We start from the raw sequence: 45,232 nt of genomic DNA on the forward strand, positions 1-45,232 counted from the left end.
CGACGTCGGTGGCGGCGGCGAACAGGGCGGCGAGCAGTGCGGCCCGGCGCTGCTGTGATCCCTTGCCGGCCACCGCGCCGATCTCCGACAGCGTCGCGTCGACGCCGCCGACGGTCAGCGACGGCTCCTCGGCAGGAACGGGCAGCGAGCGCAACGCCGCCCAGCCCACCCCGATCTGGCGTTGCGGCAGCTCGCCGGACAGCCACGACACCACCACCGCGACGAGCCGGGCGTCGCGCTCCTCTGCGGCGCGGGCGAGCAGTTCGGCGATCCGCGCGATCTTGGCCAGTCGCGCCGACGTGGCGCCCACATCGGCGGAGGCGGTGGCGACGTCGACCAGGTGCACGGGTCCAGCGTGGCACGCGGGTCGGACACGCGGCGGGCACCCGCCGCGCGACGGTTATCTGACCGCGAAGATGATCGACTGCCAGCCCGACGCGCCGTCGGGAACCGGATCGGCGCGCTCCTCGGTCTGCACCGCCCCGGTGTTGTCGGTGGCGCGCACGGAGATCGTGTGCAGGCCGGTCTGCTCGGCCCGCCAGTCGATGCTCCAGAGCCGCCAGGTCTCGTTGGAGTAGCTCGCACCCAGCGTCGCCGGGCGCCAGTCACCCTTGCCGCCGGGCGGGTCGATGCGCACCTCGACGGCGCGGACACCGCGGTTCTGCGCCCAAGCCACACCGCCGAAGGTCGCCGGTCCCAGCGCGACGTCCTGCCCGGTGCGCGGCACGTCGATGCGCGACTGCGTCTTGATCGGCCCGCGCGCCGACCAGCCCAGCTTCGTCCAGTAGGCCTCGGCGCGGTCGAAGCGGGTCAGCTCGATGTCGACCACCCATTTGGTCGCGGACACATAGCCGTACAGCCCGGGCACCACGAGGCGCGCCGGGTAGCCGTGCTCGGTGGGCAGCGGCTCGCCGTTCATGCCGACCGCCAGCAGCGCGTCGCGGTCGTCGGTGAACGCCTCAACGGGCGTGCCCGCGGTGAACCCGTCGACGGAGGTGGACAGCACCATGTCGGCGTCGGGATGCACGCCCGCCTCGGCAAGCAGATCGCGCACCCGGTAGCCGGTCCACTTGGCTGTGGAGATGAGGTCCCCGCCCACCGGATTGGACACACACGCCAGCGTGATGATGTCCTCGACGGCCTCGAACCGCTCCAGATCCTCGAAGGTGTAGGTGATCTCGCGGTCGACCATGCCGTGGATGCGCAACTTCCAGTCGGCCCGGCTCAGCTGCGGCACCGAAAGGGCGGTGTCGATGCGGTAGAAGTCGGCGTTCGAGGTGACGAACGGCGGCAGGTCGACGTTCGCCGGCTGCACCGCCGCCGGCACCTCGGGTGCGGTCCGCCCGACCCGGGGCAGCGCGAAGTTCTGCCGGTCGCCGGACACCGACGAGGTCAGCCGGGACAGCACCGCGCCCGCCACGCCGCTGGCGGCGCCCACCGCCAGGAAGCCGACGCCGAAGAGGGTGAGCCTGCGGCCCCGGTCGGCGGGGTCTCCTTCGGTGCCCACGGATTCGGCGCCGTCGTCGGGCGCGTCCTTGATGCGGCCGGACGTCAGCAGCCGCAGCACCGCGATTCCGCACACCGCACCGATCACCGTCGGCAGCACGTCGATTGCCGACGATCCCGGCCGCGAGAGCACCGCCGCAGCGCCGAGCACACCGGCCGCGGCGATCGCCAAACTGCCGACCGGCATGCGCCGCGACTCGAAGCGCGCGCTGATCGCGGCGATCACCAGGATGACCGCGACCACGAGAACGGTCAGCACGAGTTTGTCCGCGGTGCCGAAGGTGGCGATGGCCCATTCCTTGACCGGCCCCGGCGTCCGGTCGATGACGGCCGACCCGACCGCGGTGCGTGAGTCGGCGGCCGGACCGAACGGCACGGCCACGAGCTCGGCGACTCCGAGCGCGACGGCGGCGGCGGCGATCCCGCACAGTGCCCATGGGCCTCGCGGCGGTACGGCCATGTCCGCCAAGGTACTGCCGGGGAACCCCAGGTCCGACCCGAAACGCTTACCGAAGCGTGACGTCGGCTAGGTTGCTTTACAGTCCAACCCCGATGTGGAAAGGAAGCTAGATGGAGATCGAGGGCAAGAAGGCCATCGTGGTCGGCGGGGCCTCCGGCTTCGGCCGGGCGACCGCCGAGCTGTTGGCCAAGCGCGGCGCGAGCGTTGCCGTCCTGGACCGTCCGCAGTCCAAGGGCAAGGAAGTGGCCGACTCGATCGGCGGCTCCTTCCACGAGGTGGACGTCACCGACTTCGACGGCACCGAGAAGGTGCTCGAGCAGGTGGTCGCCGACCTCGGCGGACTGCACATCGCGGTGACCACCGCGGGCGGCGGCATCGGCGAGCGCACCATCAAGAAGGACGGCCCGCACAGCCTGGACTCCTTCCGCGCCAGCGTCGACCTCAACCTCATCGGCACCTTCAACATCAGCCGGCTCTCGGCGTGGCACATGAGCAAGAACGAGCCCGTCGACGACGAGAAGGAAGAGCGCGGCGTCATCATCAACACCGCCTCGATCGCCGCGTTCGAGGGACAGATCGGGCAGGTCGCCTACACCGCGTCGAAGGCCGCGATCGCCGGCATGTGCCTCACCATGGCCCGCGATCTGGGCAGCCTGGGCATCCGGGTGCTCGCCATCGCCCCAAGCCTGTTCGCCACCGGGCTGACCGAGGGAATCCCCGACGAGTTCGCCAGCCAGCTGACCAAGGACGCCGCCTTCCCCAAGCGCCTCGGCCGGCCCGACGAGTACGCCAAGCTCGCCGCGGCGATCGTGGAGAACGCGATGCTCAACGGCCAGTGCCTGCGACTGGACGCCGGTCAGCGCTTCGCCCCCAAGTGACCTCGTGATCTCGGTGTCGTCGGTTGCGCTCGAGGCAACCGGCGACACCGAAACGCACTAGGCTGCGCGCGTGGCGACCATTGCTGATCACGTGATCTCGGCCCTGTCGATCAGCGGTGTGCGCCGCGTCTACGGCCTGCCCGGCGACAGCCTCAACGGGTTCACCGACGCCATCCGGCGGTCAGGGGCCGTCTCCTGGGAGCACGTCCGGCACGAGGAGACCGCCGCGTTCGCCGCGGCCGCCGACGCGGCGCTCACCGGTGGTCTCGCGGTGTGCGCGGGCAGTTGCGGGCCCGGCAACCTGCACCTGATCAACGGCCTGTTCGACGCGCACCGCAGCCGGATGCCCGTGCTGGCGATCGCCGCCCACATCCCGCGCAGCGAGATCGGCTCGGACTACTTCCAGGAGACCCACCCGCAGGACCTCTTCCGTGAGTGCAGCGTCTACTGCGAGCTGGTGAGCACACCGGAGATGGCGCCGCGCATCCTCGAGATGGCGATGCGGGCCGCGGTCGAGGAGAACGGGGTGGCGGTCGTCGTCGTCCCCGGCGAGATCTTCAACCAGCGGGCCGACGCGTCGGGCTGGACGGCCCGCCCGGTGGTGGCGACCCGATCCGTGGTGCGGCCCGACGACGAGTCGCTGCTGCGCGCCGCCGCCATCCTCAACGCCTCACCGCGGGTGACGATCCTCGCCGGCGCCGGTGTGCAGGACGCCCACGACGCCGTCGTGGACCTGGCCGCCACCCTCAACGCGCCGGTCGTGCATGCGTTGCGCGGCAAGGAGTTCATCGAGTACGACAACCCGTACGACGTCGGCATGACCGGCCTGCTCGGCTTCGCCTCGGGCTATAAGGCGATCAAGGAAGCCGACGTACTGCTGATGCTCGGCACCGACTTCCCGTACCAGCAGTTCTATCCCGAGCACGCGAAGGTGATCCAGGTCGACATCCGCGGCAGGCACCTAGGCAGGCGCACCCCGGTGGAACTCGGCCTGGTGGGCACCGTGCGCGACACCGTGGCGGCACTGGCGCCGCACCTGAAGCGCCGATCGGACCGTGAGCACCTCGACCGTTCGCTGCGCCACTACCGCCGCACCCGCAAGAATCTCGACGAGCTGGCCGTCAACGACCACGATCGCAGCCCCATCAGACCGGAATACGTTGCCGCACTGGCGAATCGACTGGCCGCCGATGACGCGGTGTTCACCGTCGACGTCGGCTCGCCGGTGGTGTGGGCGGCGCGCTATCTCACGATGAACGGCCGCCGGCGGCTCATCGGCTCCTTCAACCACGGCACGATGGCCTGCGCGCTGCCGCACGCGATCGGCGCCCAGACCACGTTCCGCGACCGGCAGGTGGTGGCGTTGGCCGGCGACGGCGGGCTGACCATGTTGTTCGGCGAACTGGTCACCCTGATCCAGAATCGGTTGCCGGTCAAGGTGATCGTCTTCAACAACTCTTCGCTGAACTTCGTCGAGCTGGAGATGAAGGCCGCGGGCATCGTCAACTTCGGCACCGATCTGGTCAATCCCGACTTCGCCGCGGTCGCGACGGCGATGGGGGTGTTCGGCAGGCGGGTGGAGGCGGCGCGCGACCTCGAGCAGGCTCTGACCGACGCGTTCGCCTACGACGGCCCGGCGGTGATCGACGTTGTCACCGCCCGCCAGGAGCTGTCGATTCCGCCGGCCATCACCGTCGAACAGGCCAAGGGCTTCTCGCTGTACGCGATCCGCACCATCCTCGCCGGTCGCGCCGACGAGTTGCTCGATCTGGTGTCGACGAACGTCGCCAGGCGCATCCTCGACTGAGGACCACCCGATTCGTGCTTTCCAACTGATTTCCAATCGGCGCCGCTACCGTTTGCCCATGCGCATCAGAGTGTGGTCGACGGCGGCGGCCGTGGTGGTGCTCCTCGCTGGCTGTGCCGGTCCGGATCCGAAGGCCCCGGGTTCGTCGAAGGCGGCGGCGCCCGACGCCGGCGACGTCGAGATCGTCGGCGACCCGTCCGACCCGGTGAACAAGATCGCCATGCAGGCGATCGCCGACCTGCAGGACTACTGGGGCAAGCAGTACCCCGAGCTCTACGGCGCCGAATACGAACCCGTGGCGGGCGGGCTCTATGCGATCAACCCCTCCAGCGACGACGCGCCGCCGTGCACCGCCAGTGCCGAGGAGGTGGCAGGCAACGCGTTCTACTGTCCCAGCGAGGATGTGGTGGCGTGGGACGCCGAAGGGTTGCTGCCCGGATTGCGGGAGAACTTCGGCGACTTCGCGATCCCGGTGGTGATGGCCCACGAATGGGCACATGCGATCCAGGCGCGGTCGAACTTCACCGCGCGCACGGTGACGCGGGAACTGCAGGCCGACTGCATGGCAGGCGCATGGGCCCGCCATGCCAAGGACGACGGCGTGTTCGACGTCTCCAGCGCCGACCTCGACACCGCGCTCGCGGGCATCCTCGAACTGCGTGACACTCCTGGCACATCGAAGATCGACCCCAACGCCCACGGCAGCGGGTTCGACCGGGTGGGCGCCTTCCAGGACGGCTTCGACAACGGGCTCGAGCGGTGCAAGGTGTACCGCGACGATGATCCCCTGGTTCTCGAACTGCCGTTCAACGACGTGATGGACGCGGCGAGTGGTGGTGACGCCCCGTACGACTCGATCGTCAACGGCGTGCCCTATGACCTGGAGGACTTCTGGAGCCGGGCCTACCCCGAGGTGACCGGCGAGCCGTGGTCACCGTTGGCCGGCCTGCAGCCCTTCAGCCCCGACGAACCGCCGATGTGCGGTGACCAGTCGGCCGAGGGCTTCGCGCTGTTCTATTGTGTGCCAGACGATTACGTCGGCTGGGACAACGAGGCCTTCATGCCCCGGATCTACCAGCAGGGCGGCGACTACGCGGTGGCCTCGCTGTTGGCCACCCAGTACGGACTCGCGGCGCTGACCCGGCTGGGCGACCAGTCCGACGAGAAGACCTCGACTTTGCGCGCCGACTGCCTGGCCGGGGCGTACACCGCGAGTGTGATCCTCTACAACCGCGCGGACACCAGCACCTACCGCATCTCACCCGGTGACCTCGACGAGGCGATCAAGGCCCTGCTGGTGTTCCGCGGCGACGCCGATGTGGAGCGCCAGGGGGCGGGCTTCGCCCGGGTCCGGGCGTTCCGGGAGGGCGTGATCAACGGGGTCGCGCCCTGTCTGGAGTACCAGGCCTGATCGTCGGGGGAGCCGGCGACGCCGCGTCGCGCGGCTGAGACGATGTCCCCCATGCCCGACGACGCGCTGTCCCTGCCCACGCTGAGCGACGAGGCGCAGGCCGCGCTCGCGCGGTGGCTGGCCCGCGAGGGCCTCGGCTCGACCGTCACCGACGTAGAACCGCTGACCGGTGGTTCGCAGAACATCGTGGTGCGGCTGCGGGTGGACGGACGAGCCATGGTGCTGCGCCGCCCACCCCTGCATCCCCGACCGACCAGCGACAAGACGATGCTGCGTGAGATCGCGGTGCTGCGCACATTGGCCGGGACGACGGTGCCGCATCCCGGATTCATCGCCGGCTGTGAGGATCTCGACGTCCTGGGGGTGGTGTTCTACCTGATGGAAGAGGTCGACGGCTTCAACCCGGGCAACGAGATGACCGACGCCTACGTCCGCGACGCCGGCATGCGCCACCAGGTCGGGCTGTCGTATGCCGCGAGCCTGGCCCGGCTGGGCAACGTCGCCTGGGAGGGCAGCCCGCTGGCGGCCATCAAACGCCCGGGATCGTTTCTGGAACGCCAGGTTCCGCAGTTCCTGCGGCTGCTGGAGAGCTACCGGCACGACGGCTACGCACCCGAGTCGTTCCCGGCCGTCACGTCGCTGGCGCAGTGGCTGACCGACAACCGGCCCCCGGACCGCGAGCCCGGGATCATGCACGGCGACGCGCATCTGAACAACGTGCTGCTGCGGCGCGACAGCCCCGAACTCGCCGCGTTCATCGACTGGGAGATGTGCACCGTCGGCGACCCGCTGCTCGACCTCGGGTGGATGCTGATCTGTTGGCCCCTCGATCCCAATCCCATCGACGCCGGTTCGCAGCTCGCCGCGCTCGGCGGGATCGCGAGCCGGCGCGAACTGCTCGAGGCGTACCTGGACGCCGGCGGTCGCGAGACATCGCGGCTGGACTGGTATCTGGCGATGGCGTGTTTCAAGCTCGGCATCGTCATCGAGGGCACGTGGTCGCGCTACCTCGCCGGGCAGGCCAGTCCGGAGGCGGGGGAGCGGCTGCACGCATCGGCGCAGAATCTCGTCGACCTCGGTAGCCGGGTCGCGGGCGGCGACAACCCGTTCGACCTGTCTCAGGTGTAGGCGTCGACGCCGAGCTTCACGGCCAGGGCGATACCGCCGAGCCCGACGGCCACGCGCAATGGGCCGGCGGGTGCGTGGCGGAGGACGATCGGGCCCAGTCGCGATCCCACCAGGCAACCGAAGCCCAGCGTCACCACCGCGGGCCAGTGCACCGGCGCGAGGAAGACGAACAGGACCGCCGCGGTGGCGTTCGATGCGCCGAGGATGACGTTCTTGTCCGCGCTGGCGTGCGGCATCGTCTCGCCGGCGGCGAGCATCAGCGCCAGCAACAGCACGCCGGCGGCCGCGCCGAAGTACCCGCCGTAGATGCAGATCAGGAAGATCGTCACGGCCTGGGCGATCGTCGCCGCGCGGCTGCGCGGCTCGTCCTCGCCGGTGGTGCGGCCCCGGCGGCGCGGGATGAGGATCGCCACGGCGGCGAGGCCGAGCAACACCGGCACCACCTTCTCGAAGCCCTCGGCCGGTGTGGACAGCAGGAGCACCGCGCCCACCGCACCGCCGAGGACGGCGCCGGGCACGATGCGTTTGATGGCGTCGCCGCGGCCCTTCAGCTCCGGACGCGAGCCCCATATCGACCCGACCCCGTTGAACACCACGGCGACGGTGTTGGTGACGTTGGCGGTCACCGGCGGCAGGCCCACCAGGAGCAGCGCCGGGTAGGTCGCCACCGACGCCAGGCCGGCGATGCTGCCCGTCAGCCCGCCGGCGACACCCGCCACGACCAGGAAGACGCCCTCGTGCCAGGTCACCGGCACCACACTAAGGTCCGCGGCCGTGCCCGGACCGCCACCGCGGGTGTGGTCTTCGGCACCCCGACCGGGGCCGTCGGCGGTGGCGCCGAAAGTGTTTGCGTGGCGGCGTGCGGACGTCTACAGTCGCGGACGTGCCAAGGCGACTCGTAGTAGCAACCCGCAGCGGGGTCTGATCTCGACCGACCCCTCGCTGTGGGTCGTTGCTACATCGTCGGTCACTTCCTCTAAACGAGAGATGACCGGCACACATGATCTCCACATCGGCAAGTTCATCCGCGATACACACCGCAATCAGCGCCGCGCCGCAGAACCGGGCGGGTGCCACTGCTGCGCCGTTCGCGGCCGGCGTCCACGCCCCGGTTCCCCGTGGCCTGCGCAAGGAGGCCGACGCGTTGTCCTGGAACGAATTCCTCGCCGAGTACGCCCCGCACTCCGGCCCGTTGCGGCTGGGCCACTGGGCTTGCACCGATGCCGACCGGCCCGCCACGCGACTGGGCCCGCAGGCCCGTAACTACCAGGCCACCCTGGCCGTCGGGGACCGGATCGACACGTCGTCCGCCGCCGCGTCCGGACCGGTGGCCGCACTGACCGCGATGCTGCACGACCGCGGTTTCCCGGTGGAACTGGTGGCCTTCCACCAGATGCCGGCCGACGAGGGCATCGCGACATTCCTGCGCGGCTCCGACGGCACGCGCACGGAGTGGGCGATGGGCCTCTCTGACGACGCCACTCAGTCGGCGTTGCGCGCGGTGATCGCGTGCGCGAACCGGCTGCTGGCGGCGTGAGGGGCTAGGGACGGTTGAGCGCCCACGCGCCGAACGCCACCGCCGCCGCGGGCACGCCCACCATCGCGGCGGCACCGGCGCGCGGCACGTCGTTGCGGCTCAATGCGCCTGCGGCGCCGTCGGCGACATCGCAGGCCAGCCCGACACAGGCCCAGACGTGCCGGCGCGTGCCCTTCCCCGACACCGTGCCGAGTCCGACGAGCACGTCGCGCACACCGAACAGGCGCCACAGGTAGCGCGCCTGCCCGTCGGGTGACTGCAGACCGAACAGCCGAGCCGCCAGATCCGGACGTGCCCAGGCCAGCGCGCCGATGCCGATCCGCATCGCGGCGAGCGAGACGATGCCGGTGTCGGCGATGCGTGCGCGGCGGGTGCTCAACGGCGTCAGTGCAGCGGCCGCAGGACGATGCGCATGCCGTCCTTGGGCACCGGCATACCGCCGTAGTCCCATTCCGTCGTGTACTCGGGGTGCGGCAGTTCCAGCCGGTACTTGCGCAGCAGCCGGTGCAGGATCGTCTTGACCTCGAGCTGGCCGAACGTCATGCCGATGCACTTGTGCGCGCCGCCGCCGAACGGGCTGAACGCGTAGCGGTGCTTCTTGTGCTCGTTGCGCGGCTCGGTGAACCGCAGCGGATCGAACTTCATCGGTTCCGGATAGAGCTCTTCGAGCCGGTGGTTCATGCCGGGGTAGGCGATGACGTTGGTGCCCTTCGGCAGGTAGTAGCCGAGCAGCTCGGTGTCGCGCACGGTCTGGCGCATCGCCCACTGGACGGGCGTGACCAGGCGGATCGACTCGTTCATCACCAGGTCGAGCGACTCGAGCTTGTCCAGCGACTCGATGTCGACGGGGCCGTCGCCGAGCCGGTCGGACTCGTCGCGGCAGCGCTCCTGCCACTCGGGGTTCTTGGCCAGGTGGTAGATCATCGTGGTGGCGGTCGAGGTGGACGTGTCGTGCGCGGCCATCATCAGGAAGATCATGTGGTTGACGATGTCGGCGTCGGAGAACTTGTTGCCGTCCTCGTCCTCGGTCTGACACAGCACGGTCAGCAGGTCGGAGCCCTCATGGCCGCGCCGCTCGCGGACCCGCTCCTCGAAGTAGTTCTCCAGCAGCTTGCGGGCCTGCATGCCGCGCCACCAGGTGAACGGCGCGACCGGCTTGCGGATGATGGCGTTGCCGGCCCGCGTGGTGGTGGTGAACGCCTTGTTGACCTTGGTCACCAACTCCTTGTCGGTGCCCGGCTCGTGGCCCATGAACACCATCGAGGCGATGTCGAGGGTCAGTTCCTTCATGGCCGGATACATCAGGAAGCGCGCGTCGTTGGCCACCCAGTCCTTGGCGATCACCTGCGACACGACCCGGTCGACCTGCTCGGTGTAGCCGACCAGGCGGGTGCGTACGAACGCCTCCTGCATGATCCGGCGGTGGAACATGTGCTCCTCGAAGTCGAGCAGCATCAGGCCGCGGTGGAAGAACGGCCCGATCACCGGCACCCAGCCCTGCTGGGAGAAGTCCTTGTTGCGGTTGGAGTAGACCGCCTGCGCGGCGTCGGGTCCCAGCGCGGTGACCGCGGGCAGCGCGGGGGAGTCGGCGTAGTACAGCGGGCCGTACTTGCGGTAGATGTGCAGCAGATAGTCGGGGCCGCCGCGGAACATCTCGACCATGTGGCCCAGCACCGGCAGGCCGGCGTCGCCGATCACCGGCTTGAGGTCGCTGCCCGCAGGCGGCGTGGACATCGGCTTCTGTGGGAACTCGGTCTGCAGCAACCTGCGCTCGAGCACGCCGAGGCCGGGGAAGTTGTTGATCGACGGTGTCAATCGACGCTTCGCCTGGTCGAGCAGGTAATCCGTCGTGTTGATCGTCGCCGTCATGTCATGCTCCTCACGCACAGAAACTGTGGCCGCTGTCACTCCCGATCATCATCCTGCTGGGCGCAGTTGACGCCTGTCAAGTTTGGTTCTGGCCTGCTGCGTGCAAAGGTCTAGAGACATGACCGCCGAAACGGAACCGGCGCCGCGGCGCAGCCGTGGCGACCGGCAGCGCGACGCGATCGTCGTCGCCGTCCGGGAACTGCTCGAGGAGAGATCGTTCGCCGATCTGTCCGTCAGCACCATCAGCGAGCGGGCCGGTGTCGCCCGGTCGGGCTTCTACTTCTACTTCGACTCGAAGTACGCCGTGCTGGCGGTGATCGTCGCCGACGCGATGGCCGAACTCGACAAGCTCACCCACGACTTCGCGCCGAGGGAGGCCGGGGAGTCACCGTCGGAGTTCGCCAAGCGCATGGTCGGTTATGCGGCCGCGGTGTTCGCCAGCAACGATCCGATCATGCGGGCCTGCACGCTGGCGCGGAACACCGACGCACAGATCCGCGAGATCATGAACGACTTCGAGGACGGCGTGATCGACAAGATCGTCGGCCTCGTCCGGTCCGACGGCGGTGCCCGCCCCATCACCGACGACCTGCCGGCACTGGTCCGCACACTGACCGCCACCACGGCGCTGACGTTGTCGCACGACAGCGGCTTCGTCGGTCGCGGTACCGACCCGGCGCGCGGCGTCGACGTCGTGATCCGGTTGTGGCTCAACGCGCTCTGGGGCGGAACCGCCGATCTGGGCTGACGGTAGGGTCACCGCCATGGCGCGAAGCAGTGGTTTCGACGGCAGGCGTTGTCTGATCACCGGGGCCGCCAGCGGCATCGGCCGGGCCACCGCACTGCGGCTGGCGGCCGAAGGTGCCGAACTCTTCCTCACCGACCGCGACGAGGCCGGCCTGGAGACCACGGTCGCCGACGCCAGGGCGCTCGGCGCCAGGGTGCCCGCGCACCGGGCACTCGACATCTCCGACTACGACGCGGTCGCCGCGTTCGCCCGCGACGTCCATGCCGATCACCCGGCGATGGACGTGGTGATGAACATCGCGGGGGTGTCGGCGTGGGGCACCGTCGATCGGCTCACCCACCAGCACTGGAAGTCGATGGTCGACATCAACCTGATGGGGCCCATCCACGTCATCGAGACCTTCGTCCCGCCCATGGTGGCGGCCCGCCGCGGCGGGCACCTGGTCAACGTCTCGTCGGCCGCCGGACTGGTCGCGCTGCCGTGGCACGCCGCCTACAGCGCCAGCAAGTACGGCCTGCGCGGGCTGTCGGAGGTGCTGCGCTTCGATCTCGCCCGGCACCGCATCGGGGTGTCGGTGGTGGTGCCGGGTGCGGTGAAGACGCCCCTGGTGCAGACGGTGCAGATCGCCGGCGTCGACCGCGACCACCCGAACGTGGCCCGCTGGACCGGCCGGTTCGCCGGACACGCGGTCTCGCCTGAACACGTCGCCGACCGGATCCTGCGCGGCGTGCGGCGCAACCGATATCTGATCTACACCTCACCGGACATCCGGGCGCTCTACATGTTCAAGCGCACCATGTGGTGGCCGTACAGCGTGGCGATGCGTCAGGTGAACGTGCTCTTCAGCCGGGCGTTGCGGCCGGGCCTGCTGCCGCGGGACTAGCGACCGCCCCAGTGCCACGGCGGCGTGTCGAGCATGCCGAGGCCCTCGACGCGGGTCTCCCCGAAATCCTTGTGCAGGCGGATCTCCGTCGCGGGGGCGCCGGCATCCGCATCGGCGACGGGCACCGCCTCCAGCACGTCGAGCACGGCCCCCGAGTGGGTGACCACCACGACCTGGGTCTTGTCGGCGGCCGTGCGGATCAGCCGGGCCAGCGGGCGAACCAGGTCCGGGTGCAGCGAGGTCTCCGGTTCGTTGAGCACCATCAGCGACGGCGGCTGGGGGCTGAGCAGAGCGGCTGCCCACAACAGGAATCGCAGTGTGCCGTCCGACAATTCGGCAGAGCGCAGCGGCCGCAGCATGCCGCGCTGGTGGAGTTGCAGGTCGAACAACCCGTCGGAGACCGCCACCGAGGCCGTCGAGCCGTCGAACGCATCGCCGACCGCCCGCTGCAGGTCGTCGAGCCCCGCCTCGATGATCGTCTGCACCGCCGCGGCGACATCGCTGCCGTCGTCGGACAGCACCGGGGTGCGCGTGCCGACCTGCGGGCGGCGGGCGGCGGAGCCGGCGTCGACCCGGAATCCGTCGTAGAACCGCCAGCCGCGCAACCGGTCCCGGACGGCGGCGAGTTCCGGGTGGGCGCCGGGGTGGGCGTATTCGGCCAGCAGGCTGCGGTAGGGCGGCAGCGACCGGGACAGTTCGTCGAAGCCGCGGCCCGATTCCGACGCGGCCTCGGCGTAGTCGCGGGTGCGTCGGACCAGCGTCGAGGCATCCCGTGCGACGGGGCCGGCGAACACGGCCTCGCGTTTGATCTCGGGGTCACGCCCGAACTGCGACCTGTGGCCGGGGTCCTGGGGCAGCCCGAGGTCCACCAGGTAGCCGAAATCATCTGCCGCATAGCCGAGTTCGAGGGAAACCGGCCCGGTTCGCACGGTTCCTTCCGTCCGGCCGGTCCGGCGGGCGCCACCGAGTTGCTCGGGCCCGGCCCAGAGCGCCGACTGCAGGCCGCCCTCGCGGGCCAGCGAGCCGATCACCTCGCCACGGCCGCAGTCGGCGAGCAGGCGCAGCGCCCGGTAGAGCGACGACTTGCCAGTGCCGTTCGCGCCGGTGACGACGGTCAGCGCGGACAGCGGGAGGACGACATCGCGCAGCGACCGGTATCCGCGCACAGCGACCGTGGTCAGCATGGTGTGCACGCTATGGGCCGCCACCGACAGCCGCGCCGGGTGCCGCCGCGGCCGACGGCATCGCCAGCTCCAGCCGTACGCCGAGCAACCGCACGGGCCGGTCCAGCTCGAACTGCCCGAGCAGCGCAAGCGCCGTCTGCGTGATCGGGGCCGGGTCGTTGCCCGGCGCGGCGAGTTTGCGGATCTTGGTGCGGGTGTAGAAGGTGCTGGTGCGCACCGTGACCGCCACCCGGGTCACCACCCGGCCCTGTGCGGTCACCTCGTCGAGGGTGCGGCGGGCGAGATCGGCCACGGCCGAGTCGATCTCGGCGCGGTCGGTGAGGTCGTCGGCGAAGGTGACGACATGGCTGCGCGAGCGCGCCACCCACGGTTCGGCGGTCACGGTGGTGTCCCCACCACCCTTGGCCAGCAACAAGATCCACAGTCCGGTGGTCGGTCCGAACGCGGCGGTGAGCACGGTGGCGTCGGTGGCGGCCAGGTCCGCGACGGTCTCGATGCCCATCCCGAGCAGCTTCTTGGCGGTCTTCGGGCCGACGCCCCACAGTGCGTCGACCGCGCGGTCACCCATCACCGCCATCCAGTTGGCGTCGGTGAGGGTGAACACCCCGCCGGGCTTGCCGAAGCCGGTGGCCACCTTCGCGCGCTGCTTGTTGTCGCTGATGCCCACCGAACAGGCCAGCCCGGTGTGGGCGGCGATGCCGGTGCGGATCCGCTGCGCCAGCTCGTGCGGGTCGAGCGTGCCGTCGGGGTCGTCGACGCCGACGTAGGCCTCGTCCCAGCCCCACACCTCGACCGGGTGGCCGAAGTCCCGCAGCAGGCTCATCACCTCGTCGGACGCCGCGTCGTAGGCGTCGGTGTCGAGCGGCACGAACACCGCGTCCGGGCACTTGCGGGCCGCTGCGCGCAGCGGCATACCGGCGCGGATCCCGAACGCGCGGGCGGGATAGGAAGCACACGTGACGACCTTGCGCGCCTCGGTCGGGTCACCGTTGCCGCCGACGACCAGCGGCAGGCCGGCGAGGCCGGGGTTGCGGCGGATCTCGACGGCGGCCTGGAACTGGTCGAGGTCGACGTGCAGCACCCAGTGCATCAGGTGCCGCACAGCTTGCGCGCCACGGCCTCCCACGCATCGCCGAGCGTGTCGAGGGTGTGGCCGAGGTCGGCGAGCTGGTGTTCCACGTAGTCGGCGTCGAGGAGGCCGAGCAGGGCATCGGCCTGGGCGTTGAGGTCGCCGGTGGTGCCCGCCGCCTCGAGCAGCATGCGCACGTGGGTGCGGTGCAGGGTGGCCGGCGCGCTGAAGCGGGTCTGCGGGTCCCGCGCCGCGTCGGACAGCAGCGCGTGGTGGGTGTGGACAAACCGCAACCGGCTGCGTCCGTAGGCGAGCAGCCGCTCGAGCGGCGGCGCTCCGGGGCCCAGCGGCGGCGGGCCGAACAGGAAAGCCTGCTGTTCGGTCTTCTCGTCCTCGTCGAGCAGCACGATCATCAGGCCGGCCCGGCTGCCGAACCGGCGGAACAGCGTGCCCTTGCCCACGCCTGCGGCGGCCGCCACGTCGTCCATGCTCACCGCGTCCGCGCCCCGTTCGGCGATGAGGTCGCGCGCGGCGTCGAGCAGCAGGGCACGATTGCGGGCGGCATCGCCTCGCTCCTGCGGCGCCTGCTGCGGCAGCGGCGGCGGGGGTTGCGTCGCGGGCATGCCCTCACTTTAAATCAGGGGGATGAAATCGGACTGCAGTCCGGTTCAACTGTGTGAAGATCCGTCCGGACGAATGAAGGGGTGCACATGTCGGATATCAAGGTGATCGTTCTGGTGGGGAGTCTGCGCGCGGCGTCGATCAACCGTCAGATCGCCGAGCTCGCCGTGGAGGCGGCTCCGCAGGGCGTGACGCTGGAGTTGTTCGACCGGCTGGGTGAGCTGCCGTTCTACAACGAGGACATCGACAACGACGACGTGGTCGAACCCGTGGTGGCGCTGCGGGGCGCGGCCGCCGAGGCCGACGCGGCGCTCGTCGTCACGCCCGAATACAACGGGAGCATCCCGGGAGTGCTCAAGAACGCGATCGACTGGCTGTCGCGGCCGTTCGGTGACAGCGCACTCAAGGGCAAGCCGCTGGCCGTGGTCGGCGCTGCGCTCGGGCAGTACGGCGGCGTGTGGGCGCACGACGAGACCCGCAAGAGCTTCGGCATCGCCGGGCCGCGGGTGGTGGAGGACCTCAAGCTCTCGATTCCGGCGAAGTCCCTCGACGGCAGGCACCCGCGGGAGAACGCCGAGGTCGCGGCGAGCCTGCGCGACATCGTCGGCAAGCTGGTCGCCGAGGTCGGCTGAGGCCGCTACTGCCGGGGGCGCGGCCGCAGCGCGTGGTCGCGGTAGCGCTGCCAGCTGTCGAACGCGTCGCCGGCCGAATCGGGTTCGAGGAACACGCCGCTGCCGAGTGCGCGGGCGTCGAACCGTGCCGCCAACGCCATGGCGAGGTTCGCCGCGTCGCCCCCGCCGCGGAACATCAGGGTGAAGCCGTTGACGGGTTCGTCGTCGGGCTCTCGTAGCGACGTCTCGACCGAGAAGCCGTCCCCGGTGCCCTGGCCCCAGCCATCGGAACCCCAGGCCATGTCGGCGACCAGGGCCTCGATCGCGGCACGGACCTCCCCGGCTGTCCCGATGTCCTCCGGGTGCCAGTCCGCCGGTATCTCCGCCGGGTTGGTGACGTGCTCCGGGAACCTCATGACGAACACGTCCCAACTCATGGGTCCAACCTAAGCGGGTCGGCGGACGTCGACGGTCACCAAACCTGCGCGCCCGTCGGCGTTTGCTGGAGCGCTTCGGGCGTTGCCTTGGTGCCGGGCCGTTGTCGGTGCCCGGTGGTAGACATCTCCCATCTTGCGACACGCGGCGCGTCATCGGGCGCGACACGCCGAGACTGCGGCTGTGCGTGGGCTTACGACCTGGGAATTCCAGAAATGTTATTCAGAACATCTGGTATCCCCTGGCTTTGTCGGACACCAGGTGTAGTGTCTTGCACACCGACAGACCCCCACGGTTCGGAGGTCGGCCGGAGCGCAGAATCCAGTGGTCAGAGCATTTCGGCACCACCGGTCGAGCACCCCGGGCGTCCAGGAATTTTGTGAGTCTGCGGGTCGCTGAACTAGAGCGATATGCAGTCTCCGTTCCGTTGCCAGTCCGTTCGCCTCACCACCCGTCACACGCCCGAGGAGCCGTCAATGACCGTCACCGTTTACACCAAGCCGGCTTGCGTGCAGTGCAACGCCACCTACAAGGCGTTGGACAAGCAGGGCATCGCGTACGAGACGGTCGACATCAGCCTCGACAGCGAGGCCCGCGACTACGTCATGGCCCTGGGCTACCTGCAGGCGCCCGTCGTGGTGGTCGGCAACGACCACTGGTCGGGCTTCCGCCCCGATCGCATCAAGGCGCTCGGCGGAGCGGTCGCGGCGACGGCCTGAGGGGGTATCCGCGAGGCAGGAAGGAGGGCGACTCGATCATGACCGGCAACATCGTGTACTTCTCCAGCGTCTCGGAGAACACGCACCGGTTCGTCGAGAAGCTCGGCCTGCCCGCCACGCGGATCCCGCTGCGTGAGCGCATCCAGGTCGACGAGCCCTACGTCCTGGTGCTGCCGACCTACGGTGGCGGGCACGCCAACGGTCCGGATCCCGATCACGGGGGCTACGTCCCCAAACAGGTGATCGCCTTCCTCAACAACGAACACAACCGGTCGTTGATCCGCGGCGTCATCGCCGCGGGCAACACCAACTTCGGCGCCGAGTTCGGCTACGCGGGGGTCGTCGTCTCCCGCAAGTGCGCCGTCCCGTACCTCTACCGCTTCGAACTCATGGGCACCACGGACGACGTCTTCGCCGTCCGCGCGGGCCTGGAAGACTTCTGGAAGGACCAGACGTGTCACCAACCGTCACTGCAGAACCTGTAACCACCGGCGTGCACGCGCTTCCGGGCGAGACGGACTACCACGCGCTCAACGCGATGCTGAACCTGTACGACAAGGACGGCAAGATCCAGTTCGACAAGGATCGGGAAGCCGCGAACCAGTACTTCCTTCAGCACGTCAACCAGAACACGGTCTTCTTCCACAATCAGGACGAGAAGCTCGACTATCTGGTCCAGAAGGAGTACTACGAGCGCGAGGTGCTCGACCAGTACTCGCGCAACTTCGTCAAGACGCTGCTGGATCGGGCCTACGCCAAGAAGTTCCGCTTCCCGACGTTCCTCGGCGCGTTCAAGTACTACACCTCCTACACGCTGAAGACCTTCGACGGGAAGCGCTACCTGGAGCGGTTCGAGGACCGGGTGGTGATGGTGTCCCTGACGCTGGCCGCCGGTGACACGGCGCTGGCCGAGAAGCTCGTCGACGAGATCATCGACGGCCGTTTCCAGCCGGCCACGCCGACGTTCCTCAACTCGGGCAAGAAGCAGCGCGGCGAGCCGGTGTCCTGCTTCCTGCTGCGCATCGAGGACAACATGGAGTCCATCGGGCGCTCCATCAACTCGGCACTGCAGCTGTCCAAGCGCGGTGGCGGGGTGGCGCTGCTGCTGTCCAACATCCGCGAGCACGGCGCCCCGATCAAGAACATCGAGAACCAGAGCTCGGGCGTCATCCCGATCATGAAGCTGCTCGAGGACTCGTTCTCCTACGCCAACCAGCTCGGCGCGCGGCAGGGTGCGGGCGCGGTGTACCTGCAGGCCCACCACCCCGACATCTACCGGTTCCTGGACACCAAGCGCGAGAACGCCGACGAGAAGATCCGGATCAAGACGCTGTCACTCGGCGTGGTGATCCCGGACATCACGTTCGAGCTGGCCAAGAAGAACGAGGACATGTACCTGTTCTCGCCGTACGACGTGGAACGCGTCTACGGCGTGCCGTTCGCCGACATCTCGATCACCGAGAAGTACTACGAGATGGTCGACGACGCGCGGATCCGCAAGACCAAGATCAAGGCCCGCGAGTTCTTCCAGACCCTGGCCGAGCTGCAGTTCGAGTCCGGCTACCCGTACATCATGTACGAGGACACCGTGAACCGGGCCAACCCGATCGAGGGCAAGATCACGCACAGCAACCTGTGCTCGGAGATCCTGCAGGTGTCCACGCCGTCGGAATTCAACGATGACCTGTCGTACAAGAGGATCGGCAAGGACATCTCGTGCAACCTCGGGTCGCTGAACATCGCCAAGGCGATGGACTCCCCGGACTTCGCGCAGACCATCGAGGTGGCGATCCGCGGGCTCACCGCCGTGTCCGACCAGACGTCGATCACGTCGGTGCCGTCGATCGAGCAGGGCAACAAGGAGTCCCATGCGATTGGCCTCGGGCAGATGAACCTGCACGGCTACCTCGCCCGTGAGCGGATCCACTACGGCTCCGAAGAGGGCGTCGACTTCACCAACATGTACTTCTACACGGTGCTCTACCACGCGCTGCGGGCGTCGAATCGCATTGCGATCGAGCGCGGTTCGAAGTTCGGCGGGTTCGAGAAGTCGAAGTACGCGTCGGGGGAGTTCTTCGACAAGTACACCGACCAGGTGTGGGAGCCGGCCACCGAGCGGGTGCGTCAGCTGTTCGCCGACGCCGACATCCGCATCCCCAACCAGGACGACTGGAAGCGGTTGAAGGAGTCGGTGCAGACGCACGGCATCTACAACCAGAACCTGCAGGCCGTCCCGCCGACGGGGTCGATCTCCTACATCAACCACTCGACGTCGTCGATCCACCCGGTCGCGTCGAAGATCGAGATCCGCAAGGAAGGCAAGATCGGTCGCGCCTACTACCCGGCGCCGTACCTGACCAACGACAACCTGGAGTACTACCAGGATGCGTACGAGATCGGTTACGAGAAGATCATCGACACCTACGCCGCGGCCACCCAGCACGTCGACCAGGGCCTGAGCCTGACGCTGTTCTTCAAGGACACCGCCACCACCCGCGACGTGAACAAGGCGCAGATCTACGCCTGGCGCAAGGGCATCAAGACGCTCTACTACATCCGCCTACGCCAGATGGCGTTGGAAGGCACTGAGGTGGAGGGTTGCGTCAGCTGCATGTTGTAGTCAGGTGACTACAACCGTCGAGGTCATCCTCGTCGCCGCTCTGGTCCTCGGGATCGTCGTCGCGCTCTTCGGCGTGATCTATGCGTGGGAGAAGTGGGCCCGGGGCAGTCGGCTGGAGCGCGGCGTCGATCGCTTCTTCGATCGCCTCAGCGACATGTTCTTCCGTTGACTCTGACCGCGGCGTCGCTCAGCTCTCGCGAGCCTCATCCTCGTGCAGCGCCTTGATGCGTCGCTCCTCGCGCAGCACGTTCTGATAGCTCTCGCGTTCGGTGACCAGCCACTCGGGCTTGTCTTCGAGCAGCTGATTGATCTGCTCGGTGGTCAGCGCCTCGGTGACGCCGCCGCGCGCGAGACCTGCAATCGACACGCCGAGCTTGGCTGCCACGAGGTTCTTCGGGTGCGGCCCGTTTTTGCGGAGGTCCTTGAGCCACTGTGGCGGGTCCGCCTGCAGCGCGGCGATTTCCGACCGGGTGATCGGGTTCGCCTGGAATTCCGCAGGCGTCGCGGGGAGGTACACGTCCAGCTTCCTCGCCGCCGTGGCGGGTTTCATGGACTGCGCATTCGCCCTGCTCATGGTGCAAGCCTATCGGTAGCCTGATGCGGTGGATCCGGCCTCGCTCACCCTCGGTTACGTCCCAGGTGGGACGCCCGCGAAGTGGGCCCGGATCTGGGCGGAGCGCCACCCCGACGTCCCGCTGCAGTTGCGCATCGTCGCCGCGGCGGACGCGGCCGCCGAAGTCAGGCAGGGCGCCATCGACGTTGCGGTGCTCCGACTGCCGGCCGAGACGTCCGGGCTGGCCGTCATCCCGCTCTACGAAGAGATCACCGTCGCCGTGGTGCCGACCGATCACGTCCTCACGGCCGCCGACGAGATCACGGCCACGGACCTCGACGGTGAGCCCACGTTGCTCCCACGCGACGACGTCCTGGGCTGGGCGGACGCACCCGGCGCCCCGGTCGATCACCGGCCCGAGACCACCGGGGAGGCCATCGAACTCGTCGCCGCAGGGCTCGGCGCACTCCTGGTTCCGCAGTCGCTGGCGCGGCTTCATCACCGCAAGGACCTCACATACCGCCCGATCACCGACGCGCCCACGTGCCCGGTGGCGCTCGCCGTCCGGGAGGGCCCGCAGCCGGTGCTGGTCGAGGAGTTCATCGGGATCGTGCGGGGCCGCAAACCCGGTTCGTCACGGACGCAGGACCAGCCGGCACCGAAACGCACCGCACGGGAGAAGACCCTCGCCAAACAGGCGGCCCGCGCGGCCGCCGGCAAGGTCGCCCGCAAGCCGGGCCGGGCCACGCGCGGGCGCCGCTGACAACCCCGCCGCTTCAGTCGAGCAGGTCCGACCAGAACTCGACGTGGCGTGCGGCGACCGCGGTCTGTACGACATCCGGGTCGACGAAATTGTCGATGTACTGCGCGATGTCTCGGCCCACGACGGTCACATCGGCCTGCACCACCGACAGAACGGGCGCGCCGGACGAGCCGGCACCGGCGGGCAGGTAGTGGTTCGCATGCAGCGGCAGCAGCCGGGGCGCGCGTGCCAGCTCGTAATTCGCCGTCCGCAGCGCATGTTTCATGCTTGCGGGCCGCGGCCCCCACGTGGGCGGCCAGAACGCACTCCACTCCACCGCGAACAGGATCCCGTCGAGCGGCAGTCGCAGCCGCTTCTGCAGACTCCGGCGGCCTTCGCTGCGCCAGTCCGGCCACGACGGGCCCACCGGTAGCCCCGCGGCGAGGAACGCCCGGTGGTCGTCGGCGAACGTGAAGCCCAACGCCTGCTCGACATCCGCGAGTTCGGCGTCGGTGAGGCCCTGTTCGACGGTCACCACACCGGCGGCGGCCAGCCGAGCCGCCGCGGTCAACTCAGCGCACCCTCGAGCGTGCCGAGTCTGCCGTACTCGTCGAACGCGACGGCAGAACGATTGCCGGTCACCGGGTCGCTGAGATCGGCCCGGTCCCAGCTCTGGGTCCAGTCGATGGTCCATCCGGACATCACCGCGAGACCGTGCACGGCGTTGCGGTGGTCGTTGATCAGGCCGGCCCCCAAGACCATCGGCACGCGGGTCACTAAGCGGTGATCGATACGGGGCCGGGCGAAGTCGAGGTCACCGAGCAGGAGCACGGCGATCGTGCCGCCACCGACGGGGACGACCGAGGTGAGCCCTCCGTCGGTGACCGCGGCCACCACCGCGCTGATCTCTTGTGCGACATCCGCGGCGGTGTCATAGGGATCCCGGTCATCGGGTAGCGGCACCTCGTCGTTGAGCAGGCTTGGCAGATTCTCGGCGCCGCCGCGGTCGAGGATTCTCTGCGCGCCGGCCCCACCCCCGCCCGGCTGCGCACGCCCCCACATCATGCTCTGGGCACTGGGAGCGACGGTGGCCATCAACTCGACCGAAGTGGAGATCGTCGCGCCCGAGGCGCGGCCGGTGAATACGAGAGAATCGGCGTCCAGGTCCGCCGCCCAGTCGAACTCACCGCCCAGCTGCTGTTCCACACCTTCATTCATCAACAGCTGCGACAGGATCGCGTACAACGCCCCACTGTCATGGAGCCCGCGCAGGTCTTCGAATGCGATGGCCATGTACAGAAACACTAGAGGCGTTCGAGAGCACCCCGGAACGCCAATCAGCCGCTGCCTCTCTGCTGCGGCCCCTTGCGACCCAGGGAAGTTCTTGCAAACGGAAATGTCGTCCAGGCCGGTCACACCCACCGGTATCGATCTTGGCTCCCGCCGGTGTCTACTGTTCTTTCCACAGGGAGGGGAGCCCATGCCATCGTGCCGGGGATTTGCTGTACGAGGTCTCATGGTGGCGGCCGCTGCCGCCGCGATCCTGGGCGGTGCGCCGATCGCAGGTGCGCAGCCCTTCGAGCCCGCCATCGACTGTGGCCCGCTGGAGCCGGATGATTCGCCGCGGACCCCCTCGCATCAGCAGATCTGCGACGAGCGCCAGCAGAAGCAGCAACAGCCCGGCCTCCCCGAAGTTCCCGACCTGCCGCAGAACCAGCCGCAGCAGGCGCCGCAAGCGGCGCCGCCGGACAATCCCAACGGCGTCGATCTCGCCGACAAGAACTGCTGGGTCGTCCGCGGTGTGCCGACCATGTGGTCGCCTGCACTGGTGAGCGCTCCTGGGGAGCAGAACTGGCCGTGTTACCACGTCTACGGGCTCACTCCGCACTGACCGTCTGCTGATCCGCCGCCCCACCGACCGTGCGGGGTGTCGTCGACATGTCGGCATGAGTTCGACGACTGTCTACACAGTCGGCGCGCCCTCCCGCAGGTTGTCGAGGAGCTGTCCCGCATCGTCGTCGAGGTCGCGGTGCCGGACGTCGACCGCGATGCCCGGCTTGACGCCGGCGAGCGCGGGCAGCAGATGGTTCATCACCTGTTCGGCGGTCGCAGGCATCCGGCGTCCGCGTGCGGTCACCTTGGTCCACCGCTCGCCGTCGCGGAAGTAGTGCTCCACACCTGAATTGAAGCGCAGCGTCACGAGGTAGCAGTCGTTGGTGAGTCGCATGCCCGGCACGTTAGCCGCTCACCAGTCGTCGCCCGGCTGCCCCGGTAGGTAGGAGCCGATCGACCACTGCCGGCCCTCCGGGTCGAGGAGTTCGACGCGGTGATTGCCCCATGGCGTGGTCTCCGGCGGGATGAGCACCGTGGTTCCGGCGGCCGTCGCGCGGTCGTGGATCGCGTCCACGTCGGCGGCGTCGACCACCACGTACAGCCCGGAGCCCACACAGTCGCCCTTGACGGCCGGAACGTCGTATCCACGGTCGTCGCGCTGGATGCACACCACCGCGTCGCCGCGCCTGACCTCGGCGTGGGCGAGGTGGCCGGCGTCCCGGAAGCTTCGCACGACGTCGAATCCGAGAACCTTGGTCACCCAGTCGACCATCGCGTCCGGGTCGCGGTAACAGATGAAGGCGGTCAGCTGCGCTGCGGTCACAGGAATGGTCTACCGAAAGGGTCCGACACGATCGGCGGCAGTTCCCACCCACGCGGCAAGCGAGTGGCGGCGCTAACCGCCCGGTCGGCGACGCGGGACTGGGCCGGGCTTTCAGCCGACTCTGGTGAACTGAAGTGGGAACGTCATAATTGCGGTCGCCAGGGTTCCGGTCATCGTGGCTTCATCGATGGTCGTCCTGCTGTCCGGAGTGGCGTTGCCAGTCCACACGGTGCCATTCCGGCGCAGCTCATACGGGCTTTCCGCATTCGTACGGAGACAATCCACACCGCACGAGGTGAGGATCCAGGTCTGGTCCAACGTAGAACCGTTCATGCCGCTCAACTTGACTGCGTACGTGCCTGCGGTCAGCGGTTCAGCATATGCCGGTGCGGCAAAGATCGCCGACCCGCCAGCAAAGGCTCCGACCATTGCCGCAATTCTTCTAGCTCTCACTTTCCCCTCCAAACTCGATCATGGCCACCCCCGGCCGTTCTCGGAGCGTAGCAAACAACGCGGCGAGCTCATTGGGGAATGACTAGACCTTCCGCCCACCGCGACGCTGCGCTGCGGTCACGGAAAAGGTCTACCGAAAGGGTCCGACACGAAGAACGCCGAGTGTGGACCAAGCACGGAGAACGTGCCTGGGTCCACACTCGGCGGCGCCGATGAATCGGCGGGGCGGAAACTTCGGGGTCAGTACTTGTGCTGCGGACCCTGCGCCTTCTTGTACAGCGACTTCAGCATGCGATCGCGGAAGAGCGCGTTGTCGATGAGCTTGATGCCGTTGTTCGCGACGGCGGGAATGCCGGCCAGCTTGTGGAAGTAGCGGCCGCGCTTGTACTCACGGCCCCACGCCGCTTCCATCCGGTTGGCGTAGTTGGTGAAGTCGTCGGGGCCGCCGTTGGTCAGCGCGGCGATGGCGCATTCGCCCGCGGCGAGCCCGGACTCCAGCGCCTTGGAGATGCCCGCGCCGGACGCCGGCTTGCCCGCACCGAGCGAGTCGCCGGTGAACAGCACGCCCGGCCGCCACGGCGGCCACGCGGTGAAGCCCATCGGCAGTCGCCACGCCCGGACGCTCTTGTTCTTCTTGAGCTCCTCGATCGGCGGCAGGTCCCACTCGCGCGGCAGCGTGCGGAGGAACTCGCCGAGGAACTGGGTGGCGTTGATCGACTGCCAGTTCTTGTAGCTGTTGACGTAGCCCAAGCCGATGTTGAAGATGCCGTCGCCCATCGGGAACACCCAGCCGTAGCCCGGCAACTGGTCGCCCTGGAACGCCAGCTTGAGGTAGATGTCGAGCGAATCGGAGTCCGGCCGGTTGGCGTGCATCTCCGACCGGATCGCGATGGCCTGGTAGCCGTTGTACTGCGAGTCGATCTTCAGCGCCCGCTTGATGGGGGAGTAGGCGCCGTCGGCCGCGATCACCGCGTCCCCGTAGACCTTCTCGCCGCCCTTGAGCACCACGCCGATGACCCGGCCGTTGGCGTCGACCTCGGGTCCGGTGACCTCGGCGCCCTGCCGGACCTCGGCGCCCGCGGACTCCGCGTGCTTGAGGAGGACGGTGTCGAGGTGGGTGCGGCTGACGGTGTGGCCGTGGTCGGGCATGCCGGGCCGCGTCGGGAAGGACAGTTCCCATTGGCTGGGGCTGAACACCGTGACCCGGTTGACCCGGTGGTAGGTGGCCACCTCGTCAGCCAGGCCCATCTTCTGCAGGTAGCTGACCGCGCGGGCGGTCAGGCCGTCGCCGCACGGCTTGTCGCGCGGGAACTCGGCCTTATCCAGGACCACGACCTTCGCACCGGTCTGGGCGGCCTGCCAGGCGGCGGCCGAACCCGACGGTCCACCGCCGGCGATCACCAGGTCGTATCGCTGCGTCATACTTCTCGTCTCGTCGATTGAGCTGTCGCAGAGATAGTACCCAAGTCGGTGGAACCGTTCTCCCCGGGCGAACCGCAGGCCAGCGGCGGTAAGGAATGCGTCACACGTCGCCTATGAGCAGGTCAGCGGCTACGAGGCGGGTACAGTGAGCCCGTGCGACGAGGGTCGAGGTCACGCACCGGTGACGAAACGGGCGCCAAGGTGGACGCCCGTAGCGAACGCTGGCGCGAACACCGCAAGAAAGTGCGGTCGGAGATCGTCGACGCCGCGTTCCGGGCGATCGACCGGTTGGGCCCCGATCTGAGCCTGCGTGAGATCGCCGAGGAGGCCGGCACGGCCAAGCCCAAGATCTACCGCCACTTCGCCGACAAGTCCGACCTGTTCCAGGCGATCGGCCAGCGGCTGCGGGACATGCTGTGGACGGCGATCTTCCCGTCTATCGACCTGAACTCCGACCCGGGTCGCGAGATCATCCGGCGCAGCGTCGAGCAATACGTGCGACTGGTCGACGAGCACCCCAACGTCATCCGCTTCCTGATCCAGGGCCGCTTCGCCGAGCAGAGCGAATCGACCATGCGCGCGCTCAACGAGAGCCGCGAGATCACCGTGGCGATGGCCAGCATGTTCGACAAGGAACTGCGCGAGATCGAGCTGGACGCCGACGCGCTAGAACTGGCCGCCTACGCGGCCTTCGGCTCAATCGCCTCGGCCACCGACTGGTGGCTCGGCCTCGGCGTCGACACCCCGCGTCGGATGTCGACCGACGACTTCGTGGCGCATCTGACCACGATCATGGTCGGCGCGATCGGCGGCACCTGCGACCTGCTCGGCATCAAACTCGACCCCGATCTGCCGCTGCACGAGGGCGTCCGGCGCCGCGAGAACGTCGCCTGAACGACACGCCGCAAACCCAATATCTTGGGTTCCCTCGAGGTGTCGGCCACTACGAGTAGTGTCGCTGGTGGCTATAGAGCGGCTATAGCGGACGTGCGAAAAGCCTGGTGAAGTGGGGTTCTGGTGAGCGATGGCATGAAGTTGATCGACCGCGTCTCGGCGATCAACTGGAACCGGGTGCAGGACGAGAAGGACGCCGAGGTCTGGGACCGGCTGACCGGTAACTTCTGGCTGCCGGAGAAGGTCCCGGTGTCCAATGACATCCCGTCCTGGAACACGCTCAACGCCCACGAGAAGCAGTTGACGATGCGGGTCTTCACCGGCCTGACCCTGCTCGACACCATCCAGGGCACCGTCGGCGCGGTCAGCCTGATCCCCGATGCGCTCACCCCGCACGAGGAGGCGGTGTACACCAACATCGCGTTCATGGAGTCGGTGCACGCGCGCAGCTACAGCAACATCTTCTCGACGCTGTGCTCGACGGCCGACATCGACGACGCGTTCCGGTGGTCGGAGGAGAACGCGAACCTGCAGCGCAAAGCCGAGATCGTCATGCAGTACTACAAGGGCGACGAGCCGCTCAAGCGCAAGGTGGCCTCCACGCTGCTGGAGAGCTTCCTCTTCTACTCCGGCTTCTATCTGCCGATGTACTGGTCGAGCCGGGCCAAGCTGACCAACACCGCCGACATGATCCGGCTGATCATCCGCGACGAGGCGGTGCACGGCTACTACATCGGCTACAAGTTCCAGCGCGGTCTGGCCCTGCACGACGAGGCGACCAAGGCCGAACTCAAGGACTACACCTACGAGCTGCTGTTCGAGCTCTACGACAACGAGGTCGAGTACACCCAGGACCTCTACGACGAGGTGGGGCTGACCGAGGACGTCAAGAAGTTCCTGCGCTACAACGCGAACAAGGCGTTGATGAACCTCGGCTACGAGGCGCTGTTCCCGCGCGACGAGACCGACGTGAACCCGGCGATCCTGTCGGCGCTCTCACCCAACGCCGACGAGAACCACGACTTCTTCTCCGGCTCCGGCTCCAGCTACGTCATCGGTAAGGCCGTCGTGACCACCGACGAGGACTGGGACTTCTAGCGCAAGCTCTATAGCGCGCACGACGGCGTTCCGCCGGCAAACGACAAAACGCCCGAAATCGGCCATCCTGAGCCGCGGGTCGTGGAAGCATCACGTCCCGACAAGGATGTCGACTCGAATCGGGATGACCATGGTTGGAGCCTTCCTCGCGGCGTCGGCGGCAGTGATCGCCGTGACCGCGTATCCCCTCGCCGCGCATGCGGGCGCCGCCGACGGAGACCAGGTGGTCCGCGTCCAGGACGGCAAGCTCAGATGCCTCATCAGCACCGATGACGTCCCGCGGGGCGGCGGGCCGATGGCGGTGTGCGGGTTGACGAACGGCCGGCCGTTCGGCACGTCACCGGCGGTCGCCCCCTACATTCCGCAGCAAAGCCTCGCCGTGGTCCGCGGCACCGGCGAGAGATTCTGGTTCAGCGGGACGCTTCCTCCCGCGGATGGCGACGTCGTGCTGGGTCCCCGTGAGACCTACCGCGTGAACGGCTGGACGATCCGCAACGACCCCTTCAAGGCGTACATCTTCAACGACTTCTACGAGCACGGGATGACAGTCAACGAGACGGAGACGCGTCCGATCTGACCGACGCCGTCCCGGTCGCCTGGTAGCCGGCCGTGAGCCAGTACACGGTGCGGTCGAGGCTGGGGAGGATGTCGGTGATCGCGATCTCGCCCGCTGCGAACCGGCCGAGCAGTCCGTAGATCACGGTGGACAGAATGGTCTCGAGATCGCGGACGAACGCGTCGTCGACGCCCGCGAGCACCTGCATGAACGACGGAACGGTGATGTCGAGGCCGCGGCGGAAGATCTGCTGTCCGCGCGGCGCGGCGCGGGCCCGGAAGAACGCCGTCAGCATCGCCGGATGGTGCTCCCACGGCTCGAAGATGGTGCGCAACACCCGCATCATCCCGTCGTAGACCGACTCGCCGGGTGCGGGGGTCTGATGCACCAGGCCCGAGTACCGGTGCTCGTCCATCCATGAGTGCAGCGCCGCGATGATCAGTTCGTCGCGGTTCGGGTAGCGCTTGTAGATGGTGGCGAGTGACGTCCGGCTGCGACGGGCGACCTCGCGCAACTGAACCGCGTCATAGCCTTCGGTCTCGAGCAGTTCGGCGACGGTGTCCAGGATGGCGTCTCGGTTCTCGGCGCGTCGGCCGTCGTTGCTCTCCGCGCTGGCCACCTGATGAACACCTCCCTTGCCGTCGGCGGGTAACGCGGTTACTGTACCCGGTGTAACACGGTTACTCACGTCACACCGCCTTCAGTGTGTGACCAGCGCAATGGAGCGGACACATGGGTTCTCTGGACGGCAAGGTCGCATTCATCACGGGCGTCGCCCGCGGCCAAGGGCGCAGTCACGCCGTGCGCCTCGCGGCAGACGGCGCCGACATCATCGGTGTCGACATCTGCGCCGACATCGCGTCCAACGGCTACCCGATGGCCAGCCGCGAAGAACTCGACGAGACGATCGCGCTCGTTGAGCGAGCCGGGGGCAAGATGCTCGGGTCGGTCGCCGACGTCCGCGACTACGCCGCCGTCGACGCGGCGCTCACCGCGGGCGTGCAGCACTTCGGCCGCCTCGACATCGTCTGCGCCAACGCGGGTATCGCGATCATGGCGTTCCGCGAACTGACCATCGAGGAAGAACTCGAGCAGTGGACCGACGTGCTCGACGTCAACCTGGTGGGCGCGTTCCACACCGCGAAGGCCGCTATCCCGCACCTGATCGCCGGCGGCAGGGGCGGGTCGATCGTCTTCACCAGTTCCACCGCGGGCCTCCGCGGGTTCGGCGGCCTGCAGGGCGGTGGCCTCGCGTACGCCGCGTCCAAGCACGGCATCGTCGGGCTCATGCGAACGCTGTCCAATGCGCTTGCCTCCGAGAGCATCCGGGTCAACACAGTGCACCCGACCGCGGTGAACACGATGATGGCGGTGAACCCGGCGATGACGTCGTTCCTGGAGAACTATCCGGGCGGCGGCCCGCACCTGCAGAACCCGATGCCGGTCGGACTGCTCGAACCCGAGGACATCAGCGCGGCGATCGCCTATCTGGTGTCCGATGCGGCCAAGTACGTCACCGGGGTCACGTTCCCGGTGGACGCCGGCTTCTGCAACAAGCTGTAGGCCGCGATGACGTCAACACCCGGACGGGTCGCGGGCAAGCGGGTCCTGGTCACCGGCGCGGCCCGCGGCATGGGCCGCAGCCACGCGGTGCGGCTGGCCGAAGAAGGCGCCGATCTCATCCTCGTCGACATCTGCGCGTCGCTGCCCGAGGTCGAGTATCCGCTGGCGACCCGCGACGACCTCGAGGAGACCGCGCGCCTGGTCGAGAAGCACGACAGGCGTGCGGTGACCCACGTGGTCGACGTGCGCGACGCCGCTGCGCTGGCGGCCGCCGTGGCCGACGGCGTCGCGGAACTCGGCGGACTGGACGCGTCGGTGGCCAACGCGGGCGTGCTGACCGTGGGCACCTGGGACACCACCACGCCCGAGCAGTGGCGCACCGTCGTCGACGTGAACCTGATCGGAACGTGGAACACGTGTGCTGCCGCGCTGCCACACCTGGTCGACCACGGCGGCAGCCTGATCAACATCAGCTCGGCGGCCGGGCTGAAGGGCACGCCGCTGCACACGCCGTACACCGCGTCCAAGCACGGCGTGGTGGGGCTGAGCCGGGCACTCGCCAACGAGCTTGCAGCACAGAACATCCGGGTGAACACCGTGCACCCGACCGGGGTCGAGACGGGCATGCAGCCGGCGTCGCTGCACGGCCTGCTCGCCGAGGCGAGGCCCGACCTCGTGCCGATCTTCCTCAACGCCATGCCGATCGTGATGGCCGAGGCGATCGACATCAGCAACGCGGTGCTGTTCCTGGCTTCCGACGAATCCCGCTACGTGACCGGCCTCGAGTTCAAGGTCGACGCGGGCGTCACCCTGCGATGAGTGGAGACATCAGATGACGACGACGGGCACCGAACGCTCGACCCGCGGCAGGCACGCGTTCTCCGACGTGATGACCTTCACCGCCCCCGACGACATGACACCCGCAACCATCGGCCTGGTCGACTTCGTCTTCGGCGAGGTCTGGGACCGGCCGGGACTCAGCCGCCGGAACCGGCGGTTCGTCACGCTGCCCTGCGTCGCAGCCGCCGACGCCGAGGGCCCGTTGCGCGACCACGTCTACGCCGCACTCAACAGCGGTGATCTGACGATCGCCGAGATGCGGGAGACCGTACTGCATTTCGCCGTCTACAGCGGATGGCCGAAGGCCTCGCGGTTCAACATGGTCGTCGACGAGCAGTGGGAACGCATCCACCGCGAGCGCGGATCGCAGACCCCGCAACCGGACCCGCTGCTGCCACTGGTGACACCGAGCGATCCGGAGGACCGCCTCGCGAGCGGCGAACAGGCCTTCCGCGACGTCAACTGCGTGCCGTATGTGCCCACGCGTGACAACCCCTACTCCGGTGCGGGCATCCTCAACTTCGTCTTCGGTGAGATGTGGCAGCGCCCGGGACTGGCCATGAGGGAACGTCGCTTCGTCACCGTCGCGTGTGTGGCGTTTCAGGACGCGCCGTATCCGATCCTGAGCCACGTCTACGCCGCCTTGAAGAGCCGTGACATCTCGTTCACCGAAATGGACGAGCTGGCATTGCAATTCGCCGCCTACTACGGCTGGGCGAAGGCCTCGCAGCTCAACGACGAGATCGGACGGCAGAAGGAGCGGGTGCTCGAGGAGTGGCGGGCCGAAGGAGGCGTGCCGCAGTGAGCACCGCACTCTCGCTGCCCAGCGGTCTGCTGATAGACGGCGAACCCGTCACCCAGTCCTCCGGCGGCCGTCACCAGCACATCTACCCCGCCACCGGTGAGCCCAATGCCACCGTGACCCTCGCGGGTGCGGCCGAGATGGACCACGCCGTCGCCTCCGCCTGGGAGGCGCACCGCGCCTGGATGTCGCTGACCGTGGACCGGCGTCGCGACCTCATGGTCGACCTCGCCGACGTCGTGCGCGACCACCTCGACGAACTCGCCCTGCTCAACGTGCACGACTACGCGGTGCCGGTGTCGTTCGCGGGCACCGCGCGGATGCTCGAGTGGTTCATCCGTCACTTCGCGGGCTACGCCGACAAGCCGCACGGCACCAGTTCGCCGGTCAACGGGTCCTTCGACGTCAACCTCATCGAGCGGGAACCCTACGGCGTGGTCGCGGTGATCACTCCGTGGAACGGTGCGCTGGCGGTCGCCGCGTCGTGTGTCGCGCCGGCGCTGGCCGCGGGGAACGCCGTGGTGCTCAAGCCCTCCGAGCTCGCGCCGATGGCTGCGCTGCGGTTCGGCGAGCTCTGCATCGAGGCGGGCCTGCCGCCGGGTCTGGTCAACGTCGTCCCGGCAGGCGCCGAGGGCGGGGAGGCGCTGGTCCGCCACCCCGGCATCCGCAAGGTCCATTTCACCGGTGGCGACGCCACGGCACGGCGGGTGCTCGTCGCCGCCGCGGCGAACCTGACGCCGGTGGTCGCCGAACTGGGCGGCAAGTCCGCGAACGTCGTCTTCTCCGACGCCGACCTCGATCAGGCCGCAGCGTTGGCGGCCCATCAGGGACCGCTGATGCAGTCCGGCCAGAGCTGTGCGTGCGCCAGCCGCGTGCTGGTCCACGATGCGGTGTACGACGTGTTCCTCGAGAAGTTCCTCGCCGCGGTAGCCGCGGCCAAGATCGGCGACCCGCTGGACCCGACGGTGTTCTTCGGCCCGGTCATCAGCGCCACCGCGGCTGACCGCATCCTCGGCGTCATCGGGGATGCGGTGGCGCAGAAGTCGGGTGAGCTGCTGCTCGGCGGCACCCGGATCGGCGGTGGCCTCGCGCCGGGCTACTACATCGAACCGACCGTCTTCGGCGACGTCGACAATGCCTCCGCGCTCGCACAGACCGAGACGTTCGGCCCGGTGGTCTCCGTCATCCGCTTCCGCGACGAAGCCGAGGCGCTGCGCCTCGCCAACGACACTCCCTACGGGCTGAACGCATTCGTCCACACCCGCGACCTCACCCGCGCCCATCGCGTCGCCCGGCGGCTGGAGGCGGGTTCGGTGTGGATCAATCAGCTGAGCATCATCTCGCCGCAGGGACCCTACGGCGGCTACAAGAAGAGCGGGTTCGGCCGCACGGGTGGCCTCGACGGCCTCCACGAGTTCATGCAGGTGAAGAACATCCGCATCGGCATGGGCTGAGCTCACCCCGCCCGGCTGAACTCGATGTGTAGTTCGGTCAGCCCGCGGAGCAGGAACGTCGGCTCGTAGGCGTAGCGACGGCTGCCGGCGGGACCGTGATCGGACGCGCTGATGGTGATGTCCCGCATCCGGTCGAGGAGCCGGTGCACGGTGATGCGTCCCTCGACGCGGGCCAGGGGAGCGCCTGCGCAGGTGTGGATTCCCCGGCCGAACGCGATGTGTTCGCGGACGTTCTTGCGATCGAGCCGGAACTCGTTCGGCTCGTCGAACTTTCGCGGGTCCCGGTTCGCCGCGCCGAGGCAGAGCATCAGCACGGTGCCGGCCGGGATGTGCACCCCCGCCAGCGTCGTCGTCTTGCGGGCGAGCCGGAAGTCGACCTTGGTGGGGCTCTCGAGGCGAAGGGCCTCCTCGATGAACGCCGGTATCAACTCCCGGCGTTCGCGCAGGACCTGCTGAAACTCCGGGCGGTCCCCGAGGGTCTGCACGGCCGCGCTCAACAACTTGGTGACGGTTTCCTGGCCGGCCGCGAACAGGAAGGTGGCGGGCTTGGCGACCTCGAGCACTTCGGGCACCGAACCGTCGGGATAGGTCGCACACGCCATGCCGCTCAGCACGTCCTCGCGAGGTTCGCGCCGGCGCTCGGAGATGTACCCGCAGAACTTGTCATCGAGGTACTCCAGCGGATTCAGGCCCACCGGTTCACCGTCGAGCGCGCCCACCCGGTTACCCGCCGGCTTCTCGGCGCCAAGGGCGCGGCGGAACTCGGCGCGGTCCTCGGCAGGCACGCCCAGCAGGTCGGTGATCGCGAGCGTCGCGAACGGGCGGGCGTATTCGGAGAGGAACTCACATCTGCCGTTGGTGATGAACTCGTCGAGCTGGTCGTCGACCAGTCGCCACATGAACTCCTCGTTCTCCTGGAGCCGTCGCGGTGTCAGCAGCCTGCTCAGCAGCGACCGGGCCCGTTCGTGCGCGGGCGGATCCATGACCACCATGTGTTCGAAGATCGGGAACTCGTGCCGGTGCGCCTCGATCTGTTCGGTGATGTCGTCACCCTCGGGTTCGAACGGCAGCGGAGGGAACGGGCCGCCGATCGCATTGACCGCGGAGAAGGAATCGAAGTCCTTGAACGCCGCCATGACCTCCGCATAGCCCGTCACGGCCAGCACGCCGTGGTGGGGTTCCCGGTACACCGGGCCATGGCTGCGGAGCCATTCGAGATAGCCGTAGGGATCCTGGGCGGTCGCCGCGTCGGTGAAGTAGTCCACTGAAGCCAGATCGGTCATGCCGTCGCCGCCCTTCCGGTCCGGTCGCTCGATGAATGCTGCTCGGATACAACGCTGATCGCGCCGCGCGGACAGGCGTCCACCGCGGCGTCCACCTTGTTCCACAACGTGTCCGCCGGCCGGACGTCGCAACGGGCGACGTCGTCATCGCCGAGGTCGAACACCTCGGGCGCGAGGTCGACGCAGAGCCCGTGCCCCTCGCACAGATGTGTGTCGACGTGGACACGTCGAGCTGACGCAGACATCGGCGACGCCCTCCAAAAACTGATCGATCGATCAAATTCCGTGACTGGTCATGGATACCATGCGTCGATTACGGTGGTCAAGACGCGGGCCGCCGACGGCGAATCGCCCGATGCGACAAGGGATCGTGGAGACTGCTGAGATGGCTGCCCCCGGAAAGCCGAAGGCGAAGGACGCCGGCGCACGGCTTCGCCTGATCGACGCCACCGCTCAAATCATGCGGGACGAGGGCTACGCCGCGGCCACCTCGCGGCGGGTCGCCGCCGTGGCCGGCGTGAAGCCGGCGCTGGTCTACTACTACTTCGACACGATGGATGACCTGTTCCTGGCGGTGCTGCGGGCCGGGGCGGAGGTCTCCCTGGCGGAGATGCGCAAGGCGCTCACCGAGGACAACCCGCTGCGGGCGCTGTGGATGATCAACTCCGATCCCCGCCGCACCGGTCTGAACACCGAGTTCATGGCGATGGCCAACCACCGCAAGGTGATCGGTGCCGAACTGAAGGCCTACGCCGAGCGGGTGCGCGACATCGAGACGGCCGCGGTGACCGTCGCGCTGCGCACCCACGGCGTGGACCTCGAGGACTACCCGCCGGTCGTCGTCTCGATGCTGGTGGCGCAGATGGCACGCAGCCTGTGCAACGAGATCGCCATCGGTGTCACCGATGGGCACGATCAGATGCGCGCATTCCTCGAACGCTTCCTGGTCCGGTACGACGGCGACGCGCCGTCGGCCCGGAAGCCGTGACACCGTCCCCGGGTCACTTCAGCATGCTGCCGGCGTCCACGGTGACGGGAAGACCGGTCACGTAACGCGCCTCGTCGGAGGCGAGGAACAGCACGGCATTGCTGATGTCCTCGGGTTCGACCCATCCGACAGGCAGCACGTGCATCATCCTGGCGACGACCGCCATGTCGTCCGGTCCGGGCGCGTCCAGGTCGGGCCGGAAGAGGCGCATCGTCCCCTCGTTCATGAACATCGGGGTGTTGACGTTGGTCGGGTGCACGGAGTTGACCCGGATGGAATGCTCGCCCAGTTCGACCGCGAACGTCCGCATCAGCCCGACCACACCGTGTTTCGCGGCGATGTAGTGGCCGGTGTGTGGATAGGCCTTCAGCCCACCGACCGAACTGGTGAGCACGATCGAGCCGCCGCGCCCACCCGAGAGAATGTGCGGCACACCGGCCTTGACAGTCTTCCACACCCCGGACAGGTTGACGTCGATCATGTCCTGCCAATCGTGCTCGCTGGTCTTGTCCAGCGTCTGTCCGCCGTTGCCGATGCCTGCGTTGGCGACGATGATGTCCAGTCGCCCGAGCTGTTCGACACCGCTGTCCACGGCGGCCGCCAGCGCGTCGTAGTCGCGGACGTCGACCTCGGCGGTGACGATGCGGCGGTTCTGCCCCTTGATCAGGTCGGCGGTCTCGGCCAGGTCGTCGGGTGTGGACGGCGGGATCACGCTGTTGCTGCTGACCGGCGCGCAGACGTCCACCGCGATGATGTCGGCGCCCTCCTGTGCGAGTCGCAGGGCGTGGCTCCGGCCCTGGCCCCGGGCCGCTCCCGTGACGAATGCCACCTTGCCCGCTACGCGGTCACCCATGCTCTACACCTCCGGTTGGCGCCGCACTCGGGCGGGCGACAGAAACTGATCGATCGATCAGGACTCTGGCAGTGACGGGCCGCGGAGTCAAGGGGCGGTCGACTTCCCGCGGAGACCGGACGGGCGGAGCTCGCGCTAGACCGTGGCGCGCAACGCGAGACGGCGCGCGGACAGCATCGCGTCCCACACCCGCTCACCGGTGGCCGCCGAGATGCGTTCCGCCGCATCGAGCGCGGCCACTGCATGCGCCCGATCCCGATGGACGGACTCGACGTCGGAGAGCAGCGCGTAGTACAGCGGCGAGAAGATCCGTCGTCCGCCCCTGGCATGCGCGGCAATCGCGTCGTGCATGTCCTCGGTGGTGTCGATACCGTCCGGACCCGTCCCGAGCGCCCAGCCGCGGATGAGCTGAGCGCCCGGAATGAACTGCTCGACACCGAGTTCGGTGAGCTCGCCGAGCACCTGCTCAGCCCGCTGCGCGAGCCCGTCGACGTCGCCGAGCATCGCGGACAGCTGCACGGCCGCGGTCCGGACTACCGCTGTGCCGAAGCCGTCGTTGCGCGCGCCGCCCAGTGCGACCCCGCGCGCGATCGCCGACTCGGCCGCATCCAGGTCGCCGCGCAGCGCATAGGCGTGGCACCCGACGCCGAAGGCGATGACGTCGAACGAGGCCAGCGCGCCGTACCGTTCCCAGTCGGCCGGATGCTCCCAGAGTCGTTCGAGGGTGTTGACGCACGGGTCGAGCTGCCCGCGCATGAACTGTGCGAGTGCCCGGATGTAAAGCCCGGCCGATCCGGCGAGGCCGTCGCCGGTCGATTCGTGGTAGGCGATCAACCCGTCGGAGAGCACCCGCGCCTCGTGGTAGCGCCCCGATCCACACGCCTCGAGGCAGCCCATGGCCACCGCCACGGTGAACGGCTCCGCGTCGGCGTCCCCCTCCGAGGAGCGCCGTAGGTCCTCGAGCACACCCATCGAACTCTGGCCGTTCACCACCGCTTCGACCGACGCCAGCTGCATCCGCAGATCGGTCTCGCGTGCGGTGCGTCCGGGGTCGGCGGGCAGCCGGGCGCAGACCTCAAGTGCGCGGCGGTCCAATTCGGCCACTTCGGCGTACATCGACCTTGTCCACGCATCGCGACGCGCCCCGTCGATGAGCGCGAGCGCGGTGTGCGGGTCGAGGGCGCCACCCGCACGCCAGGCGTGCAGCGCGCCGTCGGCCGTCTCCTGTGGTGTGCGGCCGGCCGACGCCGCATGGGCGCGTGCGAGTTCGGCATGGAGTTCGGCGCGGGCCACGCCGGCGATCTGCGACGCGATCGCGTCGCGTACCAGGCCATGGCTGAAGCGATAGGACCCGAACTGGTCGGTCGAGTCCCGCAGCAGACCGGCGGCCAGGGCGGGCTCGAGGTCGGCCGCCGCGGTATGCGCGCTCATCTGCAACGCCGTCGCCAGCCGGGCGATGGGGAACTCCATCCCGGTGACGGCCGCCGCGGTGAGCACCCTGCGCGTGGCGTCGGGCAGATCGGCCATCCGGCGGCGGACGATGCCCGATACGGCGTCGGGGACGTCGTCACCCTCGATCACCCTGGTGGTGGCGTCGAGGCGTCCGCTGTCGTGGAGCAGACGCACCAATTCGCCGATGTAAAAGGGGTTCCCGCCGGTACGGGTCCGCACCGCTGCCGTGAACTCCGGAGTCGGTTCGATTCCCGTCAGTTCTCTGATCAGCGCGGCGGTCGCCTCGGCGTCGATGCCCCGTAGCGAGATCAGTGTGATGTGGGCGCGGCTCAGGAGGCGGTCGAAGGCGTCCTCGCGCAGCGGGCGCTCGTCGCCGCCGGCCTGCCACGTGGCGAGGATCAGCAGCGGCACCCGGTGTACGGCGTCGGACAGCAGCTCGAGGACGTCGCAGGTGAGACCGTCAGCGCGGTGCAGGTCGTCGAGCACCACGACGGTGGGTGTCTTCTTCGACTGCGCCCCGACGGCCCGTGCGGTGGATTGGGCGAGGTCGTACTCGGCGTGCGCGCCGGAATCGTCCGGGTCCGCGCTCGCCTGCCCGATCACCTCGTTCCAAGCCCACATCGGCGGCCGCACCACGTCGCCCGCATGCCCGGCCCAGGTCACCGACATGCCGAGACCGTCTGCGGCACGGGCTGTTTCGGTCGCCAACGCCGTCTTGCCGACGCCGCTGTCGCCGGTGAGCACGGCGATGCTGCCCCGGCCTGCCGCCGCGGCGGTCAGTGCGGCGCGAAGGCGATGGAGCTCCGCGGACCGTCCGTGCAACGCGCTCTCGCTGATGTCTCTCGGTGCCTGCTGCCGGCCGCCGCGGGCGGGCCGCCAGTCGAGGTCGGGAGACTCGTCCCGGATCTGCTCGGCGAGGCGCTGCAGTGGCAGGCCGGGCCGCACCCCGAGCTCCTCATCGAGAACGGCGGCCAGCTGCGCATAGGCGCGCAGCGCCTCCGAGCGGCGACCGGCGCGATAGAGCGCCACCATCAGCTGGCCCGACAGCGGTTCCCGCATCGGATTGGCGGCCACCTCGAGCGCGAGGCCCGCGATCGAGGCCTCGGCGCGTCCGAGCCGGAGCTCCGCCTCGAACCGCGCCTCCACGGCGTCGGCCCGCAGTGTCTCGAGCCGGTGCACCTCCTGTTGGACGAACACCTCGTTGCGCAGGTCCGACAGGGGCGTGCCACGCCAGAGCCCGAGTGCCTGCTGCAGGGTCCGCGACGAACCTTCGGCGTCGCCGCTGTCGAGCTGACGCCGACCCCGCTCGATCAGGTCCTCGAAGTCCCCGGCATCGACCCGGTGGTTCCCGACGTCGAGGCAGTAGGAGCTGGTCCCGGTGGTCAGGCCGAGGTCAGCGCCGAGTATCCGGCGCAGATTGGCGACATAGGCGCGCAGTGACAGCACCGGTTTCCGCGGCGCAGCGTCGTGCCAGACATCGTCGATCAGCCGGTCGATCTCGACGTCGCGGCCGGCGTTGAGGAGCAACGCGGCCAGGACCGCCCGTTGTCGCAGGCCCCCGAGTGGCCGCGGTTCGCCGTCGCAGAGCACGGTCAGCGGCCCGAGCATCAGGAAGTCCAAGCGACACCGTCCGTCCGCGGCCGGGGAGGCCGGTGAGGCTTCCCGCGAGTCGTCCAATCGAACTCCAACGTCTGAAGACTAGTTTGCGCACCGCGCACGTATCGGCTCAGCAGGGACATCACAGGAAGACGGTGATCATGACCATCCCGGATGCCACACCCCACAGGCCCGATCAGCCGGTGCAGGCCGAGGTCGCCGAGGGCAAGCAGTCGACATGGCGGCAACTGGTCAGCGCCATGAGCCCGAGGACGGTGTGGAGCTGGGCCGACGGGTACCCGGTGGTGCTCAAGCAGTTCGTCCAGTTCTGTCTGGTGATCGTCTACCCGGCCTGGGTGGTCGGCGTGCTGTTCGGGCTGGCGTGCTACGGCCTCTTCTACGTCACGGTCTATCCCGTGCTGTGGCTGCTGTTCTGGCCGATGCGGGCGTGGATGAAGAAGAACAGGCCGCAGGAGTACGCCGAGAGTCAGCGCAAGAAGTAGCTCCATCGCACGGTCTGTCCGCCATGACGTGTTGGTGACGTCCGGCGTCCGGGAGGGGTCAACGGCGTAACGGCCGGGTACCGGTGGGCGACAAAGTCCATGTCAGCACCGAAACAGTCGGTCGTTGGACTTTCGGCGCGGCGGATGCCAAGTAGCGGCATCCCGAGCCGGGTGACTCTGTAGCCGGGCCGCGTCCTGCGATGTGCCGCGCTGCGGCACCCCTTCAGATGGAGCGTGAGAGATGACATTGATATCCCGATCGGTCCGCCGCCTCGCGGCGGGCGTGCTGGCGGCGCTCATGCTGCCGGCGCTGGTCGCGGTCGCCGGTGGGTCGGCCACCGCGGCGGCCTACTCGAGGCCGGGCCTGCCGGTAGAGACGCTGATGGTGCCCTCGGCGGCCATGGGCCGCGACATCCCGGTGAAATTCCAGGGTGGCGGATCGAAGGCGGTCTACCTGCTCGACGGGCTGCGTGCCCGCGACGACAACAGCGGGTGGGACATCGAGACCGCCGCCTTCGAGAACTACTACCAGTCGGGCCTGTCGGTCGTCATGCCGGTCGGCGGCATGTCGAGCTTCTACACCAACTGGCAGAGCCCGGCGGTCGGCAACGGCAGGACGCAGAGCTACCAGTGGGAGACGTTCCTGACCTCCGAACTGCCCGCCTACCTCTCGGCCAACAAGGGCATCTCGCCCAGCGGAAACGCCGTGGTCGGGCTGTCGATGTCGGGTAGCTCGGCGCTGATCCTCGCCGCCTACCACCCGGGCCAGTTCTCCTACGCGGGGTCGCTCTCGGGATTTCTCAACCTGTCCCAGGGCATCTGGCCGACGCTGGTCGGCTTCTCGATGCGTGACGCCGGCGGCTTCGACGCGACCGCCATGTGGGGACCGGGCGGCGGCCCGGCATGGCAGCGCAACGACCCGACGCTGCAGGCGGGCCGGCTGGCAGCCAACGGCACCCGGATCTGGGTGTACACCGGCAACGGCAGGCCCGGTGACCTCGGTGGCGGCGGTGACATCCCCGGTCAGCTGCTGGAGAGCATCACCCAGGACAGTAACCGGGCGTTCCAGGAGGCGTACACGGCGGACGGCGGCAGCAACGCCACGTTCAACTTCCCGGCCAACGGCACGCACGGCTGGGGCTACTGGGGTTCGCAGCTCAACGCCATGAAGGGCGACATCCAGCGCACGCTGGGCGTCTGAGGTCTCGAAGGCAACGGCCGGAGCGGACATCCGCTCCGGCCGTTGTCGTCGGTCGTCCTAACGCAGTGACGAGGTGTCGATGACGAACCGGTACCGGACGTCGCTCGCGAGCACCCGCTCGTAGGCCTCGTTGACGTACTCCGGCGCGACCACCTCGATCTCGGGGCGCACGTCGTGCTCGGCGCAGAAGTCGAGCATCTCCTGGGTCTCGCGGATCCCGCCGATCAGCGAACCGGAGATGCTGCGCCGCCCGAAGATCAACGCACCCGCAGGCACCGCCATCGGGTTCTCCGGCATGCCGAGCTCGACCAGGGTGCCGTCCAGCTTGAGCAGTTTGAGGTAGTCGGCCAGGTTCAGGTTCGCCGACACGGTGTTGATGATCAGGTCGAAGGATCCCGCCAGCTCCTTGAAGGTGTTCCGCTCGCTGGTCGCGCGGTAGTCCCGCGCGCCGAGACGCAGCCCGTCCTCCATCTTCTTCACTGACTGGCTCAGGACCGTGACCTCGGCGCCCATCGCGACGGCCAGCTTGACGGCCAGGTGGCCCAGCCCGCCGAGGCCGATGACCGCGACCGACGTGCCCGGCCCGGCGCCCCAGTGGCGCAGCGGGGAGTAGGTGGTGATCCCCGCGCACAGCAGCGGCGCCGCTTCGTCGAGCGCGATGTTCTCGGGGATGCGCAGCACGTAGTTCTCGTCGACGACGATCGCCCCGCTGTAGCCGCCCTGCGTCGGCTCGCCGTCACGGCCCACGGCGTTGTAGGTGCCGACCATGCCGCCGCCCGTGCAGTACTGCTCGTTGCCGGAGCGGCACTCGGGGCATTCACGGCAGGAGTCGACGAAGCAGCCGACGCCCACCCGGTCGCCCACCTGGTACTCGGTGACCTCGGAGCCCACCTCGGTGACGACGCCGGCGATCTCGTGGCCGGGCACGATCGGGTACGTCGCCGGGCCCCATTCGGAGCGAACGGTGTGGATGTCGGAGTGACAGATGCCGGCGAAATGGATGTCGAACGCGACGTCGTGCGGCCCGACCGGGCGGCGGGTGACGGTGGTCCTGGTCAGCGGCTCGGTGGCCGAGGTCGCGGCGTAGGCGGAGACGGTGGTCATGCAGTCCTCTTCGTGCTCGTCGATTTTGAGTGCAATCGGGAACAACGGAGGACGGCGGACGGTTTAGTCCCGGCCGGGCTGTGACAAATCCCCTACAGGCCCGGCGCGCGGAAGGCGCCGTTGAACGACAGCCGCGTATACGACACCACGCCGGCCTGCTGGTAGGGGTCGGCGGCGATCACCGCCTCGGCGTCCTCGACACCGATGTCACCGGTGACCAGGACGCCTCCTGCCTGGGACTCCTGCCGGCCGGCCAGCAGGAGGCGGCCCGCCGCGATCTCCTCTTCGAGCCATGCGAGGTGCGCGGGCCGGGTCTTGTCGATGACGTCGAGGGGCTGCTGGTAGGTCAGCGTGAGGACGTGAAACACGCCGACGACACTACTCGATCTCGGCACTTCACGATAAAGCCATGTCAGCCAACGTATTTCGCTAAGATCGGGTGGTGAATCAGCGACCGCGGGTCACCCGCCTGGTGATGTACAAGCACGGCGTGGCCTACCTGGAGCGCAGCGGTCCCGCCGACGGGTCCTTCGAGCTGTCCTTCCGGCATGGCGACATGAACGACGTGCTGAAGTCGTTGGCGGTCGGCGTCGTCCGCGGGACGGCCGCCTTCGGCGGGGTCGGATTCGAGACCCCCAGCGACTCCGATGCGCTGCTGGCGGCCCGCAAGCTGCTGCTCACGCCGGGTGCGGCGCTGACCGGTCTGCTCGACGCCGTGCGCGGGCGCACCGTCGAGGTGGCCGCCGACGACGGTGTCCACCGTGGCGAGGTGATCGGCGTGGACGAGACCGATGGCGGTACCGCGGCGCCGCGGCGGCTGCTCGTGCTGCGGACGGGGGAGGGGGCACTGCGCCTGGTGGACCTCGCCGGTGTCCGCGGCGTCAATCTGGTCGAGAAGCCGTCCCGCGACGACCTGGGCTATCTGGTGGAGCGGTCCCGCGCGGCGACGACCGGGGAGCAGCGGACCGTGGCGGTCCGCTTCGACGGCGCCGCCGACGACGTGCGGGTCTCCTACGTGGTGCCCGCACCGGTGTGGCGGGTGTCCTACCGGCTGGTGTGCGACGGCGCGGCGGTCACGCTGCTCGGGCTGGCCATCGTGCACAACCCCGTCGACGAGGAATTGGCCGACGTGGCACTGACCCTCACCACCGGCCAGCCGGTGTCGTTCGACATCGATCTCTACCACGGCAAGTGGGTGCGGCGGACCGTGGTCGAGGAGGAGGATCGCGTCGCCTCGGCGCCCGCGCCGAGCGGTGCTCCGATGCCGGTGAGGGCCATGATGGCACGGGAGATGGCCTATGCCGACCCCGGGACGGACGCCGACTACTCCGAAACCGGCGACCGCGGTGAGCATTTCGAGTACCGGCTGACAGCGCCGGTCACGTTGGCGCGCGGCGGGTCGGCGATGGTCCCGATGGTGACCACCCGGCTCGAGGACGCCCGCCGGGAGCGGGTCTGGCGCGACGGGTCGGGCTCGGCGCCCGACATCGTGCTGGTGTTCACCAACTCCACCGGCGTGGTGCTCGAGGAGGGTGCCGCCGTGGTGTACGACGACGGCAGTTATGCCGGAGAGGCGATGCTGCCCTACACCGCCCGCGGTGCCCAGCTGCGGCTGACGTTCGCCAAGGACCTCGCGGTGCGCTGCGCCAAGTCCACCGGCCACCGGACGGTGACCACGAAGGTGCGGCTCGGCCGGGAGGGGCTGATCGAGGAGCAGCGTCGCGACGAGCAGCACCTGTGGCGCGCCGACAACGACGGCGACACCGCCGTGGAACTCTGGGTCGAGCTGCGCCGTCGTACCGGGTACCAGCTGGACGGTGCCGTCGCACCGGTTGGACAGACCGCCACGCACCACCGGTTCCGAATCGACGTGCCCGCGCACGGGCACGCGGAACTGAAGGTGCTCGAGTCCTATCGGACGCAGATCACCGCCGGCTACGACCGGCTGGCGCCCGACCAGCTCGGCGACTGGCTGTCGCGCAGGCTGCTCGACGAGTCGACGTTCCGGGACCTGCGCGGGGTGCTGGAGCACTGGGAGGCGGCCCGCCGGCTGGAAGCCGAGCGCGACCGGATGGTCGAGGAGCGCGACGAGGCGTTCGCCGGCCAGGCCCGGATCGCCGAGCAGCTCGAGGTGCTCCGTGACGCGGGCCCGGAGGGCGAGGTGCGCGCCCGCACCGTCGATCAGCTGGTCGCGTTGCAGGACCGGGCCGCCGCCCTCGATGCCGACATCCGGCGCAACCGCGACCGCGTCGACGCCGAGAACCGTTCCGCCGCAACTGAACTCGAGCGGTTGATCGCGGGCGGGGTCAGTTGATCGGGGCGTTCACCTGCCGCAGGTCGGCCAGGATGCCGCGCGCCGCGACGATGCCCTGGCCGGTGTGCCAGATCTCGTTGTTGACCGTGAACACCCGGCGGTCCCGGGTGGCCGACAATGCGCGCCAGGCGTCGCTGTCGAGCACCTCGGCGGCACGCTCACGTGCGGCGGCCGACGCGAAGGACAGGTAGACGATGTCGCCGTCGGCGGTGGCGTAGTCGGGGGAGTCGGCCGTGCCCACCTCGACGTAGGGCTTGTCGGTGAAGCGCTGCGCGACGGGGCGATCGAGCCCCACCTCCGCGAGCACGCTGCCCGCGAAGTCGTCCACGCCGTAGACCCGCAGCGTGGTGTCGGTCAGCTGCGCCACCGAGGCCTGGAAGTGCGCGGCGTCGTTCTCGGCTCCCGTCCTGCGGGCGGCCTCGTCGAAGCCGTCGATCAGGTCGCCCGCGGCGTCGAACCGGCCGGTGGCCGCACCGACCGTACGCAGATTGGCCTTCCAGTCCACGCCGGGCGGGCCGGTGAACACGGTCGGGGCGATCGCCGACAACGCGGGATGGGCCTGTGGTGTCAGGGCCTGCGAGCCCAGGATGAGGTCGGGGTCGGCGGCTTCTATCGCCGCAAGGTCGGGATCGCTGCGGCTGCCTGCGCCCGGCACGTCGTGTACCACGCGGCCCAGGTAGGAGGGCTGGTCGGCGGCACCGTCGGGCAGCGCCGCGGCGACGATGCGGCGCTGCAGCCCGAGCGCACACAGCGCGTCGAGCTGGTCACCGGAGAGCACCACGATGCGCTGCGGGTCCGCAGGCACCGGCGTCTCGCCGACGGCATGGCGGACGGGGCGCTCACGCGGCCCCGGGTCGACCCGCGCCGGCTCGGGCGCACAGGACTCGTCGGGCCTGCGGTCGTTGCCCAGGACACCCGCCCCGGCGATGCTCGTCGTACTGGTCACCACGGTCGACGCCGCGGGCGGGGCGCCTGCCGGCTCGCCCGATGATCCGCAGGAGGTCACGGCGACCGCCACGACCGCGGCCGATGCCGCTGCGCACAGCCGCATCCGCGGTCCGCTGATCAGCACGTGGCCGACGGTAACATCCACCGCGGTGACCGCCGGTCCAGCGGTCGGACCGCCGATCCGAGCCGATTTACGACAGTTTGTAGGACCCAGGCTGACCCGGCCCCCGCGGAGCGATAAGATTCAGTACGAAACACGCGGGGCCCGCCCCGCGCAGGACCTTTGGAGGATCCCTTGGTAGCCGAAGCGCCGGTCGGTGAACTCGAGGCACGACGCCCCTTCCCGGAGCGGCTCGGCCCCAAGGGCAACCTGATCTACAAGCTGGTCACCACCACCGATCACAAGCTGATCGGCATCATGTACTGCGTCGCCTGCTTCGTGTTCTTCTTCATCGGCGGGTTGATGGCGCT

At 68.8% G+C, this 45,232-nt stretch carries 48 protein-coding genes and 2 pseudogenes; 26 read left to right on the forward strand and 24 right to left on the reverse strand.

Going from position 1 to position 45,232, the window contains the following annotated elements; all coding sequences use genetic code 11:
* A pseudogene (locus tag Q2100_RS08460) lies at positions 1 to 346 on the reverse strand (ATP-dependent DNA ligase); the annotation flags it as partial.
* A 54-nt stretch (positions 347 to 400) separates the two neighbouring features.
* Positions 401 to 1,966 (reverse strand): molybdopterin-dependent oxidoreductase, encoded by a 1,566-nt coding sequence (locus Q2100_RS08465; RefSeq protein ID WP_302913657.1) that lies wholly within the window; start codon positions 1,964 to 1,966, stop codon positions 401 to 403.
* A 110-nt stretch (positions 1,967 to 2,076) separates the two neighbouring features.
* Here Q2100_RS08465 and Q2100_RS08470 point away from each other — a divergent pair, with 110 nt between their 5' ends.
* The 4 genes from Q2100_RS08470 to Q2100_RS08485 all read left to right on the forward strand — a co-directional run bounded on the left by Q2100_RS08470 (position 2,077) and on the right by Q2100_RS08485 (position 7,190).
* Positions 2,077 to 2,844, forward strand: a complete 768-nt coding sequence (locus tag Q2100_RS08470; RefSeq protein WP_302913658.1) for an SDR family NAD(P)-dependent oxidoreductase — start codon at positions 2,077 to 2,079, stop codon at positions 2,842 to 2,844.
* Positions 2,845 to 2,914: 70 nt separating this feature from the next.
* The gene (gene poxB / locus Q2100_RS08475; RefSeq protein ID WP_302913659.1) at positions 2,915 to 4,651 is read left to right on the forward strand and encodes a ubiquinone-dependent pyruvate dehydrogenase; all 1,737 of its coding nucleotides are present in this window, start codon (positions 2,915 to 2,917) and stop codon (positions 4,649 to 4,651) included.
* A 58-nt stretch (positions 4,652 to 4,709) separates the two neighbouring features.
* Positions 4,710 to 6,062 (forward strand): neutral zinc metallopeptidase, encoded by a 1,353-nt coding sequence (locus Q2100_RS08480; RefSeq protein ID WP_302913660.1) that lies wholly within the window; start codon positions 4,710 to 4,712, stop codon positions 6,060 to 6,062.
* Positions 6,063 to 6,113: 51 nt separating this feature from the next.
* Positions 6,114 to 7,190 carry a phosphotransferase family protein gene (locus tag Q2100_RS08485; protein WP_302913661.1) on the forward strand — a complete coding sequence of 359 codons (1,077 nt, stop codon included), beginning with the start codon at positions 6,114 to 6,116 and terminating at the stop codon, positions 7,188 to 7,190.
* On the opposite strand, the gene Q2100_RS08490 is transcribed toward Q2100_RS08485, so the two are convergent.
* Positions 7,181 to 7,939: a sulfite exporter TauE/SafE family protein gene (locus Q2100_RS08490; protein ID WP_302913662.1), complete on the reverse strand. Its 759-nt coding sequence runs from the start codon at positions 7,937 to 7,939 to the stop codon at positions 7,181 to 7,183. The two genes, Q2100_RS08485 and Q2100_RS08490, sit on opposite strands and share 10 nt — an antisense overlap.
* Positions 7,940 to 8,190: 251 nt before the next feature.
* Here Q2100_RS08490 and Q2100_RS08495 point away from each other — a divergent pair, with 251 nt between their 5' ends.
* Entirely contained in the window at positions 8,191 to 8,727 is a 537-nt protein-coding gene (locus Q2100_RS08495) for a 2-isopropylmalate synthase (RefSeq protein WP_302913663.1), read from the forward strand.
* A 4-nt stretch (positions 8,728 to 8,731) separates the two neighbouring features.
* On the opposite strand, the gene Q2100_RS08500 is transcribed toward Q2100_RS08495, so the two are convergent.
* Together Q2100_RS08500 and Q2100_RS08505 are read right to left on the reverse strand one after the other, a co-directional pair.
* Positions 8,732 to 9,106: a DUF4267 domain-containing protein gene (locus tag Q2100_RS08500; protein ID WP_302913664.1), complete on the reverse strand. Its 375-nt coding sequence runs from the start codon at positions 9,104 to 9,106 to the stop codon at positions 8,732 to 8,734.
* 5 nt (positions 9,107 to 9,111) lie between these two features.
* Positions 9,112 to 10,596, reverse strand: coding sequence for a cytochrome P450 (locus Q2100_RS08505; RefSeq protein WP_302913665.1), 1,485 nt, complete (start codon positions 10,594 to 10,596; stop codon positions 9,112 to 9,114).
* A 118-nt stretch (positions 10,597 to 10,714) separates the two neighbouring features.
* Here Q2100_RS08505 and Q2100_RS08510 point away from each other — a divergent pair, with 118 nt between their 5' ends.
* Together Q2100_RS08510 and Q2100_RS08515 are read left to right on the forward strand one after the other, a co-directional pair.
* On the forward strand, positions 10,715 to 11,344 hold the full coding sequence (locus tag Q2100_RS08510; protein WP_264012030.1) for a TetR/AcrR family transcriptional regulator: 630 nt from the start codon (positions 10,715 to 10,717) through the stop codon (positions 11,342 to 11,344).
* Between the two features lie 16 nt (positions 11,345 to 11,360).
* Positions 11,361 to 12,227, forward strand: coding sequence for an SDR family oxidoreductase (locus Q2100_RS08515; protein WP_302913666.1), 867 nt, complete (start codon positions 11,361 to 11,363; stop codon positions 12,225 to 12,227).
* Here the strand turns inward: Q2100_RS08515 and Q2100_RS08520 are convergent.
* Genes Q2100_RS08520 through Q2100_RS08530 form a run of 3 tightly spaced genes read right to left on the reverse strand, consistent with a single transcriptional unit; the run spans position 12,224 to position 15,103 of the window.
* Positions 12,224 to 13,411: an AAA family ATPase gene (locus Q2100_RS08520; protein WP_302913667.1), complete on the reverse strand. Its 1,188-nt coding sequence runs from the start codon at positions 13,409 to 13,411 to the stop codon at positions 12,224 to 12,226. The two genes, Q2100_RS08515 and Q2100_RS08520, sit on opposite strands and share 4 nt — an antisense overlap.
* A 10-nt stretch (positions 13,412 to 13,421) precedes the next feature.
* Complete coding sequence (locus tag Q2100_RS08525; protein WP_407667598.1) at positions 13,422 to 14,501, reverse strand: DNA polymerase IV; 1,080 nt, start codon at positions 14,499 to 14,501, stop codon at positions 13,422 to 13,424.
* The gene (locus tag Q2100_RS08530; protein WP_302913668.1) at positions 14,501 to 15,103 is read right to left on the reverse strand and encodes a TetR/AcrR family transcriptional regulator; all 603 of its coding nucleotides are present in this window, start codon (positions 15,101 to 15,103) and stop codon (positions 14,501 to 14,503) included. Before Q2100_RS08530 ends, Q2100_RS08525 begins: the two co-directional genes overlap by 1 nt.
* An 87-nt stretch (positions 15,104 to 15,190) precedes the next feature.
* Between Q2100_RS08530 and Q2100_RS08535 the strand changes: the two genes are divergently transcribed.
* Positions 15,191 to 15,733: an NADPH-dependent FMN reductase gene (locus Q2100_RS08535; protein ID WP_302913669.1), complete on the forward strand. Its 543-nt coding sequence runs from the start codon at positions 15,191 to 15,193 to the stop codon at positions 15,731 to 15,733.
* 5 nt (positions 15,734 to 15,738) lie between these two features.
* Here the strand turns inward: Q2100_RS08535 and Q2100_RS08540 are convergent, their stop codons facing one another.
* Positions 15,739 to 16,149: a hypothetical protein gene (locus Q2100_RS08540; RefSeq protein WP_302913670.1), complete on the reverse strand. Its 411-nt coding sequence runs from the start codon at positions 16,147 to 16,149 to the stop codon at positions 15,739 to 15,741.
* 474 nt (positions 16,150 to 16,623) lie between these two features.
* On the opposite strand from Q2100_RS08540, the gene Q2100_RS08545 reads away from it, so the two are divergent.
* The 4 genes from Q2100_RS08545 to Q2100_RS08560 are packed head-to-tail and all read left to right on the forward strand — an operon-like array spanning position 16,624 to position 19,655.
* A complete protein-coding gene (locus tag Q2100_RS08545) occupies positions 16,624 to 16,866 on the forward strand; it encodes a redoxin NrdH (protein WP_264012022.1) in 243 nt (80 codons plus the stop codon).
* A 38-nt stretch (positions 16,867 to 16,904) separates the two neighbouring features.
* Positions 16,905 to 17,351, forward strand: a complete 447-nt coding sequence (gene nrdI, locus Q2100_RS08550) for a class Ib ribonucleoside-diphosphate reductase assembly flavoprotein NrdI (protein WP_264012021.1) — start codon at positions 16,905 to 16,907, stop codon at positions 17,349 to 17,351.
* Positions 17,321 to 19,486 carry a class 1b ribonucleoside-diphosphate reductase subunit alpha gene (nrdE, locus tag Q2100_RS08555; protein ID WP_302913671.1) on the forward strand — a complete coding sequence of 722 codons (2,166 nt, stop codon included), beginning with the start codon at positions 17,321 to 17,323 and terminating at the stop codon, positions 19,484 to 19,486. The genes nrdI and nrdE overlap by 31 nt, the downstream gene beginning before the upstream one ends.
* A 4-nt stretch (positions 19,487 to 19,490) precedes the next feature.
* Positions 19,491 to 19,655: a hypothetical protein gene (locus Q2100_RS08560; RefSeq protein ID WP_302913672.1), complete on the forward strand. Its 165-nt coding sequence runs from the start codon at positions 19,491 to 19,493 to the stop codon at positions 19,653 to 19,655.
* Positions 19,656 to 19,673: 18 nt separating this feature from the next.
* Here the strand turns inward: Q2100_RS08560 and Q2100_RS08565 are convergent, their stop codons facing one another.
* Positions 19,674 to 20,060, reverse strand: coding sequence for a DUF5997 family protein (locus Q2100_RS08565; RefSeq protein ID WP_302913673.1), 387 nt, complete (start codon positions 20,058 to 20,060; stop codon positions 19,674 to 19,676).
* A 28-nt stretch (positions 20,061 to 20,088) separates the two neighbouring features.
* Between Q2100_RS08565 and Q2100_RS08570 the strand changes: the two genes are divergently transcribed.
* Positions 20,089 to 20,802 (forward strand): LysR family substrate-binding domain-containing protein, encoded by a 714-nt coding sequence (locus tag Q2100_RS08570; RefSeq protein WP_302913674.1) that lies wholly within the window; start codon positions 20,089 to 20,091, stop codon positions 20,800 to 20,802.
* A gap of 13 nt (positions 20,803 to 20,815) precedes the next feature.
* Here Q2100_RS08570 and Q2100_RS08575 read toward each other — a convergent pair whose 3' ends face one another.
* Positions 20,816 to 21,352: an SMI1/KNR4 family protein gene (locus Q2100_RS08575; RefSeq protein ID WP_302913675.1), complete on the reverse strand. Its 537-nt coding sequence runs from the start codon at positions 21,350 to 21,352 to the stop codon at positions 20,816 to 20,818.
* Positions 21,349 to 22,197, reverse strand: coding sequence for a DUF6882 domain-containing protein (locus Q2100_RS08580; RefSeq protein WP_302913676.1), 849 nt, complete (start codon positions 22,195 to 22,197; stop codon positions 21,349 to 21,351). Before Q2100_RS08580 ends, Q2100_RS08575 begins: the two co-directional genes overlap by 4 nt.
* A gap of 100 nt (positions 22,198 to 22,297) precedes the next feature.
* Here Q2100_RS08580 and Q2100_RS08585 point away from each other — a divergent pair, with 100 nt between their 5' ends.
* Entirely contained in the window at positions 22,298 to 22,672 is a 375-nt protein-coding gene (locus Q2100_RS08585; protein ID WP_302913677.1) for a hypothetical protein, read from the forward strand.
* A gap of 72 nt (positions 22,673 to 22,744) precedes the next feature.
* Here Q2100_RS08585 and Q2100_RS08590 read toward each other — a convergent pair whose 3' ends face one another.
* From Q2100_RS08590 to Q2100_RS08605, 4 genes are all read right to left on the reverse strand, one after another.
* The gene (locus Q2100_RS08590) at positions 22,745 to 23,008 is read right to left on the reverse strand and encodes a hypothetical protein (RefSeq protein ID WP_302913678.1); all 264 of its coding nucleotides are present in this window, start codon (positions 23,006 to 23,008) and stop codon (positions 22,745 to 22,747) included.
* An 18-nt stretch (positions 23,009 to 23,026) separates the two neighbouring features.
* Positions 23,027 to 23,437: a VOC family protein gene (locus Q2100_RS08595; RefSeq protein WP_302913679.1), complete on the reverse strand. Its 411-nt coding sequence runs from the start codon at positions 23,435 to 23,437 to the stop codon at positions 23,027 to 23,029.
* Positions 23,438 to 23,548: 111 nt separating this feature from the next.
* On the reverse strand, positions 23,549 to 23,866 hold the full coding sequence (locus Q2100_RS08600; protein WP_302913680.1) for a hypothetical protein: 318 nt from the start codon (positions 23,864 to 23,866) through the stop codon (positions 23,549 to 23,551).
* A 264-nt stretch (positions 23,867 to 24,130) separates the two neighbouring features.
* On the reverse strand, positions 24,131 to 25,312 hold the full coding sequence (locus Q2100_RS08605; protein ID WP_264012011.1) for an NAD(P)/FAD-dependent oxidoreductase: 1,182 nt from the start codon (positions 25,310 to 25,312) through the stop codon (positions 24,131 to 24,133).
* 153 nt (positions 25,313 to 25,465) lie between these two features.
* Between Q2100_RS08605 and Q2100_RS08610 the strand changes: the two genes are divergently transcribed.
* The 3 genes from Q2100_RS08610 to Q2100_RS08620 all read left to right on the forward strand — a co-directional run bounded on the left by Q2100_RS08610 (position 25,466) and on the right by Q2100_RS08620 (position 27,881).
* On the forward strand, positions 25,466 to 26,206 hold the full coding sequence (locus tag Q2100_RS08610) for a TetR/AcrR family transcriptional regulator (protein WP_264012010.1): 741 nt from the start codon (positions 25,466 to 25,468) through the stop codon (positions 26,204 to 26,206).
* 135 nt (positions 26,207 to 26,341) lie between these two features.
* Positions 26,342 to 27,304 carry a class 1b ribonucleoside-diphosphate reductase subunit beta gene (gene nrdF, locus Q2100_RS08615; RefSeq protein ID WP_276008485.1) on the forward strand — a complete coding sequence of 321 codons (963 nt, stop codon included), beginning with the start codon at positions 26,342 to 26,344 and terminating at the stop codon, positions 27,302 to 27,304.
* A gap of 124 nt (positions 27,305 to 27,428) precedes the next feature.
* The gene (locus Q2100_RS08620) at positions 27,429 to 27,881 is read left to right on the forward strand and encodes a hypothetical protein (protein WP_302913681.1); all 453 of its coding nucleotides are present in this window, start codon (positions 27,429 to 27,431) and stop codon (positions 27,879 to 27,881) included.
* Here the strand turns inward: Q2100_RS08620 and Q2100_RS08625 are convergent.
* Complete coding sequence (locus tag Q2100_RS08625) at positions 27,853 to 28,479, reverse strand: TetR/AcrR family transcriptional regulator (RefSeq protein ID WP_302913682.1); 627 nt, start codon at positions 28,477 to 28,479, stop codon at positions 27,853 to 27,855. The two genes, Q2100_RS08620 and Q2100_RS08625, sit on opposite strands and share 29 nt — an antisense overlap.
* A 113-nt stretch (positions 28,480 to 28,592) precedes the next feature.
* Between Q2100_RS08625 and Q2100_RS08630 the strand changes: the two genes are divergently transcribed.
* From Q2100_RS08630 to Q2100_RS08645, 4 genes are read left to right on the forward strand one after another with little or no spacing between them, the layout of a single operon-like run.
* Positions 28,593 to 29,423, forward strand: coding sequence for a mycofactocin-coupled SDR family oxidoreductase (locus tag Q2100_RS08630; RefSeq protein WP_264012006.1), 831 nt, complete (start codon positions 28,593 to 28,595; stop codon positions 29,421 to 29,423).
* 6 nt (positions 29,424 to 29,429) lie between these two features.
* The gene (locus Q2100_RS08635) at positions 29,430 to 30,242 is read left to right on the forward strand and encodes a mycofactocin-coupled SDR family oxidoreductase (RefSeq protein WP_302913683.1); all 813 of its coding nucleotides are present in this window, start codon (positions 29,430 to 29,432) and stop codon (positions 30,240 to 30,242) included.
* A gap of 13 nt (positions 30,243 to 30,255) precedes the next feature.
* Complete coding sequence (locus tag Q2100_RS08640) at positions 30,256 to 31,068, forward strand: carboxymuconolactone decarboxylase family protein (RefSeq protein ID WP_302913684.1); 813 nt, start codon at positions 30,256 to 30,258, stop codon at positions 31,066 to 31,068.
* Entirely contained in the window at positions 31,065 to 32,519 is a 1,455-nt protein-coding gene (locus Q2100_RS08645; RefSeq protein WP_302913685.1) for an aldehyde dehydrogenase family protein, read from the forward strand. The genes Q2100_RS08640 and Q2100_RS08645 overlap by 4 nt, the downstream gene beginning before the upstream one ends.
* 2 nt (positions 32,520 to 32,521) lie before the next feature.
* Here the strand turns inward: Q2100_RS08645 and Q2100_RS08650 are convergent, their stop codons facing one another.
* On the reverse strand, positions 32,522 to 33,802 hold the full coding sequence (locus tag Q2100_RS08650) for a cytochrome P450 (protein ID WP_302913686.1): 1,281 nt from the start codon (positions 33,800 to 33,802) through the stop codon (positions 32,522 to 32,524).
* The gene (locus Q2100_RS08655) at positions 33,799 to 34,047 is read right to left on the reverse strand and encodes a ferredoxin (protein WP_302913687.1); all 249 of its coding nucleotides are present in this window, start codon (positions 34,045 to 34,047) and stop codon (positions 33,799 to 33,801) included. The genes Q2100_RS08650 and Q2100_RS08655 overlap by 4 nt, the downstream gene beginning before the upstream one ends.
* Before the next feature lie 140 nt (positions 34,048 to 34,187).
* Here Q2100_RS08655 and Q2100_RS08660 point away from each other — a divergent pair, with 140 nt between their 5' ends.
* Complete coding sequence (locus tag Q2100_RS08660; RefSeq protein ID WP_302913688.1) at positions 34,188 to 34,790, forward strand: TetR/AcrR family transcriptional regulator; 603 nt, start codon at positions 34,188 to 34,190, stop codon at positions 34,788 to 34,790.
* Between the two features lie 13 nt (positions 34,791 to 34,803).
* On the opposite strand, the gene Q2100_RS08665 is transcribed toward Q2100_RS08660, so the two are convergent.
* On the reverse strand, positions 34,804 to 35,643 hold the full coding sequence (locus Q2100_RS08665; RefSeq protein ID WP_302913689.1) for a mycofactocin-coupled SDR family oxidoreductase: 840 nt from the start codon (positions 35,641 to 35,643) through the stop codon (positions 34,804 to 34,806).
* Between the two features lie 135 nt (positions 35,644 to 35,778).
* Positions 35,779 to 38,715: an ATP-binding protein gene (locus Q2100_RS08670; RefSeq protein WP_302913690.1), complete on the reverse strand. Its 2,937-nt coding sequence runs from the start codon at positions 38,713 to 38,715 to the stop codon at positions 35,779 to 35,781.
* Between the two features lie 137 nt (positions 38,716 to 38,852).
* Here Q2100_RS08670 and Q2100_RS08675 point away from each other — a divergent pair, with 137 nt between their 5' ends.
* Positions 38,853 to 39,194 carry a hypothetical protein gene (locus Q2100_RS08675; protein WP_302913691.1) on the forward strand — a complete coding sequence of 114 codons (342 nt, stop codon included), beginning with the start codon at positions 38,853 to 38,855 and terminating at the stop codon, positions 39,192 to 39,194.
* Between the two features lie 241 nt (positions 39,195 to 39,435).
* A complete protein-coding gene (locus tag Q2100_RS08680; RefSeq protein WP_302913692.1) occupies positions 39,436 to 40,395 on the forward strand; it encodes an esterase family protein in 960 nt (319 codons plus the stop codon).
* Positions 40,396 to 40,452: 57 nt separating this feature from the next.
* Here the strand turns inward: Q2100_RS08680 and Q2100_RS08685 are convergent, their stop codons facing one another.
* Both Q2100_RS08685 and Q2100_RS08690 read right to left on the reverse strand, forming a co-directional pair.
* A complete protein-coding gene (locus Q2100_RS08685; protein WP_302913693.1) occupies positions 40,453 to 41,499 on the reverse strand; it encodes an NAD(P)-dependent alcohol dehydrogenase in 1,047 nt (348 codons plus the stop codon).
* A gap of 92 nt (positions 41,500 to 41,591) precedes the next feature.
* Positions 41,592 to 41,867: a YciI family protein gene (locus Q2100_RS08690; protein ID WP_269895095.1), complete on the reverse strand. Its 276-nt coding sequence runs from the start codon at positions 41,865 to 41,867 to the stop codon at positions 41,592 to 41,594.
* Positions 41,868 to 41,941: 74 nt separating this feature from the next.
* Between Q2100_RS08690 and Q2100_RS08695 the strand changes: the two genes are divergently transcribed.
* Positions 41,942 to 43,813, forward strand: coding sequence for a hypothetical protein (locus Q2100_RS08695; protein ID WP_302913694.1), 1,872 nt, complete (start codon positions 41,942 to 41,944; stop codon positions 43,811 to 43,813).
* Here Q2100_RS08695 and Q2100_RS08700 read toward each other — a convergent pair.
* Positions 43,806 to 44,885: an ABC transporter substrate-binding protein gene (locus tag Q2100_RS08700; protein WP_302913695.1), complete on the reverse strand. Its 1,080-nt coding sequence runs from the start codon at positions 44,883 to 44,885 to the stop codon at positions 43,806 to 43,808. The two genes, Q2100_RS08695 and Q2100_RS08700, sit on opposite strands and share 8 nt — an antisense overlap.
* A gap of 171 nt (positions 44,886 to 45,056) precedes the next feature.
* Here Q2100_RS08700 and Q2100_RS08705 point away from each other — a divergent pair.
* A pseudogene (locus Q2100_RS08705) lies at positions 45,057 to 45,232 on the forward strand (cytochrome ubiquinol oxidase subunit I); the annotation flags it as partial.

The sequence above is a fragment of the Mycolicibacterium arseniciresistens genome (assembly GCF_030519285.1).
Classification (GTDB): domain Bacteria; phylum Actinomycetota; class Actinomycetes; order Mycobacteriales; family Mycobacteriaceae; genus Mycobacterium; species Mycobacterium arseniciresistens.

Excerpts from the sequence above, each read along its gene's own strand:
- Q2100_RS08465 (WP_302913657.1), bottom strand. The coding sequence starts at position 1,966 with ATGGCCGTACCGCCGCGAGGCCCATGGGCACTGTGCGGGATCGCCGCC.
- Q2100_RS08470 (WP_302913658.1), top strand. The coding sequence starts at position 2,077 with ATGGAGATCGAGGGCAAGAAGGCCATCGTGGTCGGCGGGGCCTCCGGC.
- Q2100_RS08480 (WP_302913660.1), top strand. The coding sequence starts at position 4,710 with ATGCGCATCAGAGTGTGGTCGACGGCGGCGGCCGTGGTGGTGCTCCTC.
- Q2100_RS08485 (WP_302913661.1), top strand. The coding sequence starts at position 6,114 with ATGCCCGACGACGCGCTGTCCCTGCCCACGCTGAGCGACGAGGCGCAG.
- Q2100_RS08495 (WP_302913663.1), top strand. The coding sequence starts at position 8,191 with ATGATCTCCACATCGGCAAGTTCATCCGCGATACACACCGCAATCAGC.
- Q2100_RS08505 (WP_302913665.1), bottom strand. The coding sequence starts at position 10,596 with ATGACGGCGACGATCAACACGACGGATTACCTGCTCGACCAGGCGAAG.
- Q2100_RS08510 (WP_264012030.1), top strand. The coding sequence starts at position 10,715 with ATGACCGCCGAAACGGAACCGGCGCCGCGGCGCAGCCGTGGCGACCGG.
- Q2100_RS08515 (WP_302913666.1), top strand. The coding sequence starts at position 11,361 with ATGGCGCGAAGCAGTGGTTTCGACGGCAGGCGTTGTCTGATCACCGGG.
- Q2100_RS08520 (WP_302913667.1), bottom strand. The coding sequence starts at position 13,411 with ATGCTGACCACGGTCGCTGTGCGCGGATACCGGTCGCTGCGCGATGTC.
- Q2100_RS08525 (WP_407667598.1), bottom strand. The coding sequence starts at position 14,501 with ATGCACTGGGTGCTGCACGTCGACCTCGACCAGTTCCAGGCCGCCGTC.
- Q2100_RS08530 (WP_302913668.1), bottom strand. The coding sequence starts at position 15,103 with ATGCCCGCGACGCAACCCCCGCCGCCGCTGCCGCAGCAGGCGCCGCAG.
- Q2100_RS08535 (WP_302913669.1), top strand. The coding sequence starts at position 15,191 with ATGTCGGATATCAAGGTGATCGTTCTGGTGGGGAGTCTGCGCGCGGCG.
- Q2100_RS08540 (WP_302913670.1), bottom strand. The coding sequence starts at position 16,149 with ATGAGTTGGGACGTGTTCGTCATGAGGTTCCCGGAGCACGTCACCAAC.
- Q2100_RS08545 (WP_264012022.1), top strand. The coding sequence starts at position 16,624 with ATGACCGTCACCGTTTACACCAAGCCGGCTTGCGTGCAGTGCAACGCC.
- nrdI (WP_264012021.1), top strand. The coding sequence starts at position 16,905 with ATGACCGGCAACATCGTGTACTTCTCCAGCGTCTCGGAGAACACGCAC.
- Q2100_RS08565 (WP_302913673.1), bottom strand. The coding sequence starts at position 20,060 with ATGAGCAGGGCGAATGCGCAGTCCATGAAACCCGCCACGGCGGCGAGG.
- Q2100_RS08585 (WP_302913677.1), top strand. The coding sequence starts at position 22,298 with ATGGTGGCGGCCGCTGCCGCCGCGATCCTGGGCGGTGCGCCGATCGCA.
- Q2100_RS08590 (WP_302913678.1), bottom strand. The coding sequence starts at position 23,008 with ATGCGACTCACCAACGACTGCTACCTCGTGACGCTGCGCTTCAATTCA.
- Q2100_RS08600 (WP_302913680.1), bottom strand. The coding sequence starts at position 23,866 with ATGGTCGGAGCCTTTGCTGGCGGGTCGGCGATCTTTGCCGCACCGGCA.
- Q2100_RS08605 (WP_264012011.1), bottom strand. The coding sequence starts at position 25,312 with ATGACGCAGCGATACGACCTGGTGATCGCCGGCGGTGGACCGTCGGGT.
- nrdF (WP_276008485.1), top strand. The coding sequence starts at position 26,342 with ATGAAGTTGATCGACCGCGTCTCGGCGATCAACTGGAACCGGGTGCAG.
- Q2100_RS08620 (WP_302913681.1), top strand. The coding sequence starts at position 27,429 with ATGACCATGGTTGGAGCCTTCCTCGCGGCGTCGGCGGCAGTGATCGCC.
- Q2100_RS08630 (WP_264012006.1), top strand. The coding sequence starts at position 28,593 with ATGGGTTCTCTGGACGGCAAGGTCGCATTCATCACGGGCGTCGCCCGC.
- Q2100_RS08635 (WP_302913683.1), top strand. The coding sequence starts at position 29,430 with ATGACGTCAACACCCGGACGGGTCGCGGGCAAGCGGGTCCTGGTCACC.
- Q2100_RS08640 (WP_302913684.1), top strand. The coding sequence starts at position 30,256 with ATGACGACGACGGGCACCGAACGCTCGACCCGCGGCAGGCACGCGTTC.
- Q2100_RS08650 (WP_302913686.1), bottom strand. The coding sequence starts at position 33,802 with ATGACCGATCTGGCTTCAGTGGACTACTTCACCGACGCGGCGACCGCC.
- Q2100_RS08655 (WP_302913687.1), bottom strand. The coding sequence starts at position 34,047 with ATGTCTGCGTCAGCTCGACGTGTCCACGTCGACACACATCTGTGCGAG.
- Q2100_RS08660 (WP_302913688.1), top strand. The coding sequence starts at position 34,188 with ATGGCTGCCCCCGGAAAGCCGAAGGCGAAGGACGCCGGCGCACGGCTT.
- Q2100_RS08665 (WP_302913689.1), bottom strand. The coding sequence starts at position 35,643 with ATGGGTGACCGCGTAGCGGGCAAGGTGGCATTCGTCACGGGAGCGGCC.
- Q2100_RS08675 (WP_302913691.1), top strand. The coding sequence starts at position 38,853 with ATGACCATCCCGGATGCCACACCCCACAGGCCCGATCAGCCGGTGCAG.
- Q2100_RS08680 (WP_302913692.1), top strand. The coding sequence starts at position 39,436 with ATGACATTGATATCCCGATCGGTCCGCCGCCTCGCGGCGGGCGTGCTG.
- Q2100_RS08685 (WP_302913693.1), bottom strand. The coding sequence starts at position 41,499 with ATGACCACCGTCTCCGCCTACGCCGCGACCTCGGCCACCGAGCCGCTG.